General features: G+C 39.9%; 65 protein-coding genes and 1 pseudogene. 40 read left to right on the top strand and 26 right to left on the bottom strand.

Annotation, left to right across the window (positions count from 1 at the left end; all coding sequences use genetic code 11):
• The first annotated feature begins 58 nt into the window (after positions 1–58).
• A complete protein-coding gene (locus BSG1_RS03960; RefSeq protein WP_006835574.1) occupies positions 59–1,105 on the top strand; it encodes a helix-turn-helix domain-containing protein in 1,047 nt (348 codons plus the stop codon).
• Positions 1,106–1,319: 214 nt separating this feature from the next.
• Here the strand turns inward: BSG1_RS03960 and BSG1_RS03955 are convergent, their stop codons facing one another.
• The 3 genes from BSG1_RS03955 to BSG1_RS20740 form a co-directional block, all read right to left on the bottom strand.
• Entirely contained in the window at positions 1,320–1,835 is a 516-nt protein-coding gene (locus tag BSG1_RS03955) for a DUF421 domain-containing protein (RefSeq protein ID WP_006835573.1), read from the bottom strand.
• A 109-nt stretch (positions 1,836–1,944) separates the two neighbouring features.
• Positions 1,945–2,499, bottom strand: coding sequence for a DUF2179 domain-containing protein (locus tag BSG1_RS03950; protein WP_006835572.1), 555 nt, complete (start codon positions 2,497–2,499; stop codon positions 1,945–1,947).
• Between the two features lie 188 nt (positions 2,500–2,687).
• Positions 2,688–2,855 carry a hypothetical protein gene (locus tag BSG1_RS20740; RefSeq protein ID WP_006835571.1) on the bottom strand — a complete coding sequence of 56 codons (168 nt, stop codon included), beginning with the start codon at positions 2,853–2,855 and terminating at the stop codon, positions 2,688–2,690.
• Positions 2,856–3,006: 151 nt separating this feature from the next.
• Here BSG1_RS20740 and BSG1_RS03945 point away from each other — a divergent pair, with 151 nt between their 5' ends.
• Positions 3,007–3,384, top strand: a complete 378-nt coding sequence (locus BSG1_RS03945; protein ID WP_156791391.1) for a hypothetical protein — start codon at positions 3,007–3,009, stop codon at positions 3,382–3,384.
• Positions 3,385–3,435: 51 nt separating this feature from the next.
• Here the strand turns inward: BSG1_RS03945 and BSG1_RS03940 are convergent, their stop codons facing one another.
• The 6 genes from BSG1_RS03940 to BSG1_RS03925 all read right to left on the bottom strand — a co-directional run bounded on the left by BSG1_RS03940 (position 3,436) and on the right by BSG1_RS03925 (position 6,583).
• Positions 3,436–3,720, bottom strand: a complete 285-nt coding sequence (locus BSG1_RS03940; RefSeq protein WP_044022370.1) for a hypothetical protein — start codon at positions 3,718–3,720, stop codon at positions 3,436–3,438.
• A 112-nt stretch (positions 3,721–3,832) separates the two neighbouring features.
• Complete coding sequence (locus BSG1_RS20095) at positions 3,833–3,988, bottom strand: YfhE family protein (RefSeq protein WP_156791390.1); 156 nt, start codon at positions 3,986–3,988, stop codon at positions 3,833–3,835.
• Between the two features lie 127 nt (positions 3,989–4,115).
• Positions 4,116–5,270 carry an IS4 family transposase gene (locus tag BSG1_RS03935; protein ID WP_232214187.1) on the bottom strand — a complete coding sequence of 385 codons (1,155 nt, stop codon included), beginning with the start codon at positions 5,268–5,270 and terminating at the stop codon, positions 4,116–4,118.
• A gap of 141 nt (positions 5,271–5,411) precedes the next feature.
• Positions 5,412–5,564: a hypothetical protein gene (locus BSG1_RS20735; RefSeq protein WP_006835565.1), complete on the bottom strand. Its 153-nt coding sequence runs from the start codon at positions 5,562–5,564 to the stop codon at positions 5,412–5,414.
• Positions 5,565–5,625: 61 nt separating this feature from the next.
• The gene (locus BSG1_RS03930; RefSeq protein WP_232214193.1) at positions 5,626–5,808 is read right to left on the bottom strand and encodes a YozQ family protein; all 183 of its coding nucleotides are present in this window, start codon (positions 5,806–5,808) and stop codon (positions 5,626–5,628) included.
• Between the two features lie 22 nt (positions 5,809–5,830).
• On the bottom strand, positions 5,831–6,583 hold the full coding sequence (locus BSG1_RS03925; protein WP_044022369.1) for a TraR/DksA C4-type zinc finger protein: 753 nt from the start codon (positions 6,581–6,583) through the stop codon (positions 5,831–5,833).
• 218 nt (positions 6,584–6,801) lie between these two features.
• Between BSG1_RS03925 and BSG1_RS03920 the strand changes: the two genes are divergently transcribed.
• Complete coding sequence (locus tag BSG1_RS03920) at positions 6,802–7,140, top strand: hypothetical protein (RefSeq protein WP_044022368.1); 339 nt, start codon at positions 6,802–6,804, stop codon at positions 7,138–7,140.
• Positions 7,141–7,151: 11 nt separating this feature from the next.
• Positions 7,152–7,727: a GNAT family N-acetyltransferase gene (locus BSG1_RS03915; protein WP_006835561.1), complete on the top strand. Its 576-nt coding sequence runs from the start codon at positions 7,152–7,154 to the stop codon at positions 7,725–7,727.
• Positions 7,728–7,784: 57 nt separating this feature from the next.
• Here BSG1_RS03915 and BSG1_RS03910 read toward each other — a convergent pair whose 3' ends face one another.
• Complete coding sequence (locus BSG1_RS03910) at positions 7,785–8,459, bottom strand: DUF421 domain-containing protein (RefSeq protein WP_044022367.1); 675 nt, start codon at positions 8,457–8,459, stop codon at positions 7,785–7,787.
• Between the two features lie 119 nt (positions 8,460–8,578).
• Entirely contained in the window at positions 8,579–8,977 is a 399-nt protein-coding gene (locus BSG1_RS03905; RefSeq protein ID WP_006835559.1) for a secondary thiamine-phosphate synthase enzyme YjbQ, read from the bottom strand.
• A gap of 523 nt (positions 8,978–9,500) precedes the next feature.
• Here BSG1_RS03905 and BSG1_RS03900 point away from each other — a divergent pair.
• From BSG1_RS03900 to BSG1_RS03890, 3 genes are read left to right on the top strand one after another with little or no spacing between them, the layout of a single operon-like run.
• On the top strand, positions 9,501–10,124 hold the full coding sequence (locus tag BSG1_RS03900; RefSeq protein ID WP_006835558.1) for an NUDIX hydrolase: 624 nt from the start codon (positions 9,501–9,503) through the stop codon (positions 10,122–10,124).
• 59 nt (positions 10,125–10,183) lie between these two features.
• Positions 10,184–10,486, top strand: a complete 303-nt coding sequence (locus BSG1_RS03895) for a hypothetical protein (RefSeq protein WP_006835557.1) — start codon at positions 10,184–10,186, stop codon at positions 10,484–10,486.
• A gap of 22 nt (positions 10,487–10,508) precedes the next feature.
• Positions 10,509–11,225 carry a Type 1 glutamine amidotransferase-like domain-containing protein gene (locus tag BSG1_RS03890; RefSeq protein ID WP_006835556.1) on the top strand — a complete coding sequence of 239 codons (717 nt, stop codon included), beginning with the start codon at positions 10,509–10,511 and terminating at the stop codon, positions 11,223–11,225.
• A 51-nt stretch (positions 11,226–11,276) separates the two neighbouring features.
• Here the strand turns inward: BSG1_RS03890 and BSG1_RS03885 are convergent, their stop codons facing one another.
• On the bottom strand, positions 11,277–11,567 hold the full coding sequence (locus tag BSG1_RS03885) for a hypothetical protein (RefSeq protein ID WP_006835555.1): 291 nt from the start codon (positions 11,565–11,567) through the stop codon (positions 11,277–11,279).
• A gap of 393 nt (positions 11,568–11,960) precedes the next feature.
• On the opposite strand from BSG1_RS03885, the gene BSG1_RS03880 reads away from it, so the two are divergent.
• The 3 genes from BSG1_RS03880 to BSG1_RS03870 all read left to right on the top strand — a co-directional run bounded on the left by BSG1_RS03880 (position 11,961) and on the right by BSG1_RS03870 (position 13,969).
• Positions 11,961–12,548: a DNA-3-methyladenine glycosylase gene (locus BSG1_RS03880; protein ID WP_044022398.1), complete on the top strand. Its 588-nt coding sequence runs from the start codon at positions 11,961–11,963 to the stop codon at positions 12,546–12,548.
• A 156-nt stretch (positions 12,549–12,704) separates the two neighbouring features.
• Positions 12,705–12,824 carry a hypothetical protein gene (locus BSG1_RS03875; protein WP_006835553.1) on the top strand — a complete coding sequence of 40 codons (120 nt, stop codon included), beginning with the start codon at positions 12,705–12,707 and terminating at the stop codon, positions 12,822–12,824.
• Positions 12,825–13,318: 494 nt separating this feature from the next.
• Positions 13,319–13,969, top strand: a complete 651-nt coding sequence (locus tag BSG1_RS03870) for a CPBP family intramembrane glutamic endopeptidase (RefSeq protein ID WP_044022366.1) — start codon at positions 13,319–13,321, stop codon at positions 13,967–13,969.
• A 54-nt stretch (positions 13,970–14,023) separates the two neighbouring features.
• Here the strand turns inward: BSG1_RS03870 and BSG1_RS03865 are convergent, their stop codons facing one another.
• Both BSG1_RS03865 and BSG1_RS03860 read right to left on the bottom strand, forming a co-directional pair.
• Positions 14,024–14,215, bottom strand: a complete 192-nt coding sequence (locus BSG1_RS03865) for a spore germination protein (protein WP_006835551.1) — start codon at positions 14,213–14,215, stop codon at positions 14,024–14,026.
• A 25-nt stretch (positions 14,216–14,240) separates the two neighbouring features.
• On the bottom strand, positions 14,241–14,480 hold the full coding sequence (locus BSG1_RS03860) for a hypothetical protein (protein ID WP_044022365.1): 240 nt from the start codon (positions 14,478–14,480) through the stop codon (positions 14,241–14,243).
• A gap of 199 nt (positions 14,481–14,679) precedes the next feature.
• Here BSG1_RS03860 and BSG1_RS03855 point away from each other — a divergent pair, with 199 nt between their 5' ends.
• Entirely contained in the window at positions 14,680–15,384 is a 705-nt protein-coding gene (locus BSG1_RS03855) for a class I SAM-dependent methyltransferase (RefSeq protein WP_006835549.1), read from the top strand.
• A gap of 94 nt (positions 15,385–15,478) precedes the next feature.
• Here the strand turns inward: BSG1_RS03855 and BSG1_RS03850 are convergent, their stop codons facing one another.
• The gene (locus BSG1_RS03850; protein WP_006835548.1) at positions 15,479–16,291 is read right to left on the bottom strand and encodes a DUF2935 domain-containing protein; all 813 of its coding nucleotides are present in this window, start codon (positions 16,289–16,291) and stop codon (positions 15,479–15,481) included.
• A gap of 472 nt (positions 16,292–16,763) precedes the next feature.
• On the opposite strand from BSG1_RS03850, the gene BSG1_RS03845 reads away from it, so the two are divergent.
• The gene (locus tag BSG1_RS03845) at positions 16,764–17,750 is read left to right on the top strand and encodes a Gfo/Idh/MocA family protein (protein ID WP_006835546.1); all 987 of its coding nucleotides are present in this window, start codon (positions 16,764–16,766) and stop codon (positions 17,748–17,750) included.
• 474 nt (positions 17,751–18,224) lie between these two features.
• Positions 18,225–18,710, top strand: coding sequence for a site-2 protease family protein (locus tag BSG1_RS03835; protein WP_006835544.1), 486 nt, complete (start codon positions 18,225–18,227; stop codon positions 18,708–18,710).
• Positions 18,711–18,926: 216 nt separating this feature from the next.
• On the opposite strand, the gene BSG1_RS20730 is transcribed toward BSG1_RS03835, so the two are convergent.
• Entirely contained in the window at positions 18,927–19,157 is a 231-nt protein-coding gene (locus BSG1_RS20730) for a hypothetical protein (protein ID WP_156791388.1), read from the bottom strand.
• Positions 19,158–19,454: 297 nt separating this feature from the next.
• Positions 19,455–19,754 (bottom strand): DUF3817 domain-containing protein, encoded by a 300-nt coding sequence (locus tag BSG1_RS03830; protein WP_044022363.1) that lies wholly within the window; start codon positions 19,752–19,754, stop codon positions 19,455–19,457.
• Positions 19,755–20,232: 478 nt separating this feature from the next.
• Between BSG1_RS03830 and BSG1_RS03825 the strand changes: the two genes are divergently transcribed.
• Entirely contained in the window at positions 20,233–21,084 is an 852-nt protein-coding gene (locus BSG1_RS03825) for an STAS domain-containing protein (protein WP_044022362.1), read from the top strand.
• A gap of 148 nt (positions 21,085–21,232) precedes the next feature.
• Here BSG1_RS03825 and BSG1_RS03820 read toward each other — a convergent pair whose 3' ends face one another.
• The 3 genes from BSG1_RS03820 to BSG1_RS03810 all read right to left on the bottom strand — a co-directional run bounded on the left by BSG1_RS03820 (position 21,233) and on the right by BSG1_RS03810 (position 23,294).
• Entirely contained in the window at positions 21,233–21,892 is a 660-nt protein-coding gene (locus tag BSG1_RS03820) for a DUF429 domain-containing protein (protein ID WP_156791387.1), read from the bottom strand.
• A 190-nt stretch (positions 21,893–22,082) separates the two neighbouring features.
• A complete protein-coding gene (locus BSG1_RS03815) occupies positions 22,083–22,877 on the bottom strand; it encodes an alpha/beta fold hydrolase (RefSeq protein WP_006835536.1) in 795 nt (264 codons plus the stop codon).
• Positions 22,878–23,099: 222 nt separating this feature from the next.
• Positions 23,100–23,294: a hypothetical protein gene (locus BSG1_RS03810; protein ID WP_006835535.1), complete on the bottom strand. Its 195-nt coding sequence runs from the start codon at positions 23,292–23,294 to the stop codon at positions 23,100–23,102.
• A gap of 525 nt (positions 23,295–23,819) precedes the next feature.
• Here BSG1_RS03810 and BSG1_RS03805 point away from each other — a divergent pair.
• The 8 genes from BSG1_RS03805 (at position 23,820) to BSG1_RS03770 (ending at position 33,180) form a co-directional block, all read left to right on the top strand.
• Positions 23,820–24,212 (top strand): thiol-disulfide oxidoreductase DCC family protein, encoded by a 393-nt coding sequence (locus BSG1_RS03805; protein WP_044022361.1) that lies wholly within the window; start codon positions 23,820–23,822, stop codon positions 24,210–24,212.
• A 75-nt stretch (positions 24,213–24,287) separates the two neighbouring features.
• A complete protein-coding gene (locus BSG1_RS03800) occupies positions 24,288–24,710 on the top strand; it encodes a DUF4064 domain-containing protein (protein WP_232214186.1) in 423 nt (140 codons plus the stop codon).
• Positions 24,711–24,914: 204 nt separating this feature from the next.
• Positions 24,915–27,047, top strand: a complete 2,133-nt coding sequence (locus tag BSG1_RS03795) for a GDYXXLXY domain-containing protein (protein WP_006835531.1) — start codon at positions 24,915–24,917, stop codon at positions 27,045–27,047.
• A 259-nt stretch (positions 27,048–27,306) separates the two neighbouring features.
• Positions 27,307–27,447 carry a hypothetical protein gene (locus BSG1_RS20725; protein WP_156791386.1) on the top strand — a complete coding sequence of 47 codons (141 nt, stop codon included), beginning with the start codon at positions 27,307–27,309 and terminating at the stop codon, positions 27,445–27,447.
• Positions 27,448–27,542: 95 nt separating this feature from the next.
• Positions 27,543–28,304 (top strand): polyphosphate kinase 2 family protein, encoded by a 762-nt coding sequence (locus BSG1_RS03785; RefSeq protein WP_006835529.1) that lies wholly within the window; start codon positions 27,543–27,545, stop codon positions 28,302–28,304.
• An 874-nt stretch (positions 28,305–29,178) separates the two neighbouring features.
• Positions 29,179–31,329 (top strand): DNA topoisomerase III, encoded by a 2,151-nt coding sequence (locus BSG1_RS03780; protein ID WP_006835528.1) that lies wholly within the window; start codon positions 29,179–29,181, stop codon positions 31,327–31,329.
• A gap of 201 nt (positions 31,330–31,530) precedes the next feature.
• Positions 31,531–31,797, top strand: a complete 267-nt coding sequence (locus BSG1_RS03775) for a hypothetical protein (protein ID WP_006835527.1) — start codon at positions 31,531–31,533, stop codon at positions 31,795–31,797.
• A 282-nt stretch (positions 31,798–32,079) separates the two neighbouring features.
• Positions 32,080–33,180: a M24 family metallopeptidase gene (locus BSG1_RS03770; protein ID WP_006835526.1), complete on the top strand. Its 1,101-nt coding sequence runs from the start codon at positions 32,080–32,082 to the stop codon at positions 33,178–33,180.
• Between the two features lie 233 nt (positions 33,181–33,413).
• Here the strand turns inward: BSG1_RS03770 and BSG1_RS03765 are convergent, their stop codons facing one another.
• Positions 33,414–33,788, bottom strand: coding sequence for a rhodanese-like domain-containing protein (locus tag BSG1_RS03765; protein ID WP_006835525.1), 375 nt, complete (start codon positions 33,786–33,788; stop codon positions 33,414–33,416).
• Positions 33,789–33,931: 143 nt separating this feature from the next.
• Between BSG1_RS03765 and BSG1_RS03760 the strand changes: the two genes are divergently transcribed.
• From BSG1_RS03760 to BSG1_RS03745, 4 genes are all read left to right on the top strand, one after another.
• Positions 33,932–34,594, top strand: coding sequence for a type 1 glutamine amidotransferase domain-containing protein (locus BSG1_RS03760; protein WP_232214185.1), 663 nt, complete (start codon positions 33,932–33,934; stop codon positions 34,592–34,594).
• Positions 34,595–34,694: 100 nt separating this feature from the next.
• Positions 34,695–35,966 carry a DUF2254 domain-containing protein gene (locus BSG1_RS03755; RefSeq protein WP_052302357.1) on the top strand — a complete coding sequence of 424 codons (1,272 nt, stop codon included), beginning with the start codon at positions 34,695–34,697 and terminating at the stop codon, positions 35,964–35,966.
• A gap of 88 nt (positions 35,967–36,054) precedes the next feature.
• Positions 36,055–36,798: a type I methionyl aminopeptidase gene (map, locus tag BSG1_RS03750; protein ID WP_006835522.1), complete on the top strand. Its 744-nt coding sequence runs from the start codon at positions 36,055–36,057 to the stop codon at positions 36,796–36,798.
• A 1,100-nt stretch (positions 36,799–37,898) separates the two neighbouring features.
• The gene (locus tag BSG1_RS03745; RefSeq protein ID WP_006835521.1) at positions 37,899–38,726 is read left to right on the top strand and encodes a LysM peptidoglycan-binding domain-containing protein; all 828 of its coding nucleotides are present in this window, start codon (positions 37,899–37,901) and stop codon (positions 38,724–38,726) included.
• Positions 38,727–38,838: 112 nt separating this feature from the next.
• Here BSG1_RS03745 and BSG1_RS03740 read toward each other — a convergent pair whose 3' ends face one another.
• Positions 38,839–39,642, bottom strand: a complete 804-nt coding sequence (locus BSG1_RS03740; RefSeq protein ID WP_044022359.1) for a VLRF1 family aeRF1-type release factor — start codon at positions 39,640–39,642, stop codon at positions 38,839–38,841.
• Between the two features lie 313 nt (positions 39,643–39,955).
• Here BSG1_RS03740 and BSG1_RS21620 point away from each other — a divergent pair, with 313 nt between their 5' ends.
• The 4 genes from BSG1_RS21620 (at position 39,956) to BSG1_RS03725 (ending at position 43,764) form a co-directional block, all read left to right on the top strand.
• Positions 39,956–40,537, top strand: a complete 582-nt coding sequence (locus BSG1_RS21620; RefSeq protein WP_052302356.1) for a 3D domain-containing protein — start codon at positions 39,956–39,958, stop codon at positions 40,535–40,537.
• Positions 40,538–41,025: 488 nt separating this feature from the next.
• A complete protein-coding gene (locus BSG1_RS03730; RefSeq protein WP_044022358.1) occupies positions 41,026–42,543 on the top strand; it encodes a glycine betaine uptake BCCT transporter in 1,518 nt (505 codons plus the stop codon).
• A gap of 341 nt (positions 42,544–42,884) precedes the next feature.
• Positions 42,885–43,001 carry a YjcZ family sporulation protein gene (locus tag BSG1_RS20090; RefSeq protein WP_006835516.1) on the top strand — a complete coding sequence of 39 codons (117 nt, stop codon included), beginning with the start codon at positions 42,885–42,887 and terminating at the stop codon, positions 42,999–43,001.
• A 151-nt stretch (positions 43,002–43,152) separates the two neighbouring features.
• Complete coding sequence (locus tag BSG1_RS03725; RefSeq protein ID WP_006835515.1) at positions 43,153–43,764, top strand: lytic transglycosylase domain-containing protein; 612 nt, start codon at positions 43,153–43,155, stop codon at positions 43,762–43,764.
• Between the two features lie 293 nt (positions 43,765–44,057).
• On the opposite strand, the gene BSG1_RS03720 is transcribed toward BSG1_RS03725, so the two are convergent.
• Positions 44,058–44,312, bottom strand: a complete 255-nt coding sequence (locus tag BSG1_RS03720; protein WP_006835514.1) for a GlsB/YeaQ/YmgE family stress response membrane protein — start codon at positions 44,310–44,312, stop codon at positions 44,058–44,060.
• A 157-nt stretch (positions 44,313–44,469) separates the two neighbouring features.
• Here BSG1_RS03720 and BSG1_RS03715 point away from each other — a divergent pair, with 157 nt between their 5' ends.
• Together BSG1_RS03715 and BSG1_RS21710 are read left to right on the top strand one after the other, a co-directional pair.
• The gene (locus BSG1_RS03715) at positions 44,470–46,710 is read left to right on the top strand and encodes an AAA domain-containing protein (protein ID WP_006835513.1); all 2,241 of its coding nucleotides are present in this window, start codon (positions 44,470–44,472) and stop codon (positions 46,708–46,710) included.
• Between the two features lie 167 nt (positions 46,711–46,877).
• A pseudogene (locus BSG1_RS21710) lies at positions 46,878–47,063 on the top strand (Rdx family protein); the annotation flags it as partial.
• A 37-nt stretch (positions 47,064–47,100) separates the two neighbouring features.
• Here the strand turns inward: BSG1_RS21710 and BSG1_RS03710 are convergent.
• Positions 47,101–47,487, bottom strand: a complete 387-nt coding sequence (locus tag BSG1_RS03710) for a hypothetical protein (RefSeq protein WP_044022357.1) — start codon at positions 47,485–47,487, stop codon at positions 47,101–47,103.
• 223 nt (positions 47,488–47,710) lie between these two features.
• Between BSG1_RS03710 and selA the strand changes: the two genes are divergently transcribed.
• Positions 47,711–49,111, top strand: a complete 1,401-nt coding sequence (gene selA / locus BSG1_RS03705; protein ID WP_006835509.1) for an L-seryl-tRNA(Sec) selenium transferase — start codon at positions 47,711–47,713, stop codon at positions 49,109–49,111.
• A 303-nt stretch (positions 49,112–49,414) separates the two neighbouring features.
• Here the strand turns inward: selA and BSG1_RS20080 are convergent, their stop codons facing one another.
• A complete protein-coding gene (locus BSG1_RS20080) occupies positions 49,415–49,558 on the bottom strand; it encodes a small acid-soluble spore protein P (protein WP_006835508.1) in 144 nt (47 codons plus the stop codon).
• Positions 49,559–49,703: 145 nt separating this feature from the next.
• Here BSG1_RS20080 and BSG1_RS03700 point away from each other — a divergent pair, with 145 nt between their 5' ends.
• On the top strand, positions 49,704–49,967 hold the full coding sequence (locus tag BSG1_RS03700; RefSeq protein ID WP_006835507.1) for a hypothetical protein: 264 nt from the start codon (positions 49,704–49,706) through the stop codon (positions 49,965–49,967).
• Between the two features lie 873 nt (positions 49,968–50,840).
• On the opposite strand, the gene sspO is transcribed toward BSG1_RS03700, so the two are convergent.
• Positions 50,841–50,990 (bottom strand): small acid-soluble spore protein O, encoded by a 150-nt coding sequence (gene sspO / locus BSG1_RS03695; RefSeq protein WP_044022356.1) that lies wholly within the window; start codon positions 50,988–50,990, stop codon positions 50,841–50,843.
• A 326-nt stretch (positions 50,991–51,316) separates the two neighbouring features.
• On the opposite strand from sspO, the gene acnA reads away from it, so the two are divergent.
• The 6 genes from acnA to BSG1_RS03670 all read left to right on the top strand — a co-directional run.
• The gene (gene acnA, locus BSG1_RS03690; RefSeq protein ID WP_006835505.1) at positions 51,317–54,028 is read left to right on the top strand and encodes an aconitate hydratase AcnA; all 2,712 of its coding nucleotides are present in this window, start codon (positions 51,317–51,319) and stop codon (positions 54,026–54,028) included.
• 178 nt (positions 54,029–54,206) lie between these two features.
• Positions 54,207–54,770: a peroxiredoxin family protein gene (locus tag BSG1_RS03685; protein ID WP_232214192.1), complete on the top strand. Its 564-nt coding sequence runs from the start codon at positions 54,207–54,209 to the stop codon at positions 54,768–54,770.
• A 117-nt stretch (positions 54,771–54,887) separates the two neighbouring features.
• Entirely contained in the window at positions 54,888–55,031 is a 144-nt protein-coding gene (locus tag BSG1_RS20075) for an FbpB family small basic protein (protein WP_006835503.1), read from the top strand.
• Between the two features lie 419 nt (positions 55,032–55,450).
• The gene (locus BSG1_RS03680) at positions 55,451–55,594 is read left to right on the top strand and encodes an acid-soluble spore protein N (protein ID WP_006835501.1); all 144 of its coding nucleotides are present in this window, start codon (positions 55,451–55,453) and stop codon (positions 55,592–55,594) included.
• A 38-nt stretch (positions 55,595–55,632) separates the two neighbouring features.
• A complete protein-coding gene (tlp, locus tag BSG1_RS03675; RefSeq protein WP_006835500.1) occupies positions 55,633–55,887 on the top strand; it encodes a small acid-soluble spore protein Tlp in 255 nt (84 codons plus the stop codon).
• A gap of 98 nt (positions 55,888–55,985) precedes the next feature.
• Positions 55,986–56,279: acyl-CoA thioesterase (locus tag BSG1_RS03670; RefSeq protein WP_006835499.1), on the top strand; the 294-nt coding region annotated here is incomplete at its 3' end.

The following is a 56,279-nucleotide window of genomic DNA, read 5'->3' as shown; positions in this document are numbered from 1 at the left end:
AGCTTGTTTAATGAAGTATTATTAATTACTATATGAAGTAAGAAAAGGGGGATGGAAAGTGAATAGCAATATCAAACTGAATGTAGCACTTTTACGCCGCCGTGTTCCTAATCTCACCTCAGCTGCTAAAGCTGTCGGCTTACGACCGGCTACGGTTTCAAATTTATGTACAGGGAAAATTCCAGTAGGGAGGGCCGAAGTGAAGACTTTAGTTGCACTCGCTTCTTTAGCGAACTGTACACTCGATGAATTGCTGATACGCGGCAGCCGCCTTGAAATGATTGAAACAGGCATAAAAGTGGTTGATTTGTTTTGTCCGATAGTAAAAGGGGGGAGAGTTGGTTTTGTTGCCAGAGCTCAGATGGGGCAATTAGTTTTATTGAATGAACTGATTGTCAGACTGCAGGGGAAAGGGTTCAAGATGATCTTTATTGAAGCGGACTCAATTGTTCCGGATGTGGTGGAAGCAAAAGCTGCATGTGATCATGTATGTAAGAGTACTCATGAAGTATTTGAGCTGCTGAATAGTATGGATAAAAAAGAAGATGCAGTCGTTGTGGCAGACCGAGCCATCGTTAAAACAGGTGATTTATTCGACATGGGAGACCGATTTGAACAATCAGGTTTTCCTGAAATCACTACATTCTTATACGACCCGAGCGGAGAAGCTGTTGATGAGAATGATCCCTATGGTCCACTGGATACACTAATTCCATTTGATTTAGACTTGGCAACCAGGCAATTGTACCCGGCTGTGCATCCCGTAAAAGCAGTTTCCACTCTGCTGGAGGATGCTTTGCTGGATAATAACCACCTGTCAATTCAGCGTCGTGCAAAAAAGATGCTAAGAAGATATAGGGAGATCCGAGTATTAGTCAACAATATTGGAGAAATGAAAATCCCTGAGTCGGAAATCGAGCTATATAATAGAGGCCAAAGGCTCGAAGCTTTCTTAACACAACCTTTCTATGTAGCGGAGCTAATCACCAATCAAGAGGGTGTATATGTCCCAGTAGAATCCACATTGGCTGGAGTACAGAAAGTCATAGACGGAGGCGCAGACAGCCTTTCTCCAGACGAGCTGAAATACATCGGAAAACTTTAATCCTTTAAAGCACTAAGAGGGACAGTCCCTCTTAGCGCTTTAAAGTACTGCAGTGTTAACAAAAGTTCATATTAGTCAGATATTCACCAATTGCAGGGCAATAACCCTTGATAAATAAAACAACGTCCTGTGTCATTTCACAGGACGTTGTTTATGTCATTTATAGGTTAGGGATTCCTCGGTCTGGTAACTCCTGAGGCGGACTTTCTATGTTTCATCTCTCAAACCCTTGGACATCATTCAGAGTCTCCCTGCTCTGCTGTTCGGACTTCTTAATGATTGATATGGAACCATCTGACTCCAGTACAACGGCATCAATTTCATCCATTGAACTGATGCCCTGGGAGCGGGCTGCTTGAAATATTTCCTTCTTCAGCACTCGTTCCTTTTTCATCGCTTGACTTTGGTATTCTCCGTCAAGATACAGAATCTTAGGTTCTGACTTAATAAGCTTATTAATAAAGGAAACATTGACAGCCAGTTTTGCAATAACATATTGCAGACCGATTAACATAATGAAGGCTGTCGTTCCTTGAGCCAAGGTAACCTTTTTATTAATAAGGATAGAGGATAGAGTGGACCCCATTGCAATCGTTATGACAAAATCAAAAGCGTTCAATTTGGAAAGCGTTCGTTTACCTGAAATTCTAAGCAGGATGACCAGGGAAACATAGGCGCATAGTCCAATTATTATTGTTCTTTCAATAGTATCAAAGTTCGAAAAAAACATGGCAAATCTCCTTTCTGTCTCTATGTCCTTTGTTTTTCCTCAGCGTGTCGGAAATAAACCAAAAAGACCCTCTTGGACAACAAGAGGGTCTTGAATTTATGCTGTAAGATTATTGAGTTGTTCGTGAAGATACTTCACGTTTCTTTTTCATCCTCTTCTTCATTGCCTTTACAAGGAAACCACCTTTGAATCGGCGTGGTTCATAAGAGATGATAAAAGCACGCGGCTCGTGTTCCTCGACAATTTCAAGAAGGTCATCTTCACGGTTTCGTTTTGTCAGGATTTCGAGTTGGTACCGTTTGCTGTCCCTTCCCATACCTTCAAAAACTGTAACCCCAAAGCCTTCATTACGCAGGATTTCAATTAATTTTTCATTAATATCCATTAAATTCACCACAATGCTTGTGTACCCAATGGCCAGTTTGTTTTCAACTTTGCTGCCGATATATAAACCTATTCCGAATCCGAGTGCATACACCAGCATGCTGGCAATACTCTGATCACCTGAGAAGACCAATGCTAAGCCAAAAACGTATATCAGAGCTTCAAGAAAGCCAAAGGATGACGCTGCCACACTCATATTCTTCACAAGGAAGATCGTCCTTAAAGTCAGAATAGGCACGTATATCAACTGTAAAGCAAATATTAACAATATATCTATCATGGAAAGTACCCCTTTTTAAGTTAATCCTAAAAAATACTTTCCAAATATAACACTGTTGCTGGTTAGAAAGGAAGGGGTTTTAATAATTTTTTTTAAAAGGCAAAAGTAATTTGGAACATTCAGGAAGTGCTTGAGATCTGGCCATTGGCTGGAAAAAGGGAGGAAAAGTTAAGCTGATTACTTTAGAATTAGTTACTTTCATTTTCTCCATCTTCATTTTCATCTTCACCTAAACCAGGGTCCACAACATCTACATCTTCTTCCTGGGGATCCATTCGGCCTTCTTCCATACAGCCGGCCAGGAACACACTTGCACAAAAAAGCATTGTAAGTGGTTTTTTATTTAGTTTTTTCATGATGGATCATCTCCTCCTTATTTATTCTTTATAATATAAATTCACTAAGGGGAGCCTGAATAAACATCCTATATATTAATATCGAAATACTGTTACAAAGCATATACATAACTCTGTACGATCAACATTAATTGAAGGAGTGTATGCTTAAATGCAATATGGAAATATATATAACCAGCGACAGAATTCTTTCTATCCTTCTGGAGGCTACGGACAGTTTCCTTATGGAAACACAGGTTATCCGGGAGGTTATGGAGCTGGCTCCAGTCAAGGATATGGAATGCCTGGATTTGGCGGAGGATATGGTCCATTTCAAAATCCAGGATACAACAGTTTTGGCACACCTGGCTACGGAAGTCCGTATGGAAGTCCAGGGTATGGTCCTGGATATGGAAATCCTTACGGGGGCCCTGGATACGGTCCTGGAGGAGGACTTTCAACATTAGGTGCAGGCTTATTGGGGCTCGGTGCAGGTTATTTAGGCGCTGAACTTCTTGATAATGATCCTAAGCGCGGTTATCGGTATTAAAAATTAATAACGGGTGCCATTCAAATTAAGGAGTGAATGGCACCCGTTTCATCATGCTGTGACATTTTTGTATTTCTCAGAGATTTTTCTGATGAACTGTCCGTAGTTAACAATCCAAGAAGCGGTAACAGCCAGGAATGAATTGAGTACTGCTGTTATGATAATTAGATCGGTCAATTGGTTGGATGCTGTAAATATGTACCCAGCCATTGAACTGAACAAGATTATGATTGATAAGGGTAGTTTGGGCATAAGAAAAGTGATAAGTCCGCTTAGAAATAATGTGGCCGCACCAAGTAAAAAGAATTGCAAGAACAAAGTCATAGTAGTTTCCATGGGTTTCCTCCTTAACGTATTTACAGATTCACTACCCCAATTGTCCGGTATGTAATCAACTTGGAGGAATTAAAAAAGCTGGAGGAATATCCCCAGCCTGTCATTATTCGTCTCACTGATTATCCTTCTTTACTTCACTTGGATAGCCTTCTTTGGTTGCAGATTTAAATTCTTTTGCGTAAAGAACCTCCTGAGTACTTGAAAGACCATTATTCTTTTCAGTATTAATTCCTTTGTACGGAAGTTTCTTTTCATTTCTGTTTGCCATGTTGATTCTCCTTTCAAAGTTATTAATATCTTTCATATTAACTAATTACCCGTCAGGAGAGAGGCTAAACAGGGCCTTTAACCAATTAACGTACTGAAAGGGGCAGTCCCTCACGGGTGTTGATTAGCTATATTTTTCCAAGTGATTGGCACAGACTTCCCCTTCGTTGAAAGAGTGATTTAATGGCACACCTTACCTCCACAGGTAAGGTGTATGCCACGTAACGACGTGTGAATTCTATGAAAGTGAAAGAGTGTAAGATGGCCCAATCTTCCTGTGTTTCATTGTAAATCCAGCGTAGAAGGAAGTAACTAATAAGCGTTCCATAAACTTGGCTATAGACAGAATTCGGTGAATTTCCAAACAGATTGGAAAGATCGAGATTGCCTTTTACCCAACGGAAAAACAACTCGATTTGCCAGCGAAGCTTATAGATATAAGCAATGTCTTCAGGGGACATCATCATTAAGTTTGTCGCTACTTTTATTTTGTTTCCTTCGTTGTCGGTAAAGGTAACCAACCTGAATCGATATTTTGTTTTGCGGGTGCGTTTTCCGATAAAGGCTGTCAGGTCTTCCTTCACACTGCCCTCTTCATCAAGAGGGACACTGTGTTCGATCTCTTCCGAGAAAGAGAAAGAGCTAGCGACTCTAATCACAAAAAATTGATTGTCTTCCTGTAAGTTCTCAAAGTCTCGCGTCCGTGCATATCCTCTATCTGCGGTGATAATGGAAAGAGGTTCCGTGTCTTCATACAACTTGGGTGCCATCATGACATCGTGGTGCCGCCCAGTTGTAGGGATGACTTGGGTCGGTTGCCCTTCCTCTACATCGAACTTTGTATGGAGACGAATAGCGTGGCGAGTACGGGTATAACCCGCCCAGCTCATATCTGGATGTTGAAACGTAATGGTTGTGGAGTCGACCGCGAATAGTTTATAGGGCTTGAACAGTGCTCGGCGCATTCCACGTCCTAAGCGATTGACTAAACGAGAGAACAATTCTTGAAGAATCTGATAAGGGACGTTTTGAGCTTTTTTAGCGAGGGTCGAGTGGTCAACGGAAGGCAAACTTTCTTCCTGTGGCATCTTGGTTTCGGCATCTCGAAAGCTTTTCCAATCTTTCGCAGAAGAAATGACAAAGAAGCGTACCAAATCTCGGGTGGAAAATTTTCTTGCGGTGTCACGATAACCCCACTTCTCACAAAGGTTTTCCACCTCTTCGTCAGTAATGAACGTTTGAAGTACCTCTGATAATTTGTTAAAGTTAGTCAATGAAGCCACTCTCCTTTTTAGTGTTGTTAGCGGTAACAATCATTCTAAAAGAGAGTGGCTTTTTTTGTCTAATGATACCGTTTGTTTTACATATTATGGTTAATCAACACCCGTGGGCAGTCCCTTTCAGTGCGTTAAAGTAATGAAGTATTAATCATCTTCCAGGACAATCGGCAGTTGATTTTCGGTGCGCTGCGGTCCGTATTTACTTCCCGCATTCTGTTTAATATGTTTATTTCCTGGATAGCTCGATTGGTGTTCTTTTGACAATTGTGCAACTTTGCCTTTGTCAGTATTGACCATAGTATAGTTCCTCCTCAGTAGCATAAAAGTGCATATGTTTCTTTGCACTTTCGTGTGTGTACTAACGTTGAAGGCCTTTATCCATATCATCAATTTTTCCGTCTATGGTGCCTTCAGTAAGGCTGTCACTAGCCTGCTCGTGAGTCATTGCCAGACCTTGGGACAACTCATCCTTTTTATTATAGTCGGCAGCTTCGTATGTTCTGCCGGCAAGTTCTGTTGATTTTGCTCCCTGTTTTTTCACCAATTTAAACTCACCTCATTTTTTATTCTTCCACATAGGGGTCGTGCTCATAAGCGGGCAAATCACCAAATGTTGTCATTGTTCCTTCTTCATCTAAGGCATCTTCATACTTTTCATGTTGTTTGTTTGGATAAACGGTTACATTCCTGCCTTCAATATCAGTGCCCACAAAATTTTCAAATTCTTCGGTATACCCGACATTTTCCTCATAATCCACATAAACGTCATTGTAATTATCCGGCGGATTCATTAGGGCAGATGGTGATTCAGATGTACCCCATTCTGCGACTGCCTGCCATGAATCTTCAGCGTCAAAGGCTGTATCTTCATTTTTTTCGTCCATAAAAAATTTACCGAAAGGAGGCAGTAGGACACCTTCCTCTATGGGGCGGTTATGAGAGACAGTTTGATCAAGACTGTGTTCCTTGCAGTATAAGGTCGTTGGGATAGCTTCGAGCCTCTCTGCAGGAATCTCCTGCCCGCAAACCATGCACTTCCCATAGTTGCCTTTATCCATTGCCGTCAGAGCTTTTTGAATGTTTTCCAATTCATAATCAAGATGCTGGTGGAGGGCAATGTCCTTCTCTCGTTCGTATAAGGCAGTTCCCTCGTCTCCTGGATGATTATCATAACTCGATAATTCTCCAGTGGTTTCATGCGGGTGCCCTTGATTCAAGTCAAACTTGTCGTTATCTTCCTGTCTTTTATTAATGTTCTTTTCCAGTTCTTTTAAAGTTGAGCGGAAGGCAGACAGTTGTTGTTGTGTCAGTGTCATTTCATCATTCCTTCCAGAGAAATTTTCTTTATTAGTATGGTGCACAACCGGAAATTAATGATTGTTAAATCATACCGGATTAATAAAAAATGAAGGAAAAGAGGAGGAGTCATCGAACAAATTAATTAGATGAAAATAATTTTTTATGTTCCAGTCATATATCTTTTCTTCAGGAAATATTCATAAGTTGCTGTTATTTCTTGATGGGGAGAGTAGAAATGAACAAGGTAAACATTAAAATTATTATTATCATCGTCCTTTGCGGCATACTTGCGTTATTATTCCATTACTCAAAAAATGACCGAAACAGCCTCGAAAAAGATAAAGTGACAGTGATGGAAAAATATTTTGCTCCAAGTCAATCGTCTGTGGCGACAGGAATCAAATCAAAAAAAGAAATTCAAGTTGAAGAAAGTGAAGCGAAGAAATGCGCGATGGAATTCAGCAATAAAAAAATATTTGAAGTTGATTGTGATAAGTATCTTGATTACAACATAGGGGATAAGATCGTCATTATCCATCAAAATGACCGACTCGTTAAGATTGGAAAGAAATAGAGGAGCTGACTATGAAAAATACTCATGTATGTAAAATACTTGATATACCTGAAATTCAAACAGATCATTATTATTTGACTGCAATGAAAGAAAGGTATGCATCGCAGATGTTTAGCTTTCTTGGGGACAGAGAAACAATGAAGTTTCTGACTCCTCATCCCCCAGAATCAGTATCGGAAGTAACAGAAACAATTCGTGAGTCATTGAAAGGGTTTCAAGATCAGAATGAAATACCTTGGGTTATCAAAGAGAAGTCTACGGATAGGATTATTGGAATCTTTCGGTTGCACAAGCTGAATTTTTGGCATAAAAAGACTGAGATGGGTGTTGTTATCTCAAGGGAATTTCAAATAAGAGGCGTTATGACCGAGCTCATGCCTGAAATTTTGTCTTTTTGTTTTAACGAGCTCGAATTAAACAGGGTGGTCGGAGATATCTTTGCCGAAAATCAAGGCTCGCGTAAATTGCTTCTGGGAGAAGGCTTTAGGGAAGAGGGGACTCTCAGGCAAACAGACTTTGATGGAGAAAGGTATCATGATACGGTGGTATTTTCTTTATTGAAGGCAGAATACTATAAGAGAATGTAATATTATTATGTAAACAAAAGTCCAACTCTCGTTCAGGCCATTGAACGAGAGTCAGCTTTATTGCAAATCATTTGGAGGTTCACTCATGTGACCTTGATTTTCTACTTCCTCAAAAATATTTTTCTGAGGGGAAGCGGCAGAAGCTGTATAGCTGGCAGGCTGTTGAATGGGGAGGCCATTATTCCCGGGTGCCTGGACGGGGATACCTGCCAACCGGTTGTTAAGCATCTGTGTGAGCAGCTCTAATTCCTGTCTAATTTGTGAAATATCCTCTTTAACTGCCGGCTGTTTATTTGGCTTCAAGATGAACCCCAACTGTCCGTTCGGTTCCAGCGTGGCATATTGAACGTCAGATATATCGCTGACTTGAGATTGTCTCAATTTCATTTCTAATTGATCTACGGTTAACCTCATTTTCTTCAAAGCATTTATTTGCAGGGTACCATTATGAATAACGACCTTTGATTGTCCTGTTATGAATTTTTCCAAAGAGTCATTTTTTATTTGAACGAACTCCATGACAACCAATGTAAGCACTAGCGTCAGTCCAACGGTTAGAGTGGACCAAATACTTTTCCCAACAATAGGCTGAACAAGTAAAGAGCCCAAACCGATCATGATTACAACTTGTGCAAGGCTCATTTGTGAAATGGACTTCCTTCCTGCTACTCGTAAAAGCAATGTACCTCCCAGCACGATCAGGATCGCTTTCCAAAGTAAATCAAGATCCAAACTGATCACTTCCTTTTAATAAATCATCGATTTCCTTTTGGATAAGCATTTCTATCAAACAGCTTATCGGTAAATAGGTTGTGGAAAAACGGGAGAGAATATACTTTTACACCGTTTCCTTATTTAGTAAGTCTGCATATGAACTTTCTCGACCTGGGGCCATCAAATTCACAAAAATATATTCCTTGCCAGGTACCCAAAAGGATTTTTCCTCCTGAAATGATAAGTGTCTGAGAGTGGCCGACAGTACTTGTTTTTAAGTGGGCTGCAGTGTTTCCTTCTCTGTGTCTGTCTTTCTTGTGGTTCCATGGAAATACCTCATCCAATCTCATCAAGAAATCTGTTTTTACATCAGGATCGGCATTCTCATTCACCGTAATCCCAGCCGTCGTGTGCATAGATTGCACAATCACGATTCCATCCTGAATCCCCTGCTCATCAATCCAACCTTGAACATCCTCGGTTATATCAATCATCTCATCTCTTTTCGAAGTGGAAATTTCAAATTGCTTGATCATTAAAACAACTCCTTTTCTATTCTTCTTATACTATTTCTGGATTTCACCACCCATAAACCTGTTCTCGAAGCAGGTTTAGAATCCTTCTTATATAATTGTCAAAAAAAGCAGGATAAAAAGTTCTAATCAAGAAATACATAAAGAAGTTGTATAATAATCAGGAAAGTACTGGATGAGCTTTAATTTGATTTATAAAATCTGATCAGCTTCCATTTATAACTTTGGAAAGTGCATATCTTCCTTTGGTTTTATTGCTGTGCTTGGATCGGCAGGTGTGTGACCTTCTGCGGGATTTGCGGGACGTCACGCACCTGGAGCGGAAATCAGGGTAATATTTATGAATGAAAAAATGTATAAAAAAGATAATTACTAAAAGATGCCCGCTTCGGGTTTATAAACCTTCACGATTTTTCCATAAAAATTCCATTTGTATCAATTTCTAAGACAAGATTCTTGATTTCTTATCAAACAAATTTTTTACCAGGAACACAAAAAGGGTAAAGGAAGTGAAAGAGGTGAGTAAATGGATTTAGCAAAAATTAAAGGTAAGTTCCATAACCGTACCCCTAGAATATTGGGAAGCAATGACTATTATCGATTTTCCGTCCTGTTGCCGCTGATAGAAGTAAATGAGGATATTCATATCCTCTTTGAAGTGCGTTCAGAGCAGCTTAGAAGGCAGCCGGGGGATATTTGTTTTCCGGGCGGAAAAGTGGATAAGGAAGATAGAACTGAAAAGTTTACTGCTATAAGAGAAACATGTGAAGAGTTAGGCATCGGTGAGGAAAATTTATCCGATATCTATCCAATGGATTATATTGTTTCTTCTTTCGGGACTTTCATTTTTCCGTATGTAGCTGTATTGGAAAAGAATGCAGACATAAGACCAAATCCTAGTGAAGTTGCAGAAACTTTCACAGTCCCTTTGTCATTTTTTATGTCAAATGAGCCTAATGTATATAAAGTCGGTTTTACGATTGAGCCGGAAGAGGACTTTCCGCTCGATTTGATTGCGGGTGGAGAAAATTATAATTGGCAGACAAGAAAAGTTGATGAATACTTTTACTTTTATGAAGATAGAGTCATCTGGGGTCTGACAGCAAAAATTTTAAAGCATTTTACAGATGAATTGAAGGAAAGTAATTGAACCTAACAGTTTAATGAGACATATATAACAAATGAGAAGATAAAAGGGGAGGTGATAGGATGTTTATCGAAAGTGTCAGGAATGTACTTGGGAAGATTGCCCTTATGGATGATGATGATCCGGGGATGGAGAACACTCTTCAGCGTCTCCTTGATTTATTACTTCAAGACGAAGAGAAAACCATTCAATTCATGGAACAGGCCAGCAGGAAAGAACTGCTTTTGATCAGTGAGATGTTTCCAGAGGTGGTGTATACTTTTGGCAGCCAGTATTTTTTGGAGTATATCTACAGTCTTGATAAAAAACATCCGGAACTTGATTTACTGAGGTATATTGAAACCAATCAGAAGTATTTAAATTAGTTAGGCGCGGAAGGAGGAAATCATGAAACAGATCATTGCACTGGGAGGGGGAGGGTTTTCCATGGAACCCGAGAACGACCTTCTGGATACATATATATTGAGCCAGGCTGCTGCTGCATCTCCCAAAATTTGTTTTATTGGTACAGCTAGCGGTGATGCAGACAGCTATATTGAACGATTTTATCAGTATTTCAAGCAAATGGACTGTACCCCTTCCCACATGTCGCTATTTAAGCCTCACACAAGGGATATAGAAGGGTTTTTATTAGATCAGGATATCATTTATGTTGGAGGAGGCAACACAAAAAATCTGCTGATTCTGTGGAAAGAATGGGGAGTTGACCGTATTTTACATAAAGCTCTGGCTAAAGGGGTTGTGCTTGCTGGGATAAGTGCAGGAAGTATCTGCTGGTTCGAAGAAGGCGTGACAGATTCTTATGGAGATGGTTTGGAACCACTGAAAGCACTGGGATTTTTAAAAGGAAGTAATTGTCCCCACTACGACGGTGAATTAGAGAGGCGCCCATCCTATAATTCATTCATAACTTCTGATGAACTTAGCGCAGGATGTGCAGCAGATGACGGGGCTGCACTGCATTTTATTGATGGAAAGCTTGAAAAAATCGTGAGTTCACGATCTCATGCAGCTGCCTATTTTGTTGAAAAGGTAGATGGAAAGGCTGTTGAACGAAAGCTTAAGACGGTATACTTAGGGATAAATGAAGGGAAGGGGAGCTGAGTTGCTCAGCTTCCCTTTTTTAGTTTTGACATACACGAATTTATGCTAAATTCATAAAGAGATCTCCACATTACCATCTTCGGTAATTGAGACAGTTGTGTAGCTGTAAAAAGTATTCAATGAATCAATATCGCTCTCCTCTTGCACAAGTGCATTCATATAGCGGTTATATCTATTTACATCTTTGACAATGTGATAAAAGTAAGTAGGTACCTCGTTTATAAAATCCTTTTCTTTAAAAACAAACTGACCTTGAAACTTGTCTCCAAACCAATCACTTGCTTCCTGATGGTTTGTGAATTCCGGCATTTCTTTTGCCAATTTTTCTATATTGATATCCATATTCTGACCTCCGTTAAAATTACTTCTCTATTGCGAATCCATGTAGAGGCATGCACTTATAATTCAATTTCGGATAATAATCTCAGACGATTAGTTCATGGGTTTCCACAAGGATTCCTTACACATTCCGCCTACAGATGGTTATTAGCCTGTAATCAGTGGTACGCTTGAATATATAACTTCATCTTTCACTAACAATGACCGGTAACCTACTGCTCATTAAATGGTCTCCAAGTTGTTTCTGGTGTATCTTTACTCCACCCACGGGTAAATCACTTATTCATGTTCGCAAATAGACTTCTCTTTAACACCACTCTGAATAAAGTATTGTCTTTATTTTTCACAATCGATATGGTTTCATTCACAAAATGAAAGGAGCTGCCGAAAATGAATATAAAAAAGTCATTTAACCTTTTACCTCAGGAGATTTATGAACTGCCGACACTCGAACTGGCCAAGAGACTTCTGGGATGTTTGCTTGTTAAAGAAACAAGTGAAGGCACCACTTCAGGTTATATCGTAGAAACAGAAGCCTACTTGGGACCGGAAGACCGTGCGGCCCACAGTTTTAACAATAGAAGGACGAAAAGAACAGAAATTATGTTTGCAGAAGCTGGAAGAGTATATACGTATGTCATGCATACCCATTGTCTGGTGAATGTTGTGAGCGGACCACCTGGAAAACCGGAAGCTGTTCTGATAAGAGCTGTGGAACCGGCTGAAGGAAAAGAGTTAATGTTGAAAAGGAGGCCTAAGCAAGGCAGGGAACTTACGAATGGTCCGGGCAAACTGACTAAGGCGATGGGGATCAACATGGAGGATTATGGAGGTCATTTCACTAAAAGCCCGCTTTTTATTGCTGAAGGATATTCGCCGGTCAGTATATCGACCGGGGGGCGTATTGGAATCGGTAATTCCGGGGAGGCACGTGATTATCCATACAGATTCTGGATATCCGGTAATGAATATGTGTCGAGATGAATGTTGGTTTATTTGTAAATTGCCGGGTGCTTTTGCCAACCTGAACGAAAGTGCGTTTACTCAAGCAAAGGAGTTTTTGTAGAATAATTTTTTGTTTGACAAAAGAGGTTGTGGGGAATTACCAAAATGAATGATAATAATAAAGGAGGATAAACCATGAGCAAAGAACAAGAAGAAAAAGACAACCTCTCTTTAGAACAAGAAGAAAAAAAGGAAAATAATCAGGATATTGATCCACAAAAGGATCCTGAGAAGCCGAAACACCCTGAAGATTGAATCAGAGTGAGCAAATGTAAATATTACTATAAAAGGATGGGACCATTCGCTGGTCCTGTCCTTTTTTAATTGACTAAAATCCTGCTGGATGGTTAATGTTCAGGTGCTGTCATTGAAATGAAAGGAATGTCACTACGGATAAAACGTTCTGCAAATAAGCCAAATTCCACCAAGTAAATGTTACAATATTGAGGAATAGTCGTTTATTCTTAAAGCCTATTTTCGCAAGTTTTATTGTTTCTAATCAACCTTATCTAACAAAAGCAGCTACGTCTACGAAGAGTGCTTTCCAAAAGGCTGTATTCGTATAGATTGTTGCTTCAAGAAAAATCCTAAGTGCCGGATTTTTCCCCTAGGCACAAGATCTTTTCGCTCCGAACAGGAAGAGGAGCTCTTTTCTTTCTTGCTTAACTGGATAGTTCTATTTGCATATATATTCTTAAAACATAATTAAACGCTTACAAAAAGACTAAAGTATGCTGCAGAGGTGTGGAATGAAGAAACTAGTACTACTTATCGGTCCGACACTAATGATCTTCATAGGTTTGACCATTTACGGAAATGTCCCTTTGACTTTCGGATTATTCTATGGTTGGCTTCTGCTTGTACCGGTGTATTTCAGTTTAACCAATCAAAATCATTCTGAATGGAAAATTCGCATCACTAGGAATTCTGTATTATTGGGGACAGCGAGCGGACTCGCTTTCTTGCTGATCATTTTTGCAAGTGTGTCGTTTTTATTTTCCTCAATAATCGAACTGGAAATTATTGGTTTACTATTGGAGGAATGGAACTTTAATGGGAAAATGGTATGGGGGTTGATCGCGGTTCTTATCATCCTGAATCCCTATCTTGAAGAGAACTACTGGAGAAATTTCATTTTTGAAGAATTAAAAGTGTCAATGTCTCCGGCCATGGCGATTATTACTTCTTCATTTTTTTACAGTTTTTATCATATACTTTCCATGGTAGAACTATTTAATTGGCCGTTTAATGTACTTGCTGTCATTCCAGTCTTTATTGCAGGACTCGTTTGGGGGCTGTTTAAACATAAATCGGGATCACTTGCTGCACCCGTAGTCAGTCATATATTAGCTGATACAGGTATTATGATGATTTACTTAGTGTATATCCATAGTTGGTAAATGCAAAAAACAAGCTTGGGCCCAAGCTTGTTTTTTTATTGTCTTGAGATGCGGTCATTCAGGTGTCTGAATAGATGTTGAAACTGAAATTCCACTGAATGTTATTTGGAATGGTCCTGTATTTCCTGATCCAGAGCCAGTCGTGCTTTTGGAACTGGAAACAGGTGATTGTTTCAGTGGCGCGCCGAATGTGACTTCCCCTCCGCTGATTTTATGAATAATGACTTTATTGATAAAGCAAGCCATGAGGTAAGACTCCTTTCAGGCAGATCTACCAGAAGAAAGCAGCAAGTGCCAGTCCTGTAATAGCACCTAAAGCAATACCATACGCAAATCCATAATAACCATATCCTCCGCCGTAGTATCCATAACCTTGATTTGGCCTTACGGGGCGAATGAATACTTTGCTTCTCGTCACTCTTGTGATTTCTCCAATATGGGTTCTGCCGAAACGGTCATTGATTCTGACGACCTGACCATGGTAACGGCAGCATAAGTGGTAATACGGCATGTAGAACTCTCCCTTCAGCATTATTTCTTATATATTCAATGTATTCATGCATGGGACAGGTTGATTGTTCTTTCACCTATTTGCCTCTCATTTCATTAAATAATTAAAGAAAAGTGTTTAGATTTGACCAGCCGAAGCTCTTAGCTGCTTGTTTTGGCAGAGAAGATTGAAAAATTGACTGGGAAAAGGGGATAGAGGTATGGGCAGTTATCTTGATTTTTTAGCATTGTATGGAATAGGAGGAGCACATCCAGGGGGAATCCTGCTGACGAAGGAGCTGATGTTCAGGGAAGAAATAACGGATGGGATGTCCATCTTGGATATAGGGTGCGGCACAGGACAAACAGCTGTATTCATTAAGGAGATGTTCGGAAGCAGAGTTGTGGCTTTGGAAAATCATCCTGTCATGCTTGAAAAAGCCGGGAAAAGAATTCTGGCTGCTGGAGCAGAAGTACAACTGATTAACGGCCAGGCAGAAGAGATGCCTTTTGCAAATCAGGAATTTGATTTGATTACGAGCGAGTCCGTATTATCTTTTGTAGACCAAAAACTCGTGCTTTCTGAAGTGGAAAGGATTTTAAAACCAGGAGGGCTCTTCCTCGCAGTGGAAATGACTGTTGAACAAGAACTATCCTCGGAAGCCCGTAAGGAATTGAGCACCTTTTATGGAGTGAGGCACTTACTCAATGAAAAAGAATGGCAGAAGTGTGCAGAAGCAGCCGGCTTCACAATTGTAGAAATTGATAAGCCGGATTTTCCGATGTTATCACCAGAACCGGTTATTGAATTTGATTTATCCGAAGAGATTCCAGACGATATCCATGACATGCTCGACCGCCATGAAGAATATCTAAAGAAATACAAGGATCAATTGGGGGTAAGAATCATCAAATGCAGAAAATGAAAAAGCCCAATAAGCTTGGGCCTTTCAGGAGGCTTTACCACTTTAAAGCGCAACAAGGGACTGTCCCTCTTAGTGGTTTAAAGCGGTGAAGTGGTCAGGCTTTTACACGTGGAGCTGTAGGGTCACAGTCTGGGAGATGCGTTCCGGCTGTTTCATATAATTTGAAAAGGTAATAGCATTCTTCCCGTGCCATATGATCAGCCATCAAAGCTGAAAATGACCCAAGCAGTTTATGATTCATTTCCCATTCTTCCAATTCAGCAAGGAAACTTTTGAAGATTTTCATCTCGAGTTCTACATCTTCATTGAACTTCGATAATGCTGGAAATTCCATCAGACCGGTCCTCAGGTATCCAGCGAGTTCGATGGCTTTCAAATAGAACGCTTCGAAATCCTTTTGGAAGGCTGACCCTTTTTCTTTTAATTTCTTCTCACTCAAGTCAAGATTGTCATTGATGGCACCTGCGTGTCCTGCAGCATCAGCCAGCCAAAGAAGGTGATGGTGTACAGGATGGAAATCCGGAACTTCCTGTTTTTTAAGCAGGTGGTCAAGGATGTTTATATATTCCTCTAACTCGTTTACCATGTGGTTTAGGAAGGTTTCACCCAGTCCTATGACAATTTTGCCTGTCAATTTCTTTTTGATAAGAGAAAGCTTGAATGTCCTGAGCTTTTCCGTCTGTTTAGCAGCCATCTTAGTCAAATCATCGAGCTTCTGCCCTGATAAAGGCTGTCTGGCCATTTGAAGGAGTTGATCCATGACAGTAATGAATTGTTCAGCCTGTTCAATCTCTTCTTTCTCAACCGGTGAAAGTGTATCGCGCATAAATCTTGCATGATCTCCAAGTATCTGCAGCCAAAAGCGATGTTCGTAAAGGGCCTTATCAGCAAAAACATTTCTGCTCATGGGGAATGACACTCCTTTATGTTTTCTTTAGGCTCTTTTCTTAAACTTTGTGCTAGTTAATATAACCTTCAAAAGATATGCCTTTATTCATGGAAAATATGCTGGGTAAGCAAGCAAGAAAAGAGCTATTCACCTTGTTCAGAGAAAAAAGCACTTGTCTCCAGGGAAAAATCCGGCTCTTTGGATTTTTCAGATAGCAACAATATAGTTCGAAAAACAGCTTTCTTTAACCTCTTGAAATTCTGCATGCTCTTGTGAGGTAAAAAGGTTTCCGAAAATCTGCGTTACCGGACAGAATGTCTTACAAAACATGAACCTGTCTGAGTCACATCGGTTAAATATATGAAAAGAAATCTCCAATAATTATAAAAAGTTTGTGTCATTTTGCAATGTGTATAATTTCACCCCATAAGTAAAAAGTGATAAAGTGTGTTTATCAACCATTAGAGCAGATAGTAGAAAGGGGCTTTATATGATTCGCTTTGGAGTTATAGGAACCAATTGGATTACAGATCGATTCCTGGAGGCTGCCGGTAAGGTCAGTGATTTTCAACTGACGGCCGTTTATTCCAGGACAGAAGAAAGAGCTAAGGAGTTTGCCGATAAATATGGCTTGAAATATACTTTTACCGACCTGGATGAAATGGCGCGAAGCAATACGTTTGACGCAATTTACATAGCAAGTCCAAATATTTTGCACGCAGAGCAGGCCCTTATCTTTATGAGAAAAGGAAAACACGTTCTTTGTGAAAAGCCTGCAGCAGTGAATAGTGATGAGTTAAATAAGATGATCCAGGCTGCTAAAGAAAATAATGTACTTTTTATGGAGGCCCTGAAAACTACGTTCATTCCCAGCTTTCAATCAATAAAGGACAACCTGTCAAAGATTGGAAAAGTCAGAAGGGTTGTTTCAGTCAAAAATCAATATTCTTCACGGTATGATGCATATAGAAGCGGCACGGTCCTCAATGCCTTTAAACCTGAGCTGGGGAACGGTTCTTTAATGGATATCGGCATCTACTGTATCGTTCCTGTCCTGACATTATTCGGGATGCCACAAAGCATCTTTGCACAAGGAATGTTACTGGAGACAGGAGCCGATGGAGAAGGGACCATCCTTTTTAAGTATGATGGAATGGAAGCGGTCGCGATGTATTCCAAAATTACCAATTCAACCATACCCTCGGAGATACAGGGAGAGGACGGCAGTTTTATCATCGACAGCATCTCAGATCCTCAAAAGGTAGAAATTCATTATAGGAACGGTTCTGTTGAAGATATAAGTGTGGAACAGGAAGGTAACACAATGTATTATGAAATATGTGAGTTTATCGACCTCATCAAAAATGGAAAGAAAGAATCTGCAAAGCAAACCTTCCAACTATCCAGAGACACGATGTCTATACTGGAAGAAGCACGGAAACAGATTGGAATAAAGTTTCCTAGTGATAGTCTTTGAAGCACCTGATTACAAGCCATCCTTATTACGTGGTCACTAGAAAAATTGAGGACCACATCCAGTCGTCAGAAGAAACAGAGCATGAGTTACGTATGTATACTGAGAGAATCGATTGTTCAACAAAAACCTTTTTGATGAAAAATGTCTTTGATGTGTCATACAAATCCCTGAATCCGGAACAAGGTTTCCTATATTTGCATACTAATCAGGGAGTCCACAGTTTTCATGTAAAACAAGATCCTCGTCCCTTTATTCAGGCTTATAAAGAACTGAATTCAAAGTAACTCTCGTGTTCTAATTTTATAGCCATTAGAAGAAGAGTCCTTGTAAAAGGGCTCTTTTTTCATTCCATTATCTGACTGTATTATTTTTCTCTATGAATATTGTGTTACGAATCAATTAAAATCCCAGTATATAAGCTTAGGGAAAAGAACATTTGGTAATACAGATGGAGATGAATTAAAATCGGGGGTTATGGATTTGTTTACACTTAATGATATGTGGATTTTTTTTCTTGCGTTTTTCTTAACGTTGCCATTGGTAACATTAGTTCATGAGGCAGGGCATGTCTTGGTCGCCAGAGTGTTCGGAGCCAAAATTAATTTCGCCCTGGGGGCAGGCAAAACGCTTTTTTCAATCGGACCATTGGAAGTAAAGAAATTGTATTTCATGGATGGCTGGTGTCAATATGGAAAATTGAAATATGATAAAAAATGGGTTCATATCCTGATCTATCTTGCAGGCAGCCTATCTAACCTTTTGGTAATACTTCTGATCAATTTCTTGATTTATCGGGAAGCATTGCCAACTCATATATTTTTTTATCAATTTGTCTATTTCTCTGTCTATTTCATCTTCTTTTCTTTATTCCCCTTTAAAACAGGGAAAGGGCAGCCAAGTGATGGATTGGCTATTTACGAAGTCATTAAATATGGAAAAAAAGCAGATCCTCTCGAATGATAGTTTATGATTATGTATTTGTGGGAATTGAATGATAAGAAATTACAGGGAGGTACCTGCATGAAACGACTTATAAAAACTTTGATTAAATGGGGACCAGTTGTGTATCCAATCTATAAAAAGTATAGAGATAAGAAGAGAAGTGCAAGATCTTATTAAGATTGTAATTCAAATTAAAAGCCCCCTTTTCCTATAGAGCAGGGGGCTTTTAATTGATTAATTAGAAGTGTTATCCTCTGTTGCTATATTTGCAGCAGCGCCACCTAACAACTGACCTAACAAGTTTTGAATACCTGCCAAGTCTGCCTCAGGTCCCAATTCAACCAGCAAATCATTTATTCGAATCTCTAGACCCAGTAATTGCAAGCAAAGCCCTCCTGGAACAGATAAGCAAAGCAAGCTATCATCACTGCATCTCGCACATGGATCTGTTTGATTGTTTCCCAACTCTATCACTCCTTTCGTTATAGCATACTGATAATATATGGCGAGAGAAGAAAGTAGATTGGACTATAGATACACTTATAGAAAAATGTGCGAGTGCTGAACTATTATAATGTTTTCTTCAAGTGGCCGTGCATTAGTAAATAAGAGGGTGGAGAGGTGCAGAGAATTTACTACTTCAAGGTAAGAGAAAACCCTACATCTACATGTTTTTTATAAAGAAAAGTAAAAAAGCAGCGAATTTACCGCTGCTTTTAGCTTTTTCTGAGTAATTAAGTTGATCTTAAACTGGCAGCCGTCTCAAGCAGAGAAGTTGTTCTTTTTTAATCTGCTGTCAAGCATCATATTACCGAAAGGCACGAATGCCACAAGAACAGAGCCGAAGATCCATTTAAAAGCCCATCTTACTTTAATTGTTGTGTAGGCAATCACCACTAAATAAAGGATAAAGAAGAATCCATGAAGCGCTCCCACAACTGACACGGCTTCTGGAATCCCTGCTATGTACTTGAGCGGCATGGCGATAAACAACAAGATCAGAAGAGAAGCTCCTTCAATGAACCCCATCATCCTGAATCGACCTATATCAGTTTTCCACATAGAGTGTCCCCCAATCGTTGTATTCTTTCTGTTCATTATAGTATAGATGCTCTTAGAATACATTTAATTACGAAGAATTTCAAAAAGTTTTCAATTTGGGGAAATCTGTCTGTAATATGCTTTTAGAGGGATCCCTTGAAAATCCAATTCACTTTATTAGGGAGTGGGGAAAGCTTATGAAGCACCAAATCGAGAGAGCCGCTTTAAATTTGTCTTATGAGTGGGTTTATGAGGCACTCTAATCCAGAAAGCAGCTTCGTATTGGTCTAATAAAAGAGTTATGAGACACCCTAATCGTGAAACCAGCATCATATTGGTCTTATGAAGGAGATATGGCAGCATACAGATCTAAATCAACTTGGAAGAAGGAATGGTACAAGCGTTTTAAAAAAACCCCATCAAAAAACCATACTGATAATTGCTAAAAGTTTAAAAGCTTTATACAATGAAAGTATCCAAAGGTAGAGGTGAGAGCCTGATGAAAGAACAGAATAATCAATTGCTTTTTCAATATATCATCGAAAATGCCCCTAACATGACCAATGATTGGTTGGACTCCAGGGAAGAGGCTTCAGGATATTCTATTTATTCAAAGAGTGCTTCTCCGGAAGTTGAGAGTAAGCTGCGAAAGCATAATGACGAATTGATTGAAAGCATTGCCTACATTTTTGTGTCTAAGGAAAAATTTGAGGACAGAATGATTAAGTGGACAGAAAAGATTGCAGAAGAAAGGGTCGAATCAGGAACAACCCTTTATGAGGTCATACAGAAATTTAGTATCTTCAGGAGAATCTATTGGGATGTTATTGAAAAGTTTATCGACAAAAATAACATAGATGTTCAACAAGTAGTGGAATGGAGCAAAGAGTTAAATACAGGGATTGATTCCATCATTGAAAAATTCACAGAGCATTATAATTTAAAAACGCGAGAATCTTTCTCAAAGCAGGAAAATTTGATTAAATCCATTACATCCCCAGTTATCCCTGTCACTGAGAATGTTGCAATATTCCCCCTGCTTGGCAATCTGAATATCACCATAGCGGATGGATTAGCAGATGCCGTGCTGCAGCAGTGTGTGAAATATCAAATTTCAAAACTTTTTATCGATATTTCAGGAGTGGGAACAATCGATACCATGATTGCGAACCAGCTTTTTCAAATGATATCCAGCCTTAAGTTAATCGGTGTAGAAGCCTTTCTTTCAGGCATACGCCCTGAATTAGCTATGACAGCTGTGCATTTGGGAATCAATTTCAAAGAATATCCTTCGTACAGCAGTTTGAAACAGGCTTTAAAAGAAAATGGTTTTCAAGTGGAAATGTGTTAGTCAAATAGAAAAAACAGTCTGCAAGGTTTGCAGACTGTTTTTTTAGTTGAAGAATCACTGCAATAATTTAGTAAGGATGATCCTGCAAAGACACTTTTATAGCCTTCGAAAAGGCCGGCCCTGAACAGTGTGCCCGGGTATTGCATAGTTAACAGCAATAATCATATGGATGTAATGGAGGCTCCGCTTTCCAGCACCAGTTCGGCTCCAGATAGGGATCACCCCAATTCCATGCTCCCAATGCCGCTGCACAAGAATCAATAGCATGTGTCGTTTCTTTTACTTCTTCTGGTAATGCGTTCAGATCCGTGGATTGAAGAAACTGAAAAATGTGCAGCCTTGAATCAGCCTCTTTTTTGTATGAGAGAAGGTGAGGCAGCAATTCTTTGGGTAGTCTTGAACCCATCACCGCACCAGGGTGAACCTCTACTATCTTTACGGGTTTCCTCGTTGTCATTGATCCAATCGCCCGTGTCAGGGAAATGCCCCTTAATGTAAGATAAGCCATTCTGTTCATTGTTGGTGCCATGATGGAAGAAGATTTCATACCCAGCTCTGTAATGTAGGCACGTAAACTTTTATCCGCCTGTCTGTCCCCGCCTCCCCCCTGATAAGAAAGAGGAGAGTCAATGCCAATGAATACCGTATGATTCTCAGCTTCCTTTTGAATTCTGGAGAGGATAACTTCATCGGTGGCTCCTGAAATCAGCTGTCTCAATTTTAATGCCCCATCAACCTTTTCAAAAATCGATACGACCGTATCTTTTGTATTGGTAGGGCCGGATAAATCAATTCCTATAACGATCATCTTTTCACCCGCTTTCTTTATCATTATTTATCAATCAAGCGCAGCTAAAAGCTTTCTGTAACGCTTTTTAGTAGTAGGTCATTTGCTAACACTCTACCCAAATTTTAAGGGTTATAAAGCATGATTTTAGGGGTAGTAGCAGGCCGAATTCATAATAATGAAAAAATCCGCCTTATGATAAGACGGATCGTTATACTAATAAAGATGTTCTTACAGAATGTAATTTTTTTAAATATTTGAGAGTAATAGAATTAAACTTTTCCGGCTGGTCAATATTACACACATGGCCGGAATCTTCTATTGTTTGCAAATCTAATTCTTGTTGTTTTTTAACCAGCTGCTTAACAGGAGTTAGGAAAAGGTGATCTTCTTCTCCCATGACAAACAGTGTGGGAATGCCCTTGGAATCTATTTGTAAATTCCTTAAATAGGGATTAATGGACTTGGTCAGGCCCAACCAGCGGATAAATTCTTTCTGACACATCTTTTTAGCTTGCTTTACAAATGTATATCTGGATTCCATGTGTCTTGGGCGCGGCATAATGATCCATGCAAATAATTTGTACAGCCACATATATGGCAATATAAATTTAAAAGCATTTCCTATGGCAAGCAAAAATTTGGTCCGAAGATTCAGTTGAATGACAGCACCAGCCAAAATCATGGATGACAGCCGTTCAGGGTGTTTTCCTGCAAGTGTCTGTACTACGATGGTTCCAAGTGAAATACCGACAAAATGTGAAGTTTGGATGTCCAGATGATCTAAGACATCAATGACTTCCTCTGCGACATTAATAAAGGAATCCCCTTTTTTCCATGTAGCTGTAGAACTTCCATGGCCTCTTAAATCAATTAATAATATATTAAATTCTTTTTTATAATCTTTTATTTGTTTAAACCAGATACTCGAACTGCCGCCTGCTCCATGTATAAAAGTGACCCATGGAGAATGATGGTCTTTAATATAAGTCTTAAAATGTAACATCTTAATGGATCCTCGCAATCTATGATGATAAGCAGTTTAAGTAGTTCTAAATAAAATACTGCCTCTCAAAAGTTTGATAGAGCGATTCTATTATAACCTAATAACGGCGATATATCATCTGTCTGACTGCAAAAATTCATAAAAAAAGACCGTCCTCCTCCTTTACCGTATTACCGTATGAAAGGGGACAGTCCCTTTTAGTGCGGTGAAGCACTGCAGCGCCTATTCTTTGAAATAATCCTTGAACTTCTTCGGGTCTCTTTGCTGATCCTTTTGAAAATAAGGATTTTCTTCCTCTACACTATCCGGGTCAAGGTTTGTTTTGATGACGAGAGAAGGATTTGACGGTGCGGACGCAATAACGCGGTCATCCAAGCTGTCAAAATCAGGGGTTGTTGGTTTGTTGTTTTTTTCCAAATTCTATCACCTCCATTTACTAGGATGCAGAGAATTCGGGATTTTATGTAAAGTCAGCTTCTTAAAACAACGCTGTTTTCGTATATATTGCTGCTCTCGGAAAAATCTATAGAGCCGGATTTTGCCCTGAACAAGGTGAAAAGATCTTTTCTTGTTTGCTTACCAGCATATTATCGGTGAATAAAGGCATACCTCATGAAAAGTATATAAAATTGCAACAAAGTTTAAGAAAAGAGCCGAAAACAAAAAAGCTGACTTGGCGGGGCCAAGTCAGAAAAGTAAAACGAGGGGGTCTAAAGTCTTTTACAAACCTTCCTCTATAATCTACATGTAATTTAGCCAAAAACCAATTTCGTTATTTCTCCATGGCGGCACATATAAGTCGATACGCAGGAAAAAAGCTGGCGAATCTTATTGATTTCATGCAAATCAATAACTCTAAGCATATTCCAGCCAAGCTCAAACTATTTCCATGTTTATTTTAAAAAATGGTATTATAAATATGAATGGGAAGGAGCTGTCAATATGAACGGAGTCATCTTGTTCGATGGGGTGTGCAACCTCTGTAACAGCATCGTACAATTCGTTATTAAACGGGATAAAAATGCTTATTATCAATTTGCATCTCAACAAAGTACTAAAGGCAAAGCTTTGATGGAGAAGCATCACATTGATCCAGCAACAGACAGCATTATTTTAATTGAACAGGATCGGGCGTATATGAAGTCAACGGCAGCTGTAAAGGTATGCAGAAACCTTGACGGGATATGGAAGGTGTTTTATTTTGGAATAATCATACCTAAGGCTTTCAGGGACTATTTATATGATTACATTGCAAAGAACCGTTATAAATGGTTCGGCAGAAGGGACACCTGTATGCTGCCTGGGCCTGAAATGAAAAAAAGATTTATTGATTGATTATTATTATGAATCTTTTTGAAGTATTTCTCGTATGTACTAGTGAAACAACTTAATAGCAGGAGGAGATCTAACGTGGTAAAGCGTACAGCAGAAATAGTAATGGGAATTATCGGTATTATACTAAGCGGATTATTCGCTGTTATGGGCTTCATTCTAAACGCTAACAGGGGAATGATGCAGGAAATGATGGAACAGGAAATGACTCGTGATCCATCCCTCACTACAGAGGACACGAATTATATTATGCAAATGATCGATTCAATGGGACCATTTTTGATCGGTCTTGGTCTAATAAGTGCCATCCTTGGTTTGGTTGCTGTTGTTCTTATCAAAGGGAACAAGAAGCCGGTACTCGCAGGTATATTATTCATTCTTGCAGCCTTGGTAGTGGGACTCGGCACATTTGGTGCTGGATTCCTACCGGGATTACTCTTCCTGATTGCAGGAATCATGGCATTTGTAAGAAAACCGAAAGAGCCTGTTTCCATGGTATAAGTCTTGGGTGCTTAAAGCAAAGGCTATCACCTGCAGGGGTGATAGCCTTTTTGTTATCAGCAGACTAAAGCGACCGCTATGTAGTAACTTAGTACACAAGACTTGAAATCCATCATACATTTCCTCCCTGCAATAGTATAATAAGAGGAAGGAACAAACGAAACACATATTCTACGCAACACCAGAGGAAGCGGGGGAATTAGGGTGAATGTCAAAACCGTAAATCTTGGTTACTTATTCGGTATCAGTTTAATCCTGGCAAGCGTCTTTTATTTTTTTGCATCCAATTGGCAAGGAGTTGACCGTTTAACCAAAGTAAGTATGAGTGCAGGTGTTTTGCTCATCTTCTATCTATTCAGTTTTATATTGGCTAAAGTTTTGACAAACAAGCTATTCCTAAGCAGATGGGTCCTCCTGTGTGCTGGCATCAGTTTTGGAATTTCCGTTGGATTAATTGGCCAAATCTACAATTCGCATGCCGACAGTTATCTTTTATTTGCCGTCTGGCTGATCCCCATTCTGTTATTAAGCATTATTACAAAATATCAACCATTTTATCTACTTGGCTATCTTCTTTTTCATCTAACGTATTATTTCTATCTGTTTCCTTCAAGCTATTCCATCAAGTGGACTGAAACTCAGTTATTCACCTTGGTTTTATCCATCACTGCCGCAAATGCCAGTTTATTTTTTTTCTCCTTAAAGAAAAATTGGAACCTTTCCCTTATTAAATATGTTTCTTTTGCAGTATTTCAATTCTTGTTGATTTATACAGCGTTTTCGGAGAGTTTTCCAACCTATGGGAGCTTGATGAATTTTATCTTTCTGGCTAATGCTGTATTTGGCTTATGGGCTTCATTAAAACTTGTTCAAAGAAAGAGACTCGCTGCAGGGTATATCTTTTCTTTATCGGTGTATTTATTGTCCAAGGGTTTTGAACTGATTATTCACTATGCAGGAGAAGCATTATTTGTTTTCTTGTTGATATTCTCAATCGGTCTTGTTGTTGGAGCAATCAAGTCTGCAAAATTCCTTAATGGCGTAGTCAAGGAGAATCCTATATTACAAAAGGCAATAACAGTAAGCGTTATCATGGTCGCTACAATTTTCTCTGTTATCTCCATTACAGGTTTAGTCACTCTTGCATTTTGGGGCTTTCCAGCGATATTCTTGTTTTATTTTGCTCTAATAATTTTGATTCTGCCCAGTCTTCTTGTTCCATTATCGGTGCCTGTGCCCGAAATACTTAAATTTGTTGTCCTTTCCACAGGCTACACTATTGCAATGGGTGCCAGTCTTTTCAGTGATCATCTTGTAATGAAGATGCTGTTGATCCTGGCTGCAGTGATTGGTGTGAAATTGAGTCAGGAATCAGGATTGAAAGTCATTCAGTTCATAGTACTTAATGCCGCCATAGTTTCATTGATCGCAGAATTCATCCAATCGTATCAATGGATCGCTATCTGTATGGTTATATTCAATGGAGCTTTTTATTTCTTTCAAAAGAAATGGATTGGAATCAGACACACGGCAATCCTGGCAGCCTTTAGCTACTATCTTAGTTTGACAATCTTGGACACTAGCCTGCAGGCCCTATATATCTTCTTAAATATAAGTTATTTTATCTTAATCACAGCAGCCGTTATTTTTTTCAAAAAGAAAAATTCACACTATGAGTTTACACTTGCTCTTATCTTTTGGTTTTTGTTTATAGGATATAAATATTACGACCTGATGTGGAAGCTCATTCATAAATCAATTCTGTTTTTGGCATTGGGCATTTTGATTCTTGTTGTCACACTCTATTTAGATAATCACAAGGATATTGCTTCTCAAGCCCCAAATTTCGTTCTCGGTAAATGGAAAGCCTTGCTAGTCGTTTTGTTGCTGCAATCAGGCTTTCTGGGATATCAAACGGTTTCCAACGAAATCTTATTAAGAGACGGAGAGACTGTGAAACTGGAGTTGGCTCCAATTGACCCGAGATCGCTGGTTCAGGGGGATTATGTAAGGCTGAACTACCAGATCTCCGAACAGCGTTCCTTAAGAGACGCGGGATTTACGGGAGAGAAAATTCAGCTTGTGCTCAGGCCAGAAGGAGAAATCTATATTTACAGTGGATATTATAATCAGCGTGGAAAGTGGAACAAGGAGTATGAAAAACAAGAAAAAGATATCCTCATTAACGGCGTGATTGGCGGAGATGGGCGTATCATTTTCGGAATAGAGAGTTATTTTGTTGAAGAAGGAACAGGGCTCGAAGTTGAAAATGCTGCTGAGTTTGCAATCGTTAAAGTTGCTGAAAATGGCAATGCGCTTTTAGTCAGTCTTGAATAATAATTAAATAGTATGTTAGTCGCAAAGTGCCTATTTATTACGGCATAAAGATAGGTGTCCATTCCTTTCATACTCTCCATCATATCTTATAGTAAACCAATCTGTTTGATACAGGGATGTATTAGATCGATTGTTCAAAAGGAGGGGAAAGGTTTGTCTGACGAAAGAAGAAGACGTGTAATTAATGCCGATAAAGTCCTAATTCGCGCGAATGAAGTCATTATTTTGGATCGAGATGATAAAAGAAGGCGCAGATTTAATGATGACGATGTTTTTGGCGTCGAAGATAGAAGAAGACGCAGGCGCGACAGGGATGATGACCGCGATGACAGAAGAGATGACGATAAGCGCCACGATTGGTCCTGGATTTAATACAGCTGTTAAGAGGTTCCTGATGTAAATCAGGGCCTTTCTTTAGTTTGAAATGCATTTGATAAGGATAAAAAACGATATAACAGAAGTTACTTACATACTATACAAGGAGGAGGTCATCGAATGCTTGACTCAATTGATCTAACAAAAAAAATTGAAGATAAAAACACCTATAAGAAAAGATTAAAGAAACTCCAGCTCCAACTTCTTGGCTTGCAAAGGGCGCTGATTAATGAAAAAATAGGCTGCATTTTAGTATTTGAAGGATGGGATGCCGCGGGCAAAGGCGGAGCCATTAAACGGACGACCCAAAATATAGACCCAAGGGGATTTGAGGTACATGCTACAGCTGCCCCAACCAGTGAACAAAAACAATACCATTATCTGCAGCGTTTTTGGAACCGGATGCCGAAGTACGGAAAAATCGGTATCTTTGACCGGTCCTGGTACGGAAGGGTGCTTGTGGAAAGAGTCGAAGGTTTTGCAGATGAAGACGCATGGAAAAGGGCATATGGTGAAATCAATCAGTTTGAAAAAATCCTGTCAGAAGAAAATTACATTATCATCAAGTTCTGGTTTCACATTTCAAAAGTAGAGCAGCTGAAAAGGTTCAATGAACGAAAGATGGACCCATTGAAATCCTGGAAACTGACCGAGGAAGATTGGCGTAACAGGGAAAAGTGGGAGCAGTATCAAGAAGCGGTAGAAGACATGATCAATGAAACAGACAAAGCAAACGCTCCATGGTATATCATTGAGGGGGAAGATAAAAAGTTTGCTAGAGTGAAAACACTGGAAATAATCAATCAAACCATTCTACAAAAGTTAGAAGAGCGAAATGTGGATGTCAGCGGTTATTTTAAGAGAAAGGAAAGCAAGGAATAATATACTCCAGTAGCTGGTGAGTCGGTTGATTGGGATTAAGCGGCCGGTTGAAATTGAATGATGTTGGTGCATTTATTGTTTAAATGGGCCATTGAGGTAGCGGAAATCCTGAGATGCTGGTCCATTAAAAGGGTAAATGGACCAATGAGGTTGCGTAAATCCCAAGGTGCCGGCCCATAAAAAGGATAAATGGGCCAACGAGATAGGGGAAGCCGCAAGACTGGTCCATTAAAAGGGTAAATGGACCAATGAGATTGCGTAAATCCCAAGATGCCGGCCCATAAACGTGCTAAATGAGCCAGCGGGTTTCCTGAGTCAAAAGGTCCTGCCCCTTAAACCGACCACCACTCTCCTCTTACTAAAAACATCGGCCAATTTTCCGCACCACAGGGGGTAAGTAAGTAGAATTTGCTGCCGTGTTCCGTCCCCGCAGTTATCATTTTTTAGACAAAATATTATCTTTATCTCCCACTATTGAGACCAGCTGCGCTATAATAATAGTAGAAATTCCTTCCCTTAAATCTTCCGCATCTGACGTATAGAGCAGTAATCGTTGGAGTGCGCTGTCTTCCTGAAAGCTTCCCGTTTAAACTCCCTAAATCTTCCCCATTACTCAATACGCAAACTCTTCAAGACATAAAGAGCTTTCCTGGTAGAAAGACCAAATGCCCACCACTCTCATGAACCCTAACCATCAAGTGTATCTTCTTCAAATGACATCCCGCTTGTTACCACTACTGTTTTAGAAGCCGTAAAATATGCTACAATGAAGAATATTTGTCAATGAGGTTCCATAACTCATCACTAAGTAATAATAGATTTGAAACAACAACACTTATAAAAATAAAATTAATCAACAGCAAAGGAGCCAGAAATGAAAGTAATAATTGCTGAAAAGCCTGATCAGGGAGCTGCACTAGCAAAGCCTTTTCCCCATAAGAAAGGGCAGGGATTCATTGAGATCCTGCCAAACCAGCTGTTTCCAAAAGGAGCCTATATCACTTGGGCCATTGGACACCTTTTGCAGCTTCAGTCTCCTGAAAAATATAATAGTCAATGGAAAAGATGGAGTATCGATACTTTGCCGATGGTTCCTGAAAAATTCAAATATGAAGTAACACGGTCAAAATATAAGCAATTTAATGCAGTCAAATCTCTCCTTCAAAAATCCTCAGTCACAGAAATCATTCATGCTGGTGACGCGGGGCGGGAAGGAGAGCTGATTGTCCGTAATATTATCAATATTTCCGGAGTCCGAAAACCTATGAAAAGACTGTGGATCTCTTCCTTGACTCCCAAGGCCGTAACGGAAGGATTTGGGAAACTTTTGGATGAAAGTGATACAAGGAGTGTGTTCTATGAAGCCTATTCCCGGGCCTGCGCGGACTGGATAATTGGGATGAATGCCTCACGTATCTATAGCATTCTTCTGAAGCAAAAGGGAATGTCGGATGTCTTTTCGGCTGGCCGGGTACAGACCCCTACATTAGCTCTGATTGTAAAAAGAGAGAAAGAGATTGAAAGCTTCGTCAGTGAGCCATTTTGGGAAGTGACGGCAGATTTTGATGTAGAGGGGAAAGTATACAACGGTAAATGGGAAAAAGATAAGGATTCCAGATTGAAAGACAAAGAGACTGCATTGAAAATCGCTGAATTTTGTAAAGGAAAACCAGCAGAAGTTAAGGACATTTCGACTGAAAGAAAAGAATATCAGCCGCCGTTGCTGTTCAACCTTTCATCACTTCAAGCTACAGCTAACAAGGTGTTTAAATTTTCACCCCAAAAGACCCTGGAAACCTTGCAGAAGCTTTATCAAAAAGGGATTGTTTCATATCCGCGTTCTGACTCTAATTTTGTAACTAAAGGAGAAGCTGAAACATTTCCGGAAATATTGAATAAATTGAACAATCTTGATGCTTATAAAGAGCTGTTTCCGCTTCCGGTAAAATCTGTCATCAATAACAAGAGATATGTTAATGAACAGAAAGTGACCGATCACTATGCCATCATTCCGACAGAACAAGTGAAGAATCCAGAGAAACTGCCAGCCGATGAACAGAAAATATATGATTTAGTTGTCCGCAGGCTAATTGCGGCGCATTATGAGAAATCAATCTTTGACTATTCAACTCTAGTCACACTTGTAGATGGACGTGCTGAATTTATTTCTAAGGGAAAGATTCAGATACAAGAAGGCTGGAGGAAAGTGATCTTTCAGAACGAAAAGGATGATGAACAGCTGCTTCCGCAGGTCAGTGCAGGGGAGCAAGGGAAGGTTAAAAGCGTCAAAGTGAAAGAAGGGAAAACACAGCCGCCTAAACGTTACACAGAGGGCCAGTTGATAACATTGATGAAAACCGCAGGCAAGCATCTGAATGATGAAGAACTCGAAAAGGTTCTGTCCAGTACAGAGGGGCTTGGAACTGAAGCCACAAGAGCAAGTATCATTGCCGGCTTGAAAGACCGAAAGTATATTGAAGTGAAAAAGAATACTGTGTTTGCAACAGATAAAGGAAAGGTATTGATTGAAGCAATCGGGGAGAAAATACTCGCCTCTCCGGAAATGACAGCAAAATGGGAACAAAGGCTTCGTGAAATTGGCAAGGGACAAGCATCTGCCCCTCAATTCATGGAGCAGGTCAAAAAGCTGAGCGGGAAAATCATCGAAGATGCGATTGAGGCGTCTCAGAAGTGGACATTTGAAGGGATTGATACTGAATCAATCCAAGGAAGCCGTTCCCGTGGTTCGCTCGGAAAGTCTATAGGCTCCTGCCCTTTTTGCAAAGCCAAAGTCATAGATAAAGGGGAATTTTATGGCTGCAGTGCTTATAACAAAACAAAATGCAGCTTCACCTTATCGAAGATGATTATGAAGAAAAAAATTTCACAAACGAATGCCAAAAAATTAATTAGTGATGGCAGGACAGATTTGATAAAAGGTTTTAAAAAGGGAGAAAGAACCTTTGATGCAATCCTTACATGGAACGAAGAAAACAAGAAGCTCGAGCTTGAATTTCAAAAATGATTATATATTAATATAGTTTTCCTCTCCTTTCATCAGGGGAGGATTTTCTGTAATGATCTATGGTTTTTTTGAAAATAACCAATCTACAAGATTAGGACGGATAGAAAAAATAAACTTGAAAATACGGTTTCATCTTCGGCAGAACGGGTAACTTTAGAATAACAACACATTCATTAATATTCATAGAGGAGTGAAACTGTAATGGATATAGGTCTATACAAAATTGAAAATATGTCTGATGAAATTATTACACTATCATTATTTGAAAATGAAACAGTAGAAGATAATACGGAAATGCAACATCTTCCAAGAGCTCTTTTTCCTTTCCATGTAACAAATGAAATCATGATTGAAGTTTCAGAGCGTGCAGGCCAGTTGGAATTCACACCTATCAGTACTGAAAATGTGCAAGCGCGTATCCAGGCTGAGGAACTATTAAAGGACTTCATCGGTACAGCCGAGGTATAAATCAGTACAGAGAAACACCTTCTTACATAAAATGTAAATGAGGGTGTTTTTTATTTTGAATAAATTGGGACACATTCTTAGAGATAAACTCCACATGGTTTCACTCCGATAACAGACTGTCACAGTATCAACATATCTGCCTTCAGTTCAATTATTTTATTCACCTCATTTCCTTCCTATTTGCATTTAAATTAACTTTGTCTAAAAATTATGATAATGTGTTGAAAGGGTACGATTTTCAAGAACATATAGATTACATATGAAAGAATTGGAGTGGGGAGAATGAACAACCGTATTGAGAAGCTTCAATCGTGGATGAAAGAACAGAACATTGAAGCCGTTTTTATCAACTCAAAAGAAAATGTTTTTTACTTATCGAATTTCCTGACTGACCCTCATGAACGTTTAATGGGACTGTTTCTATTTAAGGAGGCGGAACCCCTGTTTGTTCTCCCGGCCATGGAAAAAGGTCAATTGAGAAATACAGGTTGGAACAATGAAATCATTGGCTATGCCGACCATGAAAATCCTTGGGATCTTATCGAGGGGGCCATCAACAAAAGAAATACAGCTGAAGCGGAGAGAGTGGCATTGGAAAAAGAAGTGCTGTCCTATGCAAGGGGTGAAGCATTCTTGTCTCTTTTCTCTAATGCTGAAGTGATCAATGCGGAAGATCACTTAAATGATCTTCGTGTAGTAAAAGATGAAAGAGAAATTGAGATTATCCGGCGCGCCGCGGAGTTGGCGGATTTTGGGGTGCAGACTGGGGTGGATGCACTCCAGGAGGGCATCACGGAAATGGAAGTACTGGCTAAGATTGAGTATGAGTTGAAGAAAAAAGGAATCAGGCAGATGTCTTTTTCAACCATGGTCCTCTTCGGGGAAAAATCGGGGGAGCCACATGGTAATCCTGGTGACCGACGACTGAAGCCAGGGGACTTTGTCCTGTTCGATTTAGGAGTGGTACTGGACGGGTATTGCTCTGATATCACACGAACAGTTGCTTTTAAGTCAGTATCAGACAAACAAAAAGAAATTTACGAAACGGTCCTGAAAGCTGAAAAGGCGTCACTGGAGGCGAGCAAGCCGGGTAACAGAATTGGTGATCTGGACAGTATTGCCCGTAAAGTCATAACTGATGCAGGATATGGAGAGTACTTCCCACATCGTATCGGGCATGGTTTAGGTATCAATGTTCATGAATTTCCTTCCATGAGCCATTTGAATGATGGGATACTGAAAGAAGGCATGGTGTATACCATTGAACCAGGAATCTATTTACCGGAAATCGGCGGAGTCCGTATTGAAGATGATGTACTTGTCACGGCAAATGGATATGAAACCCTTACGAGATTTCCAAAAGAATTGCTAGTTATTAAATAATGGCTTTTTTGTATAGATTGTTGCCTTCGGAAAAATCCCTAGTGCCGGATTTTCCCCCTGATAACTAGTTTTTTTCTCTGAACAGGGAGAGCAGCTCTTTTCTTCCTGGCATACTAGGATATTTGGCGTGAATGATGTCTATATCCTTCAAAATTCTATTAAATAGCAACAAAATTTAAGAAAAGAGCCTAAATAATAGAAACCTGTGCTGTTTCCTTCAGCACAGGTTTTCTTTATTTCTCAAGAGGGTAGCTCCATGCGCTCATACCGGACTTCAATTGATACACTTCCGTAAAGCCATTGTTTACTAATACAGCTGCTGCCTGTGAAGATTCGCTTCCTGTTTGAGAGACGACCATATAAGCTCCGTTTTTATCCAATTCATCCAGCCGATCCTCCAGGTCACCTAGGGGAATCGAAATACTTTTTTGGATATGTCCTGCAGCATGCTCTTCTTCCGTACGCACATCGAGTACGGTAATATCTCCTGAATCAATCTTCTGTTTGGCTTTTTCATTAGTAAGCTCTTCTATTTGTTGATTGGGGCTGCATGCAACGCAGAAAAGAGGAACAATAGTAAAAAAGACCAATGCAAAAAATCTTTTCAATAGTTCGGTCTCCTTTCAAATTCAGTATCTTGCCATTCTTTATTTACACAATTCGGCAGCTTTGAAACCAACAAGTATATTGTTTAATCCGGTCTCTGCATGGATAAATACAGGTTAACACCGTAGAAGGAGGAATGGTTACCATGAAGAAAATCTTAATCGTCCTGACGAATACTGAACAAATCGATAAAGAGAATCCTACAGGTTTATGGCTGTCTGAATTTGCGGAGCCATATGTGGAATTTACAAACCGAAATTATAGTGTGAGTGTTGCCAGTATAAAAGGAGGGAGAGTTCCAGTCGATCCCCGGAGTACTACTGAAGGAGAAATGCCTCCGGATGAATGGGAAGGAGCCATCAGGGAGTTAGAAAGTACCCTTGTGCTATCTCAAGTAAATGTAAATGATTATAATGCCATCTTCCTGCCGGGCGGACATGGAACAATGTTTGATCTTCCAGGAAATCCAGCTTTACAGAAGGCGCTTGCCCATTTTGGGGAAAATAATAAATTGATTGGCGCTGTTTGTCATGGTCCGGCAGGGTTTGTAGACGTAAAACTTTCTTCTGGAAAGTACCTTGTAGAAGGAAAGAGGATCACTGGCTATACAAATGAAGAGGAGCAGCAATCAGAAATGGATTCATTAGTGCCATTTCTGCTGGAATCTAAGTTAAGGGAAAATGGGGCAGACTTTCAAAAGGGTAATCCTTTTTCGAATTATGTAGTAACAGACACCGGATTTGTTACAGGGCAGAATCCTCAATCCGGTTTAAGTACCGCCAAAGCCTTCGTCGAACAGCTTCAATGAAGTTATTTAAAACCGGCTTCAAGGCCGGTTTTTTATGATTTTGTTTTAATGAAGTGTTATGGCATAATGGATAACGCATTTTCGCAAGAGGGGTGATTGTTTGAAAAGTTTTTTGATTAACTTAAAAGATCGAATATGGTTTGTTCCATCCCTATACAGCGTGTCATCGCTGATACTGGCAATAATGACGATTACGTTTGATTATTATATGGCTGCTTCCATTGAAGGGTACCTTCCCAGTTTTATGATGACTAGAATCGATTTGGCGCAAATTGTTTTAAGCACTATAGCCGGTTCGCTGCTGACGATGACGACATTCACTTTCTCTACAGTGATGGTGGTCCTGACTACATATTCATCACAATTTTCACCACGGGCCCTTAAACATTTTGTTAATGATAAAACAACGGTTCGGGGCCTTGGGATATTTATGGGCGGGTTTATTTATTGCATCACCGCTCTTTTGTTCATGAGACAATCGCTGAATCAGCAGTTTGTCACAGCATCTTTTTTTGGAGTGGTTTATGCTGTTGTGTGCCTGGCCTTCTTCGCCTACTTCATTCATCATGTAGCTACGTCCATTCAAATCAGCAGTTTAGTTGGCAGATTGGAAAAGGATTCGTTGAAAGTATTGAATTTCTATAAGGACCTTCAGAAAGAGAACGTTGTGCAGGAAACAAAATTGGTTCCACCGCTTTACAAACTCAAGGAAGAAGTTTGCAGCAAACAAAGCGGATTCCTGCAATTTGTTGACTTCAAAGGTATTTTAGAACATTGTGAAGAAAAAGATATCCACATCGATATAAATATAGGGATAGGGAAGTTTATTAGGGAAGGGCAGCCCCTTTATACCATTTACAGTAACAAAAAAACGAATGAGGGTCTAACGGAATTTCTTTCCCTCGGCAGTGCAAGAATGGGAAAATATGATTTGGAATTCTCGATTCAAAGGATTTCCGAGATAGCTGTAAAAGCTGTGTCTCCTTCAATTAACGACCCCAATACGGCAAGGGATTGCATCAGGTATCTGGGTGTCCTTCTTGGTGAAACCGCGGAGTTGAATGACGGCGTGCTAACCTTAACAGACCAAGATGGCAACCCAAGGGTAACGATACCGTTCTTTATGTTTGACAGGCTGCTATACAAAGCCTTCTATCAAATAGTGCATTATGCCAACCAAGATATATCCGTCATTTTGGCATTGTTGGATGCAATGATCATCATTCAAAAAGAAATGCCTGAAAACCGGCAGGAAACAGTCTTCAGCTTCCATAGGTATATCCTGCAGAATATTGACAAAGAAAACATGCAGGAATGGGATTTGAAGTTTCTTAACGAAAAGGTTGATGAGCTGCACGCAACATTACGTTGAACTTTTCCCTGATAGTGCAATTTCCTTCTCATTCAGTATGAAATCTGTATAATATAAAAAGACTACTTTATAAAAGAAGGAAGATTACATGATTATTAAAAATGAACAAGAATTACAATCAATGAAAGTCATCGGCAGGATTGTCGCATTCATCAGGGATGAAATGAAAAATGCTGCAAAACCAGGAATGACGACCAAGGAATTGGACGAGTTGGGGGCAAGTCTGTTTGAACAACACGGCGCAATCTCGGCTCCAAAACAAGAGTATGATTTTCCGGGCTTTACTTGCATCAGTGTCAATGAAGAAGTTGCCCATGGTATTCCCGGGGAAAGGATCATACAGGAAGGTGACCTGATCAATATTGACGTGTCCGGATCAAAGGACGGATTCTATGCAGATACAGGGATTTCCTTCGTTGTAGGTGACGGGGACGAAAAACTACTGGATTTGTGTGAAGCGGTCAAAAAATCATTTGATGCAGGCTTGAAAAAAATCAAAGCGGGAGCTAAATTGAACGGCATTGGCAAGGCCGTGCATAATGAAGCACGCAAAAATGGATACACTGTCATCAAGAACTTGACAGGACATGGTGTAGGAAAGTCACTTCATGAAGAGCCGGCCCACATCATGAATTATTTTGACCCATGGGATAATGGTTTGCTGGCAGATGGGATGGTCATTGCTTTTGAACCATTCGTCTCTACTAAAGCAGAAGAAATTGTCCAAGAATCTGACGGATGGACATTTGTCACAGAAGATAAAAGCTCTGTTGCTCAAATCGAGCATACAATCATCGTGACAAAAGGAGAACCCATCATTTTAACTCTTTAACATCCATTTACTGAAAGAAGGTATGAAGGGAAGAGGAGACGATTCAAAGATAAAAGCATAAAATCTGTGCAAAACAAGAAAAAAGCAGTCTAAAACGGACTGCTTTTTTACTTTGGATTCGTATTGTAAAATCCGATAATAAATTCATTGATAGAGAAAGTCACCAAGGGAAGAGGAAGAGTATTTAAAATAAGGGAGAATTTTTCTGTTAAACTGCAGAACTTAGCTAGAGAGAGGTAAATAAGGGAAGAATTTTCCGTTAAACATGCTCAGTAATCCAGTTTTTATGTTTTTTTAGTTAATAGCGGAAGATTTTTCGCCTATTTGACCTATTTTCCTTAACATTTAATTAATAAGGGAAATTTCTTCCCTTATTATATAAGCTATGGTTTCTGGGGATTAAAATAACTTAGCATTTCACTGGAAGAAAAATGATTCTTTCTTCATTTTAAGTTCTCAATTCTAATTCTGTTAGGTCTTTTATTCATTCCGCAAGTAAATAATTCGCTACGTAAATTAAAGGTCTACAAAAAATATTCAGTGTTGCGAAACGTGATGGTAGTTTAGATACGTAAACACACTTGAAAGGTAAAAACTGTAATTTCAATAAAAACAGCATACGAATAATGGTGCGGATACGTATGCTAAAGACTATGAATTTTTATGGTTTGTACTTCTAAAGTGAACTACTTTAATTTGATCACAGGCTGCTTTTTTGAGGGCTGGATGTATAGACAGTGCCGGAGTTTTTTTGCAGGATGCACCTCAAAAAGCACACATTAATAGAGGACAATAGATTTTAAAAAAACTTCGTATAACCTATTGAATTTGCCGGCTGGCCAAGGTATCATAATAGATAACAAGATATATATTTACCATCATAACTCCCTCTCTAAACCTCTTTTACATAACCTTTTCTATCCTATTTAGATACTTCCAATCCTTTCAAAAAGTAGGAATAATATCCCATTACAGCGTTGAAATACAAATGTATTGACTCTATTATACTCTCGTAATCGCATTGTAGTACTCCTATGTTAGCATGAAGAATGTGAGTAAAGATATCGTACCACTTACTAACGAAGGAGAGGATTACGACAATGAAAAAAACAGTTATTACTCTTGCAACGGCAGCAAGTTTAACACTATCAATGGGCGCAAGTGCCTCTGCAGAAAAAGTAGAAGTTAAGAAGGGCGATACTCTATGGGGGTTATCAAAAGAATATGGAACAAGTGTTGAGAACCTTCTAAAATGGAATAACCTAAACTCTGATCTAATTTTCCCTAAACAGGAATTGAGAGTTTCATCTACTGAAACTTATACAGTAGAGTCTGGAGATTCTTTATGGGGAATTGCAAAATATTATGGTGTATCAGTCGATGAACTTAAAAATTCCAATTCATTGACTTCAAATATTATTCACCCAGGGCAAAAACTTACAATTGATCTGGACAACCGTGGACTGGCAACGTTGGTTACTGAGCAAGAGACAGCATCAACTCCACAGCAGACAACAGAGGAGCCTGCAGCTGAACCTGCTGCACAAGAAACTGCATCTGCGGCACCTGCAGTTCAGGAATCAGCACCAGCTCAGCCAGCTGAAACACCTGTGAATACGCAGCCGACACAAGAAGCGGCTAATGCAATCACGATGAAAGCGACAGCTTATACAGCAAGCTGTGTAGGTTGTTCAGGAGTCACGAGAACAGGTGTTGACCTGAATGCGAATCCAGATGCGAAAGTTATCGCAGTAGACCCTAATGTTATCCCGCTTGGGACCAAGGTATATGTAGAGGGATATGGATATGCGACAGCACAGGATACTGGCGGTGCGATCAAAGGAAATAAAATCGACGTATTCATTCCTAATAGACAAGATGCTCTTGATTGGGGAGTACGTTCAGTAAAAGTAACTATTTTAGAATAATCATACTTCAAAAAAGCAAAGGCTTAGCCTTTGCTTTTTTTGTGCATAGGACCTCAAATGGGGCAAAGAAGAAGGCAAAGGTGAGGAACCTTTGCCTAAAGCTATGAGCTGTTTATGAAAATACTTCTTCCAATACCTTTTCTTCTTTTTGATTTAATAGATTCTTTTGGAGGACGTCGTCTACTTCTTTATTCATATTTTCACTTAATAGATGTCCGGCACCTTTATCTCCGACGACGATAATTTTCTCCCATTTGCGGCCGGCTGCCTCCCGGTCAAGCTTATTGCCCAGACTTTTATACCAGCGTTTTTGATGGGCTTCGATTCTTTCCTTGTAATGATCATCCTGATTAGCGCTTCCTCCGTTGCCGCCGATATTGATATCAGCGGGCTGAGGACCTGCATGTCTGCGCCATTCCTCTGTATCTAAATCAAAGTGATACATTTCAGTGTCCTCGACTTGTCCAAGCGCTGTTTCAATTAATTTAACCTGGTTCTGCTGTACCAGGATCACCCCGGTAAGAGGGTGTTGAGAATGAATTTCCTTAAGTTGATCAACTACGGCAAATTCTTCCCAATAAAAATTTGTTTGAACTGGAACTTGCAGTTCAAGAGTTTCCCATATGCCGCTGTCCTTGGAGGCAAAAACAACAATACTGCGAGGGAGATCTCTTTCCAGGCTGGCAACATGGGATTCAACTTTTTCACGAATGCTGTGAAATCTCTTTCTTTCTTCCTCATTGCTTATTTCAAGATATTCTTCGAAACTGTTGAATCCATTTTTAAGGGCGATTTTCCATTTGCCTCCCTGTTGATCAGGATCTCTTCTATCCGTGTTAAGGTACATTGTCAGAAGTTTGTCAGGCTTTTGTAAATGAAGGTTTTCTAGTTTATTAAGGGTGTGTCGAATGTTCATCTGTTCATCCTCCTTATGAAATATTTTTTTCATAATGAAATCGTACAGAGAGAAATTTTGTTTTAAAACCCTCTAGTTGTATTTATCTTTTAATGTCAGGGGATAAACGTCAATAGGGAAATTTAGTAAAATAACTAATGGTAAAATATACAGGAAATCTAAAGAAAATGGACGGTGTGTGAAATTATTCCTGAAAAATTACGTTGTTTTAATAAAATGTAATGTTTTCATCATCCTTTTGTCACCGACAGGAGATAAGGCTATGTTACTATGTCTTCTGTTGGCTTTTTACAGCCATAAAGGAGGACACATCATGAAAAAAACTTTACTGTTCACACTATTAACTCTTATAACTATCGGAATTTATACATTATCTGTACAAGCAGAAGAATATACAGTCATAGAGTCAGAAGTCACTGTGGAAAATTATCACAATATTAAAGAAGGCGACATGCTTTGGGAACTGGCTTCCAAACAAGATGAGGCGGTTATCACTGTAGAGACAAGGCAGGAATTAATCCATAATGGAAAAGAAGTGTTAGTTCAAAAGCAGTCCGAATCAAAAGAGAACAAGGCAGCGAAGGACAACAATACCGACCAAGTCGTCAAGGAAGTAGAGGTTAAAGCCACGGCATATACAGCCTACTGCGAAGGGTGTATCGGCATTACGAAAACAGGGGTGAACCTGAGAGCCAATCCTGATGAAAAGGTCATTGCTGTTGATCCAGCTGTTATCCCGCTTGGCTCGAAAGTATATGTTGAAGGTTTTGGGTATGCAACAGCAGAAGATACAGGCAGTGCGATTAAAGGAAATCGAATTGATATTTTTATACCATCACGTGAGGAAGCATTAGATTACGGCGTGAAAAGTATAACCGTACAAATTATTGAATGACGTTAACACATTAAAGCGCTAAGAGGGACTGTCCCTTTTAGCGCTTTAATGTGTTAACGGCCGGGTTTTGTGTTTGGATTTTTTACCGATTGTATTTCTTTACGGTCACTCATTTGTTTTTCGGCTAATTCTTTTGCTACTTCATGCTGCGCGTTTTGGTTTTGTTTTTGCATGATGATCCTCCTAATGATATTCTTCTCATTCAAAAATTAGCTTTTGTAGGCGATGTTGGATTCATGCATTATTTCAGGTTGTTGGAAGCTTTATTATTTCAGAGTATCTTTTTACTATTCAGGGAGAAAATAAGCCGAGAAATAAATAAGTAAGCAGAAGTAATGCTGAAAAGTTTCTAAAAACAGGCATATTAGTTGAAATTATAGAAATCCATCTGTTATGGTTAAGGATGTTGTTTTAACGGGCGGAAGCAAGGTTATAAAATGTATAGGACAACCCAAAAAATAAGAATTACATACGGAAGGGGAATGAAGATGAAAAAAATATCAAGTGTTTTTTGGATCACGGTTGCAATCGTCTTGGCTGCCCTGATCTTTGGAGTTAGTGCTCCTGACAGTTTTGAAGAATCTACAGCAAGAGTCCAGTCATTTATTACAACGAGGTTTGGCTGGTATTACTTAATACTGGTAACTTCGATTGTTATTTTTTGTATCTTTCTTATCATCAGTCCTATCGGGACAATCCGACTCGGTAAACCGGATGAAAAGCCGGAATATAACACAACTACTTGGTTCGCGATGCTTTTCAGTGCCGGCATGGGGATCGGGCTTGTATTCTGGGGAGCAGCTGAACCGCTTTCTCATTTTATTGCACCTCCGCTGGCGGAGGGAGGAACAAATGAAGCAATCAAGGAAGGAATGCGTTATACCTTCTTCCACTGGGGAATCCATGCATGGGCCATTTATGCACTGGTAGCACTTGCCCTGGCTTATTTTCAATTCAGAAAAGGTGAGCCTGGACTCGTATCTGCAACCTTGAAGCCGATATTCGGAGACCGTGTGAATGGTCCACTTGGAACCGTCATTGATGTTCTGGCTGTTTTTGCCACGGTAGTAGGGGTGGCAACTACTCTTGGATTCGGTGCAGCACAAATCAATGGTGGCCTTTCTTATCTATTGGGAATACCGAATAACTTCACCATGCAATTTATCATCATAGCCATTGTCACCGTTCTATTCATGATTTCTGCTTGGTCCGGACTAAGTAAAGGGATCAAATATTTGAGTAATACGAATATGGTGCTTGCAATAGCGTTATTGGTCCTTATGTTCATTGTAGGACCGACACTGCTTATTCTAAATCTTTTTACTGATACATTAGGTGCATACGTACAAAGCCTTGTGAGGATGTCTTTCCGAATTGCCCCGCTAAATGAAGATCACCAGTCCTGGATTAATGGCTGGACGATATTTTACTGGGCATGGTGGATTTCATGGTCTCCGTTCGTAGGAATCTTCATCGCAAGGGTTTCCCGCGGAAGAACCATCCGTGAATTTCTATTCGGAGTGCTTCTGCTGCCATCACTTGTCAGCATGCTCTGGTTCTCAGTTTTCGGAACAACAGCCATAGAACTCCAGCAATTAGGTGCAGTAGACTTAACTACTTTTGCAACAGAGGAAGTTCTATTTGCTGTATTTAACCAAATTCCGTTATCTGCAATTCTTTCAGTTGTAGCGGTTATCTTGATCAGTACATTCTTCATTACTTCAGCTGACTCTGCGACATTTGTCCTTGGTATGCAGACTACGTACGGCTCGTTGACTCCGCCAAATACAGTGAAGTTAACTTGGGGAATTGCTCAGTCAACAGTTGCACTGATATTAATGTACAGTGGCGGACTGCAGGCTTTACAGAATGCATTGATCATTGCTGCCTTCCCGTTTTCGATGATCATGATACTAATGATGGTTTCATTGTACAGAGCATTAACAAAAGAAAAGAAAGAATTAGGCTTATATTTAAAACCAAAACCACGCAATAAAATACGTTGATAGTAAAAGCAGACAGGTCATCATGGCCTGTCTGCTTTCGTAGTTAAAGCCCGGCAGGAAGTAGTGCATATTGGTTATTAGGGACTTGTAAATTTGTTTGCAGAGTCAGCTTTAGTGACAGAGATTCAAACCCACTGTAACAATCCCCAGGAATTAAACGGGTTAATTTTATCAGAAAGGAAATTTTCTGCAGGGGTGAAGAGGATCTAGCGCTATCATTAATTGTCTACTGGATAACCATCGATTAGAGGACCGTTTTTAACCCATAAGGGCGTTTAATTCAGTCATTTCCCTATAATCAGCATACAGTGTAATACCCTTTGTACGAGGAGGTGTTTAGTATGTGCGGTTATGGTGGATACGGCTATGGTGGCGGCTATGGGTACGGAGGAAGTTTCGTGCTGATTGTTGTTCTGTTTATTCTTTTGATCATCGTCGGTGCGGCTTTTGTAAAGTAATATGTTTTCAACTTCAGTAGAAATTCTCTGCTGAAGTTGTTTTATTTTCTATACATACACGAACTTTAGTATTAAGAAGGTAATAAGTTGCTTATATCCTTAAACTTACTTAAAATAGATTGGACACTCATTAAAAGGTTGATGCATCTTAATGGTAAATAAACGACCGAAACGTAAATCGAAAAAGGGTTCTCCCTTTAGAATCCTACTCATTCCTTTCACAATTCTTGTTGTCTACTTCATCGTATATGGCGGATTTTTGACTTATCAGGAATTATCAGAGGAAGCAAAGGACGAAATTCCTCCAGAATATATCCCTATTTATAAAGAAGCTGCACGTAAATATGGCGTGCCATGGAACCTCTTGGCGGCACATCACAGAGTGGAAACGAAATTCTCACAAATGAATACGATGGTTTCTCCAGTAGGTGCGGAGGGGCATCTTCAATTTATGCCCTGCACCTTCGTAGGATGGTCTCATCCAACTTGCGGAGGACTTGGAAAAGGAAATATCCCAAAGGATGAAATGACTGATCCCAGCGTGATCGAGAAGTATGGTGGATATGGAGTAGATGCCAATGGTGATGGCAAAGCGGATCCATGGGATATTGAAGATGCCGTTCACAGTGCGGCAAACTATCTCTCGAACAATGGTGCTGCTGAAGGAGACATAGAAAGGGCTGTATTTGCTTATAATCACAGCGAGCAGTATGTAGAGGATGTTCTATACTACGCTGAAAGATATAAAAAAGAGGAGTTTTAACGAATCAGGGCTCCTTAAAGGAAAAAGTCTTTAAATGAACAGGCCGCTGATTGACTCAGCCTACATCGGCCTGTTTTTCTTATCTATATTTTGTGTGGGGTAATGAGCAAACGGAAAGGTTAGCTGGCCATCAGCTTGATATTTGCAGGTGAGTTTGAATTTTGTCAGTTATCGCCTACCAATAAAAGGTTGTTTTGTATGTGGTTTGGAGCAAAAGGAAAAGTCACCTACCAATCAACTCACTATTGGTAGGTGACTTTGTCACAGCCTATTTATTTAATGGGATGAAAATGTTAATGCGCCTTTCTCATTTTTTTCATGATTAGGCTTAGAAGGAATACCAGGATGATGGCCCCTATCAAGGCTGGGATGATAGCCATGCCAGCTATAGTAGGACCGAAGTCTCCAAAGATCAACCCTCCAAGCCATGCACCAATAATCCCGGCGATGATGTTGCCGATGATGCCGCCGGGAACATCTTTTCCAAGAATCAAACCTGCGAGCCACCCAATAATACCACCAATAATCAGATACAAAATAAAACTCATAATAAATGCCTCCTTTAATGTATTATTTTGTGTTACTTAGCTAGAATATACACAGAACATTTGAAGGTTAAATCTATGGCTAAGTTGGGTAAAAGAATGAATTTATACTAGAATCTCACCTTATATGAAGATTAATCATACAAATAGGAGTCTTTTCATGAATGCAACGATAAGAATGATACAGCAATGGAAGACAGCATTGATTGCGGAAATTCAAAAGTTAAAAGAGTTTGAAAGCAGAGGAATTATGGTTCTCAGGGGCCAGCATCTGGCAACCAGTGAAAGAGGGGCTGTTTATTGGCTTGTTCTCGCCTATCCAGTGAGCCTATTTCCAGGGGGAGCGGTAATCTTTGATTACGGAAAAAAGAAGGTTGAAGGAAGTGTGCTTTCATCTGAAGGGGTCGATGTCATCGTCGAACTGGATACTGATTTAGGGGAAGAGGTAGGCAAAGGATTATTACATAATGAACCTTGGGATCTTCTCAACAAATTGATAGATAGGCTTGAAGAAATTGAGGAGAGTTCCGTCAAATTAAAAATTATTGATAAGGTGATGGATACCGGAGAAAAGGCTTACCATCCTGAGGGGAAAGCGAAGAGCCTCGTGCATGAAGCAGTATTGCGATCAAAGTATAATCCTGTGACCTATATCTGGGGGCCTCCAGGTACCGGCAAAACCTATACCCTTGCTCGTGCTGCGGCTTATCAGTATGTAAACGGCAAGAAGATTTTACTTCTCTCGCATAGCAACGCGGCGATTGATGTATTGACTTTGGAATTGAACCGCTTCTTGCAGGAAAATGAGAAATGGACAAGTGGAGAAGTCATTCGGTACGGCTTCCCTGAAAAAGAAGAGGTATCTTCCTATCCTGACTTGAGCGTGACAAAGCTCGCTGAATTAGCTGATTCAAGTTCCGGTGAAAGGAAGAGGAAGTTCGAAAAGAAACGAATGGTTCTCAAGAAAAAACTTTCGGCAGGATTTAATTCAAGAGAGTCAGCACAGTTGACAAAAATTGAAATCGGGTTGGCAAAATTAAGGGAAAAACTTAGAAAAAATGAAGCACAGTTTGTGAATGATGCAAGGGTTGTTGCGACAACTCTTTCGAAAGCGGCAACCGATCCTTTGATTTATCAAAGCCAATTTGATCTCGTTGTCATTGATGAAGCAAGCATGGCTTATACACCTCAAATTGCTTTTGCCGCTACACTTGGGAGCCGGGTGATTATCTGCGGTGATTTTAAACAGCTTCCCCCTATCGCGGTTTCACGACATGGACTTGTGGAAAAATGGCTGAAACAGGATATATTCCATTTGTCTGGCATTACAAGATCGGTGGAAAACAGCCTGCATCATCCACATCTAATGTTGCTGCCTGTCCAGCGCAGGATGCATCCCCATATTTCCGCTTTTACAAACAAATATTTTTATCATTCATTGGTTTCTGATCATCCCGATGTTCTTAAACAACGTACTTCTGCTGCGAACCTTTTACCTTTTGAGGGAGAAGCGGCTTTTTTATTACCTGTAACCGACAATTTACCTTGGTGTCAGACAGACGGCGGCTCCCGCTGGAATCTTATGTCGAGTCTTATATCGATCCAGATGATGCTGGCGGCTAATGAATCAGGAATGCCCACAATTGGATATGTGACCCCTTACCGAGCACAAGCCAAATGGATGAACAGGCTTTTGCCTATTTTCCTTAATCATCGTGATCTTGTACTAACTGCGGATATTTTCGCTTCTACGGTTCATAAATTTCAGGGATCTGAAAAAGATATGATTTTATTTGATTTAACAGACGGCTCTCCCCAAGAAAAGGCTGGAACACTTTTGACGAAAAGGGAAAGCGGCAGGCTGATTAATGTATCGGTGACAAGAGCGAAAGGGAAATTCATTTTGTTGGGTGATCATCAATTTATCAAAAATCATGTCCATGAAACAAAGCCAGTTCGGAAACTGATTGATTATCTGGAGAAAAAGAGACACAGGCATACTGAAGGCCCGAATTCTGTTTTTGACCGGAAATTCACAAAGCGGCTCAGGTGGTTTCGGATAAACAATATTGAGGGACTGAAAAAAGATATTATTAATGCAAAGAAAGAGATTATCCTGTCATTTGAAAAAACGGAAGACGTTTCTGACACAATCTGGCGTGCATTAAAAGCAGTCGAGGACGAAAAAACTATAATAATATTATGTAAACAAAACAGATCAATCCCTTTAATAAAGTTTCAAACAGACAAAAGGGAGTTTATACAACCATTTATAGGCTTTGATAAAAAAGTGTTATGGTTTGGTGATTTTCATCCTCAAAACAATGAAAAGACTTTTCCTTACATTGCACGTGTTTTTTCCGGTAAGTTTTTTACTGCCTATGATTCGTATTTAACTTAAGTCTCCCTGATTCGACTTAATGAGGTGTGTGTATTGAATGAGGGCGTTTGCAGAATGTTTTTACGTGTATTAAAATGTCAGAAAGAAAGAACCTTATAAAAAGGAGGATGTATATGAAGAATTTTACCGTTTCCGTTGAGTTTTGTATGCAGTGAAACTATGCACCAAAAGCCGCGAGGTTCGCGGAAGAGTTATTTAACCACTTCAGGTCGGATCTTGAGGAATTGAAATTGGTCCCATCATCCGGCGGTGCCTTTGAAGTGAATGTTAATGGAGAAAAATTATATTCAAAATTGGAAACAGGAGTCTTTCCTGATATAGATGAAATGATTGATTTAATCCACAACAAATAAAGGATCAGCCTTGCATGGGGCTAATCCTTTCTCCTTTTCAGAGGTGCCCCTGAAATCGAATGACAGAAGGGACGGGCTTAGCGTCAAGCGCTTTCAAGATATGGATCTCAAAGTGACCTTTTCTGGGATATAACCGGACTGGATTATATTTTAAGGAGAAAGGAAAATTGACTGAACGAGTCCTGGTAGGTGATTCCTCCATAGGAGTTATCTCAATCGTAAGTGTCTGTTCTTTTTTTGTAAGAGTCACTTCTCTCATAATAAAATCCTCAATCGTAGCTTCAACAATGTAAGCTTCAGTGGTGTCGAACAGGTCAAGCCTGAACTGCGACTCATCAAGCTTGGTTGTATAGGGGTCGAGCAGCCAGTCTTGCATCCACCGCTCCCACTCTTCTAGTTTAAAATCATCTCCTGGATTTGACATGATTTCCTCCATCTTTCCTATTGTCTTTTTTCGCAGGTTCTTGCTGGTTCAGTTCCTGGACAGGGATTCTGTCATCCCTTTAAAGGAAAAAGCAAGCAGTTAGTGAAAATCTGGATGAACAGCAATATAAGTGACTTTTCATCAGTTTATTCTTTTTGGGTTATGATGTGTGGGTGGTATAATGTGAAATATTCATTGTGTTATTGATCAGGAGGCAACTATTATGAAGGAACTGTTACGAAAAATACCTTCCATCCATGAAATCCAGCAAGGTGAGGATTTTGCAAAAATGATAAAAGAACGAAACATATCGGTTGAACAGGGAACTGACCTCATTAAAGAGGCTGTGGCCACTCTAAGGAAGAAAATTCTTGACGCGACATGGGACGGTCCTGTGCCAGGGAGTGCAGATTTGAATAATCATTTAATAGAACAAGCCCATCAAGCAGCAAAACATAAATTTTCCTACACTTTATCAAAAGTAATCAATGCAAGCGGTACTATTCTCCACACAAACCTCGGTCGGGCAAGATTAAGCCAAACTGCAGCTCAGCATGTTCTGGAAATAGCTGAGAATTATAATAACTTGGAATATGATATAGAAAATGGCACCCGCGGCTCCCGCCATAAGCATGCGGAAATTCTCCTCAGGGAAGTTACGGGATCCGAAGCAGCAATGGTGGTCAACAACAATGCAGCTGCAGTATTTCTAATCCTATCCGCTCTTGGCAAAGAAAAAGAAGTTATTGTCTCCAGGGGGGAACTAGTCGAAATCGGTGGATCATTCCGGGTTTCATCGATTATGGAAGAAAGCGGCGCAGTATTGGTGGAAGTCGGCACGACGAACAAGACGCGTATCTCAGATTACGCTGATAACCTCAACGAAAATACCTCCATGCTGATGAAGGTTCATAGAAGCAATTTTGTCATTAAAGGTTTTACTGAAGAAGCTACGACGGATGAACTTGTGAATTTAGCTTCAACTCAGGAGCATGTCATCTATTACGAGGACTTGGGGAGCGGCATGCTTTATGACCTAAAGAAGCATGGGATAGGTTCCGAGCCATTGGTGAAAGAAGTGATCACTAAAGGTGCGGACATAGTATCCTTCAGTGGCGATAAACTGCTTGGCGGACCGCAAGCGGGTATCATTGCAGGCAAGAAAGACATCATTGATGCTTTGAAAAAACATCAGCTTGCCCGGGTCCTCCGTGTAGATAAAATGACGTTGGCTGCTTTGGAAGGGACCCTTCTTGATTATTTAAGAGGCAATGTGAATAATATCCCGGCCTATCGGTCCCTGCTTATGAAAACGGACGAACTAAAGAAAATTGCAGATGATATGGCTCATGTTTTAAATGAAAAAACAAACAACTTCCATGCAGAAGTTAAACCTGACAAAAGCCAGGTGGGTGGAGGGACGATGCCTGAAGTAGAACTTGACACCTTTGTTCTTTCTCTAAAACATTCCCAACTGGAAGCTGCTCAACTGGAGAGAATGCTGCGGAAAGCAGATACACCAATCATCGCACGAATATACCGAGATGAACTGCTCCTCGACTTCAGGACCGTAGACCCGGAAGAAATCCCGGTCATCAGCGAGACGTTAATAAGTCAGGATTGAGTGGGTTATGAAACACAGAATTTTGAAGAGTAATTCGTTCTGTAATAATGGGATTAAGCGGAAATTACTTTAATACAGAAGGACGATGAGCCCTATAATTAGGTATTAAGCAGGGAACACCACATAATAAAAAGAATTGAACACTGTAATAGGGTCATTATCAAGGAAACAGCACAATATAAAAAAATTAGTCCTGTAATTGGTTGTCTAGGGAGAAACAACTTAGTATGACCTTACCACCGAATAACCGAGTAACCTGCGCAAAAAAACACAGTCCCGCCAAAGAGGGACTGTGTTTAACTTTTACATATCGTGGTGTTGATTATGTTTTTGGCGGGTATGGTTATGGTTTTTAACTTTCTTTGATCCGCTTAAAGGCTCGGGTTGTCCGCTAGGCTGCCCTTTAGTGTAATTTCTGCGCATATCTTTGTTATCATTTTTGTTCATTTCGCATCCCTCCTAAATGTAGAATGCGGATTTTTAAAGCCTCTTATTCATCCCTTGCTTACTTTGTATTTATTGAATTCCGTATAATTTCCGTAGAAAAAGGAGAATCTAACATTGGATTATTTTTTCTGAAGGAGATGATATCATGCCATATCATAAAGATAAACAGCAGGCGTTCCAAGCTGCCCAGCAAGGTCATGAAGAAGTAAAAGACGTAGTGAATGAAATGGTACTGGATGGTGCAGATTACGGTCATCAACTCGCTCATTTAAAGAACGAGGTGAACGAAGCCTACCAGCAGATTGAAAATGCACTGGAAGTAGCTTCTGAACATCAGCGGGAACAGCTCGAAAAGATGAAATCTGATTTATCCTCTGTAGTGCAACAGGTGAACCAGAATCCAAGCTAAAAAAAGGATTGGCCATTTTACACTAAGTAGTTCAGTTTTTGAGTACAAAACGAGGAAAAGCAGTCCAAAACGGGCTGCTTTTTTACTATGAATTCGTAATAAAATGCACATAATAAATTTCATTAATTGAGTAGGTCACCAAAAGAAGGGTACTTAAAATAGGGGAAAACTTTTCCTTAAAACTGCCTATTTTAGCTGGGGAGAAGCAAATAAGGGAAGGATTTTCCGTTAAGCATGCTCAGGAACCCAATTTTCATGTTTTTTAAGTAAATAGCAGAAAATTTTACCCTTATATGACCTATTTTTTTTCGACATTTCTTCCATAAGGGCAATTTCCTCCCTTATGGTCTAAGTTCATGGTACTGTTTCTTTATTGGTCCTCGCTTTTATGGTGGAGGGGGCCATGAAGAGAGAATCGCTTGGCTGAATTTGAAGAAATGGTCAATTTTGAATCAGTGAACTTATTAAGTTATTTTAATCCCTATAAGAACGATTAACCATAATGGATAAAATCCGTTAAAAATCCGTTATGTTTTTTAGCCACTTTAATCAAAAGCCTACAATATATTTTTCAGTGTTGTGGAACCGTATGCGAAATTAGATACGAAAACACACTTAAACGTAAAAGAAATGCTGTAATATCAATTAAAATAGCATACGAATAATCGTGCAAATTCGTATGCTAAAGACTATGAGTTTTTACATATTGTACCTCTAAAGTGAACTACTTACATTTTACATGGCCAATCCTTTTTTTTTACCCTTCGGACGCATAGGTGTTAAAATCGATTGGGCATTTTAAATGAAAATTGCAAGGCCTTTCAATTGAGTATAAGGTGAAAGATTTGTTACTATATAGTTGAAATTGTTTGATTATTGATTTTTCTTGCGCTTTTTGTTGTTCTGTCTCTGTGCGGCAGTCAGCGGTTCATTAGAAAACTCTTCATTATATCCGGCTCCGGTACCTTGTGCTTTGGCGGCATTCATGCCTTCACGGATATGATTGGCTTTTCTTTTGGCCATTTGAATCACCTCCCCTTGCAACTTATCGTTTCCTCGGGAAGGCTATCCTATAAGCTGAAATCCTTTCATTTTATTTTTTCAGGATAATAAAAACTGCTCAAAAGAATCAGACTATTTTAACAAAAGCCTGCGATAATCGGCTTTTTGTTTTGTCGCAAAATGAAAAGTTAGAAACCCATAAGAAAAACTTATCAAGTACAATAACTTTCTTGATATTTACTTATGTAATCGCTTGTATTAAGATGGTAATGTGAACCAAGTTGAAAACACAATCAAACTTTTCAGCACACGTAAAATCGTTACAATCTCTAAGAGGGGGAATCGAGATGGCGAAAAATGACGTATTTAACTCCCGTTCTTCATTTGAAGCAGCAGGGAAACGCTATCATTATTATCGTTTAAAAGCATTAGAAGAGGCGGGCGTAGCAAAAGTTTCACGCTTACCTTACTCAGTGAAGGTATTGCTTGAATCTGTACTGCGCCAATTTGACGGCCGCGTAATCAACAAAGACCATGTAGAAAACCTGGCAAACTGGGGTTCTGCAGATGTGAAGGATGCTGAAGTTCCATTCAAGCCTTCACGTGTAATCCTTCAAGACTTCACAGGAGTACCTGCCGTGGTGGACTTGGCTTCCCTGCGTAAAGCAATGGCTGATATCGGTGGAGATCCTGATAAGATCAATCCGGAAATCCCGGTTGATCTTGTAATTGACCACTCTGTACAGGTTGATAAATATGGTACTGCTGACTCTCTTGCAGTCAACATGGACCTTGAATTCGAACGTAATGCCGAGCGTTACCAGTTCTTGAGCTGGGCGCAAAAAGCATTTAAAAACTATCGTGCTGTACCGCCTGCGACTGGAATCGTCCACCAGGTTAACCTTGAGTATCTGGCTAATGTAGTTCATGCTGTCGAGAATGAAGACGGTGAATTTGAAACATACCCTGATACACTTGTAGGTACTGACTCCCATACAACAATGATCAACGGTATCGGTGTACTAGGATGGGGAGTAGGTGGAATCGAGGCAGAAGCAGGAATGCTTGGACAGCCTTCGTACTTCCCGATCCCTGAAGTAATCGGTGTGAAGATGACTGGAGCACTTCCTAATGGTGCCACAGCTACTGACTTGGCTCTTAAAGTGACTCAAGTTCTTCGTCAAAAAGGTGTTGTCGGTAAGTTTGTCGAGTACTTCGGTGAAGGTGTTGCGACACTTCCACTTGCAGACCGTGCGACAATTGCCAACATGGCGCCTGAGTACGGTGCGACTTGCGGATTCTTCCCAGTTGATGCAGAGTCACTTGACTACATGCGCTTAACGGGCCGTTCCGAAGAGCACATTAATGTGGTTGAACAATATCTGAAAGAGAACGATATGTTCTTCACCCCGGATAGAGAAGACCCTGTCTACACAGATGTAGTAGAAATCAATCTGTCTGAAATCGAACCAAACCTTTCCGGTCCTAAGCGTCCGCAAGATTTGATCCCTCTTTCTGAGATGAAATCTTCATTCCATGAGGCGATCACAAATCCTGAAGGCAACCAAGGTTTTGGTCTTGATGAGAAAGAAATCAATAAAACGGCTTCTTATACAAATAGAAACGGTGAAGAAGTGAAAATTCCAACAGGTGGTATCGGTATCGCAGCGATCACATCTTGTACGAATACATCTAACCCGTATGTAATGCTTGGTGCTGGTCTTGTTGCCAAAAAGGCTGCTGAAAAAGGCATGATCGTTCCTGATTATGTAAAAACATCACTTGCTCCAGGATCAAAAGTTGTTACAGGCTACCTTGAGGACTCTGGTTTGCTAGAGCCGCTTGAAAAGCTTGGTTTCAACCTTGTTGGTTACGGTTGTACAACATGTATTGGTAACTCAGGTCCGCTTCTTCCGGAAATTGAGAAGGCAGTGGCAGATGCCGATCTATTGCTTACATCAGTTCTTTCCGGTAACCGTAACTTTGAAGGACGTATCCATCCGCTGGTAAAAGCAAACTATCTTGCTTCACCTCCATTGGTTGTGGCATATGCTCTTGCAGGAACTGTGGATATTGATCTTCAAAAAGATTCTCTTGGAAAAGACAAAGACGGTAATGATGTATTCTTCGCTGACATCTGGCCTACACAGGATGAAGTGAAAGATGTCGTGAAACGAACAGTTACACCTGAATTGTTCCGCAGAGAATATGAAAATGTATTCCAGGATAATGCACGTTGGAACGAAATCCAAACGAGCAACGAACCGTTGTACAGCTTTGATGAAAAATCAACGTACATTCAAAACCCTCCATTCTTTGAAGGTCTTGCTACGACACCAGAAGACATCAAGCCTTTAGAAGGATTGAGAGTTGTCGGTAAGTTCGGTGATTCTGTTACAACTGACCATATTTCTCCTGCCGGTGCCATCGGTAAAGATACACCTGCTGGTAAATACCTGCGCAGTAACGGAGTTGAGCCTCGCGACTTTAACTCTTATGGTTCCCGTCGTGGTAACCATGAAGTAATGATGCGCGGAACGTTCGCTAACATCCGTATCCGTAACCGCATTGCTCCAGGAACAGAAGGCGGTTTCACTACTTACTGGCCTGAAGATGAAGTAATGGCAATGTATGATGCATGCATGAAGTACAAAGAACAAGGCGTTGGCCTGGCTGTACTTGCAGGTAAAGACTACGGAATGGGATCTTCCCGCGACTGGGCTGCCAAAGGTACAAACCTTCTGGGCATCAAGACAGTCATCGCTGAAAGCTATGAGCGTATCCACCGTTCAAACCTTGTAATGATGGGTGTACTCCCACTTCAATTCAAGAAGGACGAAAATGCTGATACACTTGGCTTGAAAGGTACTGAGTCTATCTCTGTAGAACTTGCTGAAGGTGTTAAACCGCGTGATATCGTTAAAGTTACTGCTACCGACGAAGATGGCAACAAAACTCAATTCGAAGCGCTTGTCCGTTTCGACTCTGATGTTGAAGTTGACTACTACCGTCATGGCGGAATTCTGCAAATGGTTCTTCGTGACAAACTTAAAGCGTAATAATGAAAGTCTCAAACACCCGTTTCTTTTGAAACGGGTGTTTTTTTTAGGTTCTTTAAGGACGTTAAATTGAGAGCTTTACCTATTGATTTTATCCGGTAACCTCATTTTTAATAATAAATCGAGACAAGCCCTCATAAAATTGAATATCACGATTGGAGGGGCTGTATCAGTGAAAATGCTGATGGGAACATTATTAATATTTTTATTTATGGTGGTTATTTACACGGAAAATAAGTCATTACCCGTGATGTATGAATTTAAAAATACAGAGGAAGTTCTAAGTAATGATAATGCTGCGACATCCTTGACACAAGAAGAGGTTCCGGATCGCTTGCCAGGACCTAAGCTCGGAACGATGGCACCTGATTTTACACTACAGACACTCACTGGTGAAACCATTTCTTTAGCTGATTTAAAAGGTGAGAAAGTTTTGATCAACTTCTGGGCAGCCTGGTGCACCCCTTGCACGCAAGAATTGCCTGCATTAGAAGAGTTCAATAAGACAAACCAGGATATTAAAGTTATATCGATTAACATTGATCCAGAAGATCATGCAGAAGAATTCGCGCGGGATGCAGGCATTTCCTTCCCGGTTTTGCTGGATGAAGACGACAAAGTGAATGAAGACTACCAGGTGATATCGATTCCGACAACGATGCTGATTGATGAAAAAGGGTACGTAATCAATAAGCATATCGGCGCGTTGGATGAAGAAGGATTTCATGTGTTTGTTCAATAGGATTTTTCTCCTTTATGAGAATACCCTCTCTTTTTAAAAATTTTAGAAAATTTAATTATAATTAACACGCATTTTGCCCATAATAGAAATAAACTATGACAGAAGAGAGGGTATAAAATGCGAAAACCAAGAAAAAAGTCATTTACCGATCTAGTGAATGAAAACAAAAAAGCATTGATGATGGATGCAGAAGCAATGGATGTTATCGAAGAAAGAATCGAGTCCAGACTGGAAATCAAGCGAATGGACAAAGCGGAGTAACCAAGCTGAAAAGATAGGATCAAACTGAACCGACTGTGCCCATACGGTTGGTTTTTCGGCATTACACATATTAAATAGAACCCGGTGCAAAAATCGCTTAAGTGAGTTCCTTAGTTCCTCTAGAATGGGTCTATTGACCAATGGAGGCAATCACAGTGAGTGTCTCAAGAAAGGTTTTAAAGACCAAAACGAGAGCCATTCAGGTGCGAAAGTGTCTCAAGAAAGGATTAAAGACTAAAACGAAAGCCATTCGAGTGCAAAAGTGCCTATAGAGAGGTTCTAAAGACCAAACTGAAAACACCTCCACTCTTAAACTGCCGCAGTCAAATTAGGCCAGCACAGGCAGTATTATCTAATTAAAGAATGCTCATATCTTCTCTCCCTTTGGAAATTCTAATGATTAAGGGAGGGATTTTTTTATGAGCAATCCAAAAGGGAGCAGAAAACATTTTGTGCCGAACCACCTTGGTACCCAGCCGCGTGAAGCAGGGGGAAATAAGGGAAGACAAATGCAAGATAAGTCAGGCCAACATGCTCAAGTGATCCAGACAAAAGGTGAATAGCACCGAGTTATAAACCCTTATTAAAGGAGGAACCAACTATGGCAGAATATAAAAACCGCCCTAATCCGGATGACCGCAGCGATAATGTTGATAAGCTGCAAAGCATGGTCTTTCATACAATCCAAAATATGGAGAGAGCAGAAGAGTCAATGGCAATGACAGACAGCGATGAACAGAAGCAGGCTATTGAAGCTAAAAACGATCGTCGCAGAGAGAGCATTGACGCATTTAGAAGCGAATTGAAGGATGAGGCTGCCTACCAAAGAAACGGCCAGGATGATCAATACAAATAAGACCGGCTGCCGGATTAGTTCCGGCAGCTTCTTCTATGGACAATAGTCCTTCTATGATAAACTTAGGAGAGAAACTATATAGTAAAGGTGATTAAGTAATGTACATATCAGAGAAAAGTATTGAAGTCCGTTATGCGGAAACTGATCAAATGGGTGTTGTCTATCACGCCAATTATTTAGTGTGGATGGAACTGGGGAGAACAAAGCTTATCGAAGATCTTGGTTTTCGATATGCCGATATGGAAAAGGACGGGATCATTTCTCCCGTGATTGATATAGAAATCAGTTACAAAAGTCCGGTAAGATACGGCGAAAAAGCATTTGTTAAAACGTGGATTGAGTCCTATGATGGCTTACGTGTGACTTATGGGTATGAAATTCTCAATGAAAAA

Origin of the sequence: Bacillus sp. SG-1, from assembly GCF_000181495.1 — a bacterium.
Lineage (GTDB): Bacteria > Bacillota > Bacilli > Bacillales > Bacillaceae_B > Rossellomorea.
Note: the sequence above shows the minus strand (reverse complement) of the source record. Positions and strands in the feature narration are given on the sequence as shown.

Bases quoted from the DNA above. Each gene is read 5' to 3' on its own strand.
- BSG1_RS03955 (WP_006835573.1), bottom strand. From the start codon at position 1,835: ATGTTTTTTTCGAACTTTGATACTATTGAAAGAACAATAATAATTGGA.
- BSG1_RS03950 (WP_006835572.1), bottom strand. From the start codon at position 2,499: ATGATAGATATATTGTTAATATTTGCTTTACAGTTGATATACGTGCCT.
- BSG1_RS20740 (WP_006835571.1), bottom strand. From the start codon at position 2,855: ATGAAAAAACTAAATAAAAAACCACTTACAATGCTTTTTTGTGCAAGT.
- BSG1_RS03945 (WP_156791391.1), top strand. From the start codon at position 3,007: ATGCAATATGGAAATATATATAACCAGCGACAGAATTCTTTCTATCCT.
- BSG1_RS03940 (WP_044022370.1), bottom strand. From the start codon at position 3,720: ATGGAAACTACTATGACTTTGTTCTTGCAATTCTTTTTACTTGGTGCG.
- BSG1_RS20095 (WP_156791390.1), bottom strand. From the start codon at position 3,988: ATGGCAAACAGAAATGAAAAGAAACTTCCGTACAAAGGAATTAATACT.
- BSG1_RS20735 (WP_006835565.1), bottom strand. From the start codon at position 5,564: ATGGTCAATACTGACAAAGGCAAAGTTGCACAATTGTCAAAAGAACAC.
- BSG1_RS03925 (WP_044022369.1), bottom strand. From the start codon at position 6,583: ATGACACTGACACAACAACAACTGTCTGCCTTCCGCTCAACTTTAAAA.
- BSG1_RS03920 (WP_044022368.1), top strand. From the start codon at position 6,802: ATGAACAAGGTAAACATTAAAATTATTATTATCATCGTCCTTTGCGGC.
- BSG1_RS03915 (WP_006835561.1), top strand. From the start codon at position 7,152: ATGAAAAATACTCATGTATGTAAAATACTTGATATACCTGAAATTCAA.
- BSG1_RS03905 (WP_006835559.1), bottom strand. From the start codon at position 8,977: ATGATCAAGCAATTTGAAATTTCCACTTCGAAAAGAGATGAGATGATT.
- BSG1_RS03900 (WP_006835558.1), top strand. From the start codon at position 9,501: ATGGATTTAGCAAAAATTAAAGGTAAGTTCCATAACCGTACCCCTAGA.
- BSG1_RS03895 (WP_006835557.1), top strand. From the start codon at position 10,184: ATGTTTATCGAAAGTGTCAGGAATGTACTTGGGAAGATTGCCCTTATG.
- BSG1_RS03890 (WP_006835556.1), top strand. From the start codon at position 10,509: ATGAAACAGATCATTGCACTGGGAGGGGGAGGGTTTTCCATGGAACCC.
- BSG1_RS03885 (WP_006835555.1), bottom strand. From the start codon at position 11,567: ATGGATATCAATATAGAAAAATTGGCAAAAGAAATGCCGGAATTCACA.
- BSG1_RS03875 (WP_006835553.1), top strand. From the start codon at position 12,705: ATGAGCAAAGAACAAGAAGAAAAAGACAACCTCTCTTTAGAACAAGAA.
- BSG1_RS03870 (WP_044022366.1), top strand. From the start codon at position 13,319: ATGAAGAAACTAGTACTACTTATCGGTCCGACACTAATGATCTTCATA.
- BSG1_RS03865 (WP_006835551.1), bottom strand. From the start codon at position 14,215: ATGGCTTGCTTTATCAATAAAGTCATTATTCATAAAATCAGCGGAGGG.
- BSG1_RS03860 (WP_044022365.1), bottom strand. From the start codon at position 14,480: ATGCCGTATTACCACTTATGCTGCCGTTACCATGGTCAGGTCGTCAGA.
- BSG1_RS03855 (WP_006835549.1), top strand. From the start codon at position 14,680: ATGGGCAGTTATCTTGATTTTTTAGCATTGTATGGAATAGGAGGAGCA.
- BSG1_RS03850 (WP_006835548.1), bottom strand. From the start codon at position 16,291: ATGAGCAGAAATGTTTTTGCTGATAAGGCCCTTTACGAACATCGCTTT.
- BSG1_RS03845 (WP_006835546.1), top strand. From the start codon at position 16,764: ATGATTCGCTTTGGAGTTATAGGAACCAATTGGATTACAGATCGATTC.
- BSG1_RS03835 (WP_006835544.1), top strand. From the start codon at position 18,225: ATGGATTTGTTTACACTTAATGATATGTGGATTTTTTTTCTTGCGTTT.
- BSG1_RS03830 (WP_044022363.1), bottom strand. From the start codon at position 19,754: ATGTGGAAAACTGATATAGGTCGATTCAGGATGATGGGGTTCATTGAA.
- BSG1_RS03825 (WP_044022362.1), top strand. From the start codon at position 20,233: ATGAAAGAACAGAATAATCAATTGCTTTTTCAATATATCATCGAAAAT.
- BSG1_RS03820 (WP_156791387.1), bottom strand. From the start codon at position 21,892: ATGATCGTTATAGGAATTGATTTATCCGGCCCTACCAATACAAAAGAT.
- BSG1_RS03815 (WP_006835536.1), bottom strand. From the start codon at position 22,877: ATGTTACATTTTAAGACTTATATTAAAGACCATCATTCTCCATGGGTC.
- BSG1_RS03805 (WP_044022361.1), top strand. From the start codon at position 23,820: ATGAACGGAGTCATCTTGTTCGATGGGGTGTGCAACCTCTGTAACAGC.
- BSG1_RS20725 (WP_156791386.1), top strand. From the start codon at position 27,307: ATGATGACGATGTTTTTGGCGTCGAAGATAGAAGAAGACGCAGGCGCG.
- BSG1_RS03785 (WP_006835529.1), top strand. From the start codon at position 27,543: ATGCTTGACTCAATTGATCTAACAAAAAAAATTGAAGATAAAAACACC.
- BSG1_RS03780 (WP_006835528.1), top strand. From the start codon at position 29,179: ATGAAAGTAATAATTGCTGAAAAGCCTGATCAGGGAGCTGCACTAGCA.
- BSG1_RS03775 (WP_006835527.1), top strand. From the start codon at position 31,531: ATGGATATAGGTCTATACAAAATTGAAAATATGTCTGATGAAATTATT.
- BSG1_RS03770 (WP_006835526.1), top strand. From the start codon at position 32,080: ATGAACAACCGTATTGAGAAGCTTCAATCGTGGATGAAAGAACAGAAC.
- BSG1_RS03760 (WP_232214185.1), top strand. From the start codon at position 33,932: ATGAAGAAAATCTTAATCGTCCTGACGAATACTGAACAAATCGATAAA.
- map (WP_006835522.1), top strand. From the start codon at position 36,055: ATGATTATTAAAAATGAACAAGAATTACAATCAATGAAAGTCATCGGC.
- BSG1_RS03745 (WP_006835521.1), top strand. From the start codon at position 37,899: ATGAAAAAAACAGTTATTACTCTTGCAACGGCAGCAAGTTTAACACTA.
- BSG1_RS03740 (WP_044022359.1), bottom strand. From the start codon at position 39,642: ATGAACATTCGACACACCCTTAATAAACTAGAAAACCTTCATTTACAA.
- BSG1_RS21620 (WP_052302356.1), top strand. From the start codon at position 39,956: ATGAAAAAAACTTTACTGTTCACACTATTAACTCTTATAACTATCGGA.
- BSG1_RS03730 (WP_044022358.1), top strand. From the start codon at position 41,026: ATGAAAAAAATATCAAGTGTTTTTTGGATCACGGTTGCAATCGTCTTG.
- BSG1_RS20090 (WP_006835516.1), top strand. From the start codon at position 42,885: ATGTGCGGTTATGGTGGATACGGCTATGGTGGCGGCTATGGGTACGGA.
- BSG1_RS03725 (WP_006835515.1), top strand. From the start codon at position 43,153: ATGGTAAATAAACGACCGAAACGTAAATCGAAAAAGGGTTCTCCCTTT.
- BSG1_RS03720 (WP_006835514.1), bottom strand. From the start codon at position 44,312: ATGAGTTTTATTTTGTATCTGATTATTGGTGGTATTATTGGGTGGCTC.
- BSG1_RS03715 (WP_006835513.1), top strand. From the start codon at position 44,470: ATGAATGCAACGATAAGAATGATACAGCAATGGAAGACAGCATTGATT.
- BSG1_RS03710 (WP_044022357.1), bottom strand. From the start codon at position 47,487: ATGTCAAATCCAGGAGATGATTTTAAACTAGAAGAGTGGGAGCGGTGG.
- selA (WP_006835509.1), top strand. From the start codon at position 47,711: ATGAAGGAACTGTTACGAAAAATACCTTCCATCCATGAAATCCAGCAA.
- BSG1_RS20080 (WP_006835508.1), bottom strand. From the start codon at position 49,558: ATGAACAAAAATGATAACAAAGATATGCGCAGAAATTACACTAAAGGG.
- BSG1_RS03700 (WP_006835507.1), top strand. From the start codon at position 49,704: ATGCCATATCATAAAGATAAACAGCAGGCGTTCCAAGCTGCCCAGCAA.
- sspO (WP_044022356.1), bottom strand. From the start codon at position 50,990: ATGGCCAAAAGAAAAGCCAATCATATCCGTGAAGGCATGAATGCCGCC.
- acnA (WP_006835505.1), top strand. From the start codon at position 51,317: ATGGCGAAAAATGACGTATTTAACTCCCGTTCTTCATTTGAAGCAGCA.
- BSG1_RS03685 (WP_232214192.1), top strand. From the start codon at position 54,207: ATGCTGATGGGAACATTATTAATATTTTTATTTATGGTGGTTATTTAC.
- BSG1_RS20075 (WP_006835503.1), top strand. From the start codon at position 54,888: ATGCGAAAACCAAGAAAAAAGTCATTTACCGATCTAGTGAATGAAAAC.
- BSG1_RS03680 (WP_006835501.1), top strand. From the start codon at position 55,451: ATGAGCAATCCAAAAGGGAGCAGAAAACATTTTGTGCCGAACCACCTT.
- tlp (WP_006835500.1), top strand. From the start codon at position 55,633: ATGGCAGAATATAAAAACCGCCCTAATCCGGATGACCGCAGCGATAAT.